Source organism: Vibrio sp. V33_P6A3T137 (genome assembly GCF_009904835.1).
Taxonomy (GTDB): Bacteria; Pseudomonadota; Gammaproteobacteria; order Enterobacterales; family Vibrionaceae; genus Vibrio; species Vibrio metschnikovii.
The window spans coordinates 1-42,568 of sequence record NZ_WXWK01000173.1 but is presented as its reverse complement, the minus strand read 5'-3'; the positions used below and the strand labels follow the sequence as shown (position 1 = coordinate 42,568).

General features: G+C 44.4%; 35 protein-coding genes. 30 read left to right on the top strand and 5 right to left on the bottom strand.

What is annotated here, in order from left to right; translation table 11 throughout:
* Nucleotides 1-204: 204 nt before the first annotated feature.
* From sdhC to CAG60_RS16015, 10 genes are all read left to right on the top strand, one after another.
* Entirely contained in the window at nucleotides 205-597 is a 393-nt protein-coding gene (gene sdhC / locus CAG60_RS16060) for a succinate dehydrogenase cytochrome b556 subunit (RefSeq protein WP_040904155.1), read from the top strand.
* Nucleotides 591-935 (top strand): succinate dehydrogenase, hydrophobic membrane anchor protein, encoded by a 345-nt coding sequence (gene sdhD, locus CAG60_RS16055; protein ID WP_040904157.1) that lies wholly within the window; start codon nucleotides 591-593, stop codon nucleotides 933-935. Before sdhC ends, sdhD begins: the two co-directional genes overlap by 7 nt.
* Nucleotides 936-2,702 carry a succinate dehydrogenase flavoprotein subunit gene (gene sdhA, locus CAG60_RS16050; protein WP_154170478.1) on the top strand — a complete coding sequence of 589 codons (1,767 nt, stop codon included), beginning with the start codon at nucleotides 936-938 and terminating at the stop codon, nucleotides 2,700-2,702.
* A gap of 14 nt (nucleotides 2,703-2,716) precedes the next feature.
* Nucleotides 2,717-3,427, top strand: coding sequence for a succinate dehydrogenase iron-sulfur subunit (locus CAG60_RS16045; RefSeq protein ID WP_004394796.1), 711 nt, complete (start codon nucleotides 2,717-2,719; stop codon nucleotides 3,425-3,427).
* 85 nt (nucleotides 3,428-3,512) lie between these two features.
* Nucleotides 3,513-6,323 carry a 2-oxoglutarate dehydrogenase E1 component gene (sucA, locus tag CAG60_RS16040; RefSeq protein WP_161425578.1) on the top strand — a complete coding sequence of 937 codons (2,811 nt, stop codon included), beginning with the start codon at nucleotides 3,513-3,515 and terminating at the stop codon, nucleotides 6,321-6,323.
* A 28-nt stretch (nucleotides 6,324-6,351) separates the two neighbouring features.
* Nucleotides 6,352-7,560: a 2-oxoglutarate dehydrogenase complex dihydrolipoyllysine-residue succinyltransferase gene (gene odhB / locus CAG60_RS16035; RefSeq protein ID WP_161425577.1), complete on the top strand. Its 1,209-nt coding sequence runs from the start codon at nucleotides 6,352-6,354 to the stop codon at nucleotides 7,558-7,560.
* A 172-nt stretch (nucleotides 7,561-7,732) separates the two neighbouring features.
* Nucleotides 7,733-8,899: an ADP-forming succinate--CoA ligase subunit beta gene (gene sucC, locus CAG60_RS16030; protein ID WP_161439412.1), complete on the top strand. Its 1,167-nt coding sequence runs from the start codon at nucleotides 7,733-7,735 to the stop codon at nucleotides 8,897-8,899.
* Nucleotides 8,899-9,771, top strand: coding sequence for a succinate--CoA ligase subunit alpha (gene sucD / locus CAG60_RS16025; protein WP_004394800.1), 873 nt, complete (start codon nucleotides 8,899-8,901; stop codon nucleotides 9,769-9,771). Before sucC ends, sucD begins: the two co-directional genes overlap by 1 nt.
* A 369-nt stretch (nucleotides 9,772-10,140) precedes the next feature.
* The gene (locus tag CAG60_RS16020) at nucleotides 10,141-11,301 is read left to right on the top strand and encodes a trans-sulfuration enzyme family protein (RefSeq protein ID WP_161439411.1); all 1,161 of its coding nucleotides are present in this window, start codon (nucleotides 10,141-10,143) and stop codon (nucleotides 11,299-11,301) included.
* Nucleotides 11,298-12,716: a Na+/H+ antiporter NhaC family protein gene (locus CAG60_RS16015; RefSeq protein WP_158144818.1), complete on the top strand. Its 1,419-nt coding sequence runs from the start codon at nucleotides 11,298-11,300 to the stop codon at nucleotides 12,714-12,716. The genes CAG60_RS16020 and CAG60_RS16015 overlap by 4 nt, the downstream gene beginning before the upstream one ends.
* 55 nt (nucleotides 12,717-12,771) lie before the next feature.
* Here CAG60_RS16015 and znuB read toward each other — a convergent pair whose 3' ends face one another.
* Both znuB and znuC read right to left on the bottom strand, forming a co-directional pair.
* Nucleotides 12,772-13,560 (bottom strand): zinc ABC transporter permease subunit ZnuB, encoded by a 789-nt coding sequence (gene znuB / locus CAG60_RS16010; protein WP_161439410.1) that lies wholly within the window; start codon nucleotides 13,558-13,560, stop codon nucleotides 12,772-12,774.
* Nucleotides 13,553-14,338: a zinc ABC transporter ATP-binding protein ZnuC gene (gene znuC / locus CAG60_RS16005; protein WP_004394804.1), complete on the bottom strand. Its 786-nt coding sequence runs from the start codon at nucleotides 14,336-14,338 to the stop codon at nucleotides 13,553-13,555. The genes znuB and znuC overlap by 8 nt, the downstream gene beginning before the upstream one ends.
* Nucleotides 14,339-14,416: 78 nt before the next feature.
* Between znuC and znuA the strand changes: the two genes are divergently transcribed.
* The 6 genes from znuA (at nucleotide 14,417) to CAG60_RS15980 (ending at nucleotide 22,513) form a co-directional block, all read left to right on the top strand.
* Complete coding sequence (gene znuA / locus CAG60_RS16000; RefSeq protein ID WP_161439409.1) at nucleotides 14,417-15,304, top strand: zinc ABC transporter substrate-binding protein ZnuA; 888 nt, start codon at nucleotides 14,417-14,419, stop codon at nucleotides 15,302-15,304.
* Nucleotides 15,305-15,784: 480 nt separating this feature from the next.
* A complete protein-coding gene (locus tag CAG60_RS15995) occupies nucleotides 15,785-19,105 on the top strand; it encodes an AraC family transcriptional regulator (protein WP_161439408.1) in 3,321 nt (1,106 codons plus the stop codon).
* Nucleotides 19,102-19,230 carry a hypothetical protein gene (locus tag CAG60_RS16790; protein ID WP_261384404.1) on the top strand — a complete coding sequence of 43 codons (129 nt, stop codon included), beginning with the start codon at nucleotides 19,102-19,104 and terminating at the stop codon, nucleotides 19,228-19,230. The genes CAG60_RS15995 and CAG60_RS16790 overlap by 4 nt, the downstream gene beginning before the upstream one ends.
* 558 nt (nucleotides 19,231-19,788) lie before the next feature.
* Nucleotides 19,789-20,016 (top strand): FeoA family protein, encoded by a 228-nt coding sequence (locus CAG60_RS15990; RefSeq protein ID WP_154170489.1) that lies wholly within the window; start codon nucleotides 19,789-19,791, stop codon nucleotides 20,014-20,016.
* Complete coding sequence (feoB, locus tag CAG60_RS15985) at nucleotides 20,016-22,286, top strand: Fe(2+) transporter permease subunit FeoB (protein WP_161439407.1); 2,271 nt, start codon at nucleotides 20,016-20,018, stop codon at nucleotides 22,284-22,286. Before CAG60_RS15990 ends, feoB begins: the two co-directional genes overlap by 1 nt.
* A complete protein-coding gene (locus CAG60_RS15980) occupies nucleotides 22,283-22,513 on the top strand; it encodes a FeoC-like transcriptional regulator (RefSeq protein ID WP_154170493.1) in 231 nt (76 codons plus the stop codon). Before feoB ends, CAG60_RS15980 begins: the two co-directional genes overlap by 4 nt.
* Before the next feature lie 78 nt (nucleotides 22,514-22,591).
* On the opposite strand, the gene CAG60_RS15975 is transcribed toward CAG60_RS15980, so the two are convergent.
* Both CAG60_RS15975 and argS read right to left on the bottom strand, forming a co-directional pair.
* A complete protein-coding gene (locus tag CAG60_RS15975; protein ID WP_161439406.1) occupies nucleotides 22,592-23,020 on the bottom strand; it encodes an HIT family protein in 429 nt (142 codons plus the stop codon).
* A 111-nt stretch (nucleotides 23,021-23,131) separates the two neighbouring features.
* On the bottom strand, nucleotides 23,132-24,865 hold the full coding sequence (argS, locus tag CAG60_RS15970; protein ID WP_154170497.1) for an arginine--tRNA ligase: 1,734 nt from the start codon (nucleotides 24,863-24,865) through the stop codon (nucleotides 23,132-23,134).
* 206 nt (nucleotides 24,866-25,071) lie between these two features.
* On the opposite strand from argS, the gene CAG60_RS15965 reads away from it, so the two are divergent.
* Nucleotides 25,072-25,671: a VOC family protein gene (locus tag CAG60_RS15965; RefSeq protein WP_161439405.1), complete on the top strand. Its 600-nt coding sequence runs from the start codon at nucleotides 25,072-25,074 to the stop codon at nucleotides 25,669-25,671.
* Here CAG60_RS15965 and CAG60_RS15960 read toward each other — a convergent pair.
* Nucleotides 25,663-28,440 (bottom strand): insulinase family protein, encoded by a 2,778-nt coding sequence (locus tag CAG60_RS15960; RefSeq protein WP_161439404.1) that lies wholly within the window; start codon nucleotides 28,438-28,440, stop codon nucleotides 25,663-25,665. The two genes, CAG60_RS15965 and CAG60_RS15960, sit on opposite strands and share 9 nt — an antisense overlap.
* A 230-nt stretch (nucleotides 28,441-28,670) precedes the next feature.
* Here CAG60_RS15960 and sixA point away from each other — a divergent pair, with 230 nt between their 5' ends.
* From sixA to CAG60_RS15895, 13 genes are all read left to right on the top strand, one after another.
* Complete coding sequence (sixA, locus tag CAG60_RS15955; protein ID WP_154170503.1) at nucleotides 28,671-29,138, top strand: phosphohistidine phosphatase SixA; 468 nt, start codon at nucleotides 28,671-28,673, stop codon at nucleotides 29,136-29,138.
* Nucleotides 29,139-29,419: 281 nt separating this feature from the next.
* Complete coding sequence (flhA, locus tag CAG60_RS15950; RefSeq protein ID WP_158138749.1) at nucleotides 29,420-31,513, top strand: flagellar biosynthesis protein FlhA; 2,094 nt, start codon at nucleotides 29,420-29,422, stop codon at nucleotides 31,511-31,513.
* Nucleotides 31,514-31,543: 30 nt separating this feature from the next.
* Nucleotides 31,544-33,010, top strand: coding sequence for a flagellar biosynthesis protein FlhF (flhF, locus tag CAG60_RS15945; protein ID WP_161439403.1), 1,467 nt, complete (start codon nucleotides 31,544-31,546; stop codon nucleotides 33,008-33,010).
* A gap of 13 nt (nucleotides 33,011-33,023) precedes the next feature.
* Nucleotides 33,024-33,911 carry a MinD/ParA family protein gene (locus tag CAG60_RS15940; protein ID WP_040904164.1) on the top strand — a complete coding sequence of 296 codons (888 nt, stop codon included), beginning with the start codon at nucleotides 33,024-33,026 and terminating at the stop codon, nucleotides 33,909-33,911.
* Complete coding sequence (locus CAG60_RS15935; RefSeq protein ID WP_040904165.1) at nucleotides 33,904-34,638, top strand: RNA polymerase sigma factor FliA; 735 nt, start codon at nucleotides 33,904-33,906, stop codon at nucleotides 34,636-34,638. The genes CAG60_RS15940 and CAG60_RS15935 overlap by 8 nt, the downstream gene beginning before the upstream one ends.
* A gap of 45 nt (nucleotides 34,639-34,683) precedes the next feature.
* Complete coding sequence (cheY, locus tag CAG60_RS15930) at nucleotides 34,684-35,052, top strand: chemotaxis response regulator CheY (protein WP_040904166.1); 369 nt, start codon at nucleotides 34,684-34,686, stop codon at nucleotides 35,050-35,052.
* Between the two features lie 120 nt (nucleotides 35,053-35,172).
* The gene (locus CAG60_RS15925; protein ID WP_004394818.1) at nucleotides 35,173-35,889 is read left to right on the top strand and encodes a protein phosphatase CheZ; all 717 of its coding nucleotides are present in this window, start codon (nucleotides 35,173-35,175) and stop codon (nucleotides 35,887-35,889) included.
* Between the two features lie 9 nt (nucleotides 35,890-35,898).
* Nucleotides 35,899-38,223, top strand: coding sequence for a chemotaxis protein CheA (locus CAG60_RS15920; protein WP_161439402.1), 2,325 nt, complete (start codon nucleotides 35,899-35,901; stop codon nucleotides 38,221-38,223).
* 34 nt (nucleotides 38,224-38,257) lie between these two features.
* Entirely contained in the window at nucleotides 38,258-39,376 is a 1,119-nt protein-coding gene (locus CAG60_RS15915; RefSeq protein ID WP_004394820.1) for a protein-glutamate methylesterase/protein-glutamine glutaminase, read from the top strand.
* Nucleotides 39,377-39,386: 10 nt separating this feature from the next.
* Nucleotides 39,387-40,163: a ParA family protein gene (locus tag CAG60_RS15910; RefSeq protein ID WP_004394821.1), complete on the top strand. Its 777-nt coding sequence runs from the start codon at nucleotides 39,387-39,389 to the stop codon at nucleotides 40,161-40,163.
* Nucleotides 40,156-41,163 (top strand): chemotaxis protein CheW, encoded by a 1,008-nt coding sequence (locus CAG60_RS15905; RefSeq protein WP_004394822.1) that lies wholly within the window; start codon nucleotides 40,156-40,158, stop codon nucleotides 41,161-41,163. Before CAG60_RS15910 ends, CAG60_RS15905 begins: the two co-directional genes overlap by 8 nt.
* A 38-nt stretch (nucleotides 41,164-41,201) precedes the next feature.
* Nucleotides 41,202-41,687 (top strand): chemotaxis protein CheW, encoded by a 486-nt coding sequence (locus CAG60_RS15900; protein WP_004394823.1) that lies wholly within the window; start codon nucleotides 41,202-41,204, stop codon nucleotides 41,685-41,687.
* Nucleotides 41,687-42,196, top strand: a complete 510-nt coding sequence (locus tag CAG60_RS15895) for a DUF2802 domain-containing protein (RefSeq protein ID WP_040904167.1) — start codon at nucleotides 41,687-41,689, stop codon at nucleotides 42,194-42,196. Before CAG60_RS15900 ends, CAG60_RS15895 begins: the two co-directional genes overlap by 1 nt.
* Nucleotides 42,197-42,568: the final 372 nt, after the last annotated feature.

Here is a 42,568-nt window from a genome sequence, read left to right as displayed (position 1 = left end):
GTATAAAGGCGTAGCAAATTTTGGTAAAAACCTTATAAATTCAAAGCTCAAAACAATTCAAGGTAAAAACACTCAACCTTGTTGTTAACATTTATTTTACACTTAAGGTGGGCTTATCTCGGCTTATATGTTAATTAAATGTTAAGTTTTGTCGGTTTGTTGCCAAATTTCATCGATAACTATAAATGCTTCAATTAGAGCTGAGTGAGCAAGCCCGTGAAAGAAAGAAAGTCAAGACCGGTTAATCTAGATCTGCAGACTATACGCTTTCCGATCACCGCCATCGTTTCTATCCTGCACCGTATCGCTGGGATCATAACGTTTGTGGCGGTCGGTATATTGTTATGGTTACTGTCCCTCTCTTTGTCATCACCAATGGGATTTATGGAGGCAAGTCATATCGTTAATGGCTTCTTCGTCAAGTTTGTTCTTTGGGGCATCTTAACGGCGTTGGCCTATCATATTGTCGGTGGTATACGTCATCTTCTTATGGATATGGGGTATTTTGAAGAGTTAGAAAGTGGCGCATTGAGTGCCAAGATATCATTGGTAATCACGTTAGTGTTATCAGTGCTAGCGGGGGTATTAGTATGGTAAAGCATGTTTCTTCATTTGGTCGTAATGGGGTACACGATTATCTCTTAATCCGTGCTACTGCAATTATTATGACTCTTTATACCCTTTACGTAGTGTTGTTTTGTGCTTTCACTGATATTACCTATTTAACATGGACCCAATTTTTCTCTAGCACTTTCACTAAAGTGTTCACCATGTTGACCTTAGTTTGCATTCTGATTCATGGTTGGATAGGGCTCTGGCAAGTGTTGACCGATTACGTAAAGTGCTCAAAGTTACGTAGTGTTTTGCAATTGGTCGTTATTGCCGTGTTATTTGGATACTTTTTCTCTGGCCTATTTGTACTGTGGGGTGTGTAAGTGACTATTCCTGTTCGTGAATTCGATGCCGTGGTTATCGGTGCTGGTGGTGCAGGCATGCGTGCTGCACTTCAAATTTCTGAACAAGGCCTAACCTGCGCCTTGTTGTCTAAAGTGTTCCCAACTCGTTCACACACGGTTTCTGCTCAGGGTGGTATTACTGTTGCTTTGGGTAACTCGCACAAAGACGATTGGCAGTGGCACATGTACGATACCGTCAAAGGTTCAGATTACATTGGTGATCAGAATGCGATTGAGTATATGTGTAAAAATGGCCCTCAATCGGTGATTGAGCTTGAGCGTATGGGGTTGCCATTTTCTCGTTTTGAAGATGGTTCGATTTATCAACGCCCATTTGGTGGTCAATCGAAAGAGTTTGGTGGTGAGCAAGCCGCGCGTACCGCCGCTGCCGCCGACCGTACGGGTCATGCGTTATTACATACCCTATATCAGCAGAACATTAAGTATAAAACGACGATTTTCTCCGAGTGGTATGCTCTGGACCTAGTGAAGAACCAAGATGGTGCGGTGTTAGGTTGTACAGCGTTGTGTATGGAAAGCGGTGAAATTTGCTACTTTAAATCGAAAGCGACGGTACTGGCTACTGGCGGCGCTGGGCGAATTTATGCGTCAACGACCAATGCGCACATCAATACTGGTGACGGGGTAGGCATGGCCTTACGCGCTGGTGTACCCATGCAAGATATGGAAATGTGGCAATTCCACCCAACAGGGATTGCTGGCGCTGGTGTGTTAGTAACAGAAGGGTGTCGTGGAGAAGGTGGCTATCTATTAAATAAAGATGGTGAACGTTTCATGGAGCGCTATGCGCCTAATGCGAAAGACTTAGCTGGCCGTGACGTGGTTGCTCGTTCAATGATGATTGAAATCCGTGAAGGCCGTGGTTGTGATGGCCCATGGGGTCCACACATTAAGCTGAAACTAGACCATTTAGGTCGAGATGTTCTTGAATCCCGTCTACCAGGTATTTGCGAACTGTCTCGGACTTTTGCCCATGTTGACCCAGTTAAAGAGCCGATTCCTGTTATTCCTACTTGTCATTATATGATGGGTGGAGTGCCGACTCAGGTCTCTGGTCAAGCCATCAAACAAGATAGAAACGGCAAAGATATTGAAGTGCAAGGTCTGTTCGCTTGTGGCGAAATTGCTTCGGTTTCAGTACATGGCGCAAATCGTCTTGGTGGTAATTCATTATTAGATTTAGTGGTCTTTGGCCGCGCGACAGGATTACACCTTGGTGAAACGCTAGCCGCACAAAGTGAAGCTCGCCCAGCAACCGAGTCAGATATTGAAGCGTCATTAGCGCGAACCATGCGTTGGGAAAACAGTACCGGTGGCGAAGACCCAGTACAAATTCGTAAAGATCTGCAACGTTGTATGCAAAACAACTTCTCGGTATTCCGTGAAGGTGATGCGATGGCAACCGGACTTGAAGAGTTAAAAGTGATCCGTGAACGTCTGAAAAACGGACACTTGGCCGATAAATCAAAAGAATTTAATACTCAGCGTATCGAATGCTTAGAGTTAGATAACTTAATGGAAACGGCGTTTTCTACCGCAGTCGCAGCCAATTATCGTACGGAAAGCCGAGGTGCGCATGCTCGTTTTGATTATCCAGAACGTGATGATGCGAATTGGTTGTGCCACTCGATTTACGATCCAGAAACCGAACAAATGAATAAGCGTGATGTCAATATGACGCCGATTCATCGTGATGCTTTTCCACCTAAAGCACGTACATACTAAGGGAGGACTCAATTATGAAACTTAACTTCTCTTTGTATCGTTACAATCCTGATGTTGATAGTAAGCCATACATGAAAGAGTATGTGCTCGACGTCGCAGAAGGTTCAGACATGATGGTGCTCGATGCACTGATCTTACTGAAAGAACAGGACCCATCGATTGCTTTTCGTCGTTCTTGCCGTGAAGGTGTGTGTGGTTCTGATGGCTTGAACATGAATGGTAAAAACGGTTTAGCCTGTATTACCCCGCTTTCCGCTTTGAAAGGCAGTAAAATAGTTATTCGCCCATTACCGGGCTTGCCGGTGGTGCGTGATTTAATCGTCGACATGACACAGTTCTACGATAACTACGCCAAAGTGAAACCATTTTTGATTTCTGATGGTGAAATTCCTCCTTCTCGTGAGCATCTCCAGTTACCGGAAGATCGCGCACATTTGGATGGATTGTATGAATGTATTATGTGTGCATGTTGTACAACGTCTTGCCCCTCTTTTTGGTGGAATCCGGATAAATTTATCGGTCCGGCGGGATTGTTGGCGGCTTATCGTTGGCTAATTGATAGCCGCGATACGGCAACAGATGAGCGCTTGTCAAATCTTGATGATGCATTTAGCGTTTTTCGTTGCCATGGCATCATGAATTGTGTAAGTGTTTGTCCTAAGGGATTAAACCCGACAAAAGCAATTGGCCATATCAAGTCGATGTTGGTCAACCGCTCGGTTTAGATGAAAAATTGCAGGCCTTCGGGCCTGCCTTTATAGCTCGGCATAGACCGCAGCAAACGTGAAAACTACTGGTTAAGGGAAAATAATGCACAACGGCGTGATGAAGGCATGGCTCGAGTCTTCACACTTGGCTGGCGCCAATGCAACTTATGTAGAAGATCTCTACGAACTGTATCTAAGTGATCCCGATTTGGTGAGTGAGGAGTGGAAACGTGTTTTTGATGGTCTGCCTATGCAGCCTGATCATGTGGTTGAACAACCACACTCGCGTGTCCGTGACTACTTCCGTCGGCTTGCCCAAGAGACAAAGCATTACAATGTCCAAGTTAGTGATCCTGAAGTCGATGCAAAACAAGTAAAAGTTCTACAGCTTATTAACGCTTACCGTTTCCGCGGTCATGAAGCTGCCCAATTAGATCCTCTTGGTTTATGGAAACGCCCACCAGTGGCGGAACTCGATCCCTCATTCCATAACTTAACTGAAGATGACATGGAAGAAACGTTCAACGTCGGCTCTTTTGCCGTTGGCGCGGATACCATGAAGTTGAAAGATATCTACCAATCGTTAAATAAAATCTACTGTGGCTCAGTGGGTGCGGAATACATGCACATCATTGATACTGAGCAAAAACGATGGATTCAACAACGTCTAGAGCCTGTATTAGGTCAGCCGACTTTCACTTTAGAAGAAAAGCGTACGTTCTTAGATGAATTAACGGCTGCAGAAGGTTTGGAGCGTTATCTTGGCGCTAAATTCCCCGGCGCAAAACGTTTCTCACTGGAAGGTGGCGATGCGTTAATTCCGATGATGAAAGAGTTAATTCGTCATGCGGGTACTCATGGTATGCGTGAAGTGGTAATCGGTATGGCTCACCGCGGACGCCTGAATATGTTGGTTAACGTATTGGGTAAAAAGCCGCAGGATCTGTTTGACGAGTTTGCTGGTAAGCATGATGAAACGTGGGGCACCGGTGATGTTAAGTATCACCAAGGTTTCTCCGCAGACTTCGCAACCCCTGGCGGTGATGTTCATCTAGCGTTGGCATTTAACCCTTCGCATCTAGAAATTGTTAATCCGGTGGTGATTGGTTCGGTTCGTGCTCGTCAAGATCGTCTAGGCGATTCTGAGGGGAGTCGAGTGTTACCAATTACTATCCATGGTGATTCAGCGATTGCTGGACAAGGTGTCGTTGCCGAGACGTTTAACATGTCTCTCGCTCGCGGCTACTGTGTCGGTGGAACGGTTCGAATTGTTATCAATAACCAAGTCGGTTTTACCACCTCCAATCCTCGCGATACGCGCTCAACCATGTACTGCACTGATATTGCAAAGATGGTTCAGGCTCCGATTCTTCATGTTAACTCGGATGACCCAGAGGCGGTTGCTTTTGTTACACGTATGGCGCTCGATTACCGTAATGAGTTTAAGCGTGATGTAGTGATTGAATTGGTTTGTTATCGTCGTCATGGCCATAACGAAGCGGATGAGCCTAATGCGACTCAGCCGTTGATGTATCAGAAAATTAAGAAGCATCCGACGCCACGTAAAATTTATGCGGACATTCTAACTGAGCGCAACGAGTGTGATTTAGAAACCGCGACTCAATTAGTGAATGAGTACCGTGATGCGCTGGATCATGGTGAAGTGGTGGTTAAAGAGTGGCGACCAATGACCATGCATTCTGTGGACTGGTCTCCCTATATTAATCGTGAATGGAATGAAAATTGGGACAATCAATTCCCTCTTGCTCGCCTAAAAGAGTTGGGAGAAAAAATTTGCCAGTATCCAGACAGTCATAAGCTGCAAAGTCGAGTTGAGAAAATATACCATGATCGAATGAGTATGGTTTCTGGTGAAAAAATGCTCGATTGGGGAATGGCTGAAACTCTTGCCTATGCAACATTGGTTGACGATGGCAAACGTATTCGCATTTCTGGTCAGGATTCTGGTCGTGGAACATTCTTCCATCGTCACTCGGTTTTACATAATCAAGCCGATGCCAGTACTTATGTTCCTTTGGCGAACATTCATACCAAACAAGGTCCATTTGAAGTCATCGATTCTGTGTTATCAGAAGAAGCAGTATTGGCTTTTGAGTATGGCTATGCAACAGCGGAGCCTGGCGGTTTAACCATTTGGGAAGCGCAGTTTGGTGACTTTGCTAATGGTGCACAAGTTGTCGTTGACCAGTTTATCTCTTCAGGCGAACAAAAGTGGGGCCGATTGTGTGGCTTGACCATGTTGTTACCTCACGGCTATGAAGGTCAAGGACCGGAGCACTCTTCTGCGCGTTTAGAGCGATACTTACAGCTTTGCGCGGAGCAAAACATGCAGGTGGTGATTCCTTCAACGCCAGCTCAGGTTTATCACATGCTACGTCGTCAAGTGGTACGTAAAATGCGCCGTCCATTGATTGTCATGTCACCGAAATCTTTGCTACGTCATCCACTTTGTACCTCAAGTATGGAAGAGTTGGCTAACGGTTCGTTTTTACCAGCGATTGGTGAGATTGATCCGTTGGATGCAGCAAAAGTTAAGCGAGTTGTTTTCTGCTCTGGCAAGGTCTATTACGATTTGCTCGAGCAACGCAGAAATAATCAGCAAGATGATGTGGCTATTGTTCGTATCGAGCAACTGTATCCGTTCCCGATTGAAGAAGTACAAGCGGCAATCGCACCTTATACCAATGTCGTTGATTATGTCTGGTGTCAAGAAGAGCCACAAAACCAAGGCGCTTGGTACAGTAGCCAACACAATTTCCGCGCCGCTATTCCTGCAGGGGCGGATTTGAAATATGCGGGTCGACCAGCATCAGCATCACCGGCGGTGGGCTATATGTCGGTACACTTGAAACAGCAGAAAGCGTTAATTGAAGACGCTTTGACCCTAGCCTAAGAACAAGAAGTAAAAGGAAAAGACCGATATGACAGTTGAAATTCTGGTTCCAGATCTACCTGAATCAGTAGCAGACGCCACCGTAGCGACATGGCATAAACAGCCAGGTGATGCTGTCGCTCGTGATGAAGTGCTGGTTGAAATTGAAACCGACAAAGTAGTGTTGGAAGTACCCGCTCCTGAAGCGGGGATACTTGAGTCGATTTTAGAGTTAGAGGGTGCCACCGTGCTGTCTAAGCAGCTACTGGCGCGGATTAAACCAGGTGCCGTTGCTGGTGAACCAACAGCAGACTCGACCGCTTCGACCGAACCGTCTCCGGATAAACGCCATAAAGCCGTACTCAGTGAAGAGTCTAATGATGCGTTAAGCCCAGCGGTACGCCGTTTGCTGGCGGAGCATAATGTAGAGCCCGATCAAGTCAAAGGTTCAGGTGTGGGTGGTCGCATTACACGTGAAGATGTCGACGCCTACTTAGCGAAAAACCAAGCGGCAGCTCCAACAGCACAACCAGTAAGTGCGCCACTACCAGTGGCCGCTCGCAGTGAAAAGCGTGTACCAATGACTCGTTTACGCAAACGCGTTGCTGAGCGTCTGTTAGAAGCGAAAAACAGTACCGCGATGCTGACGACGTTCAATGAAGTCAACATGAAGCCGATTATGGAACTGCGTAAACAGTATCAAGATCTGTTTGAGAAAAAACACGGCATTCGTCTTGGTTTTATGTCTTTCTACGTTAAAGCGGTAACTGAAGCCTTAAAACGCTATCCTGAAGTCAATGCATCGATTGATGGTCAAGACATTGTTTATCATAATTATTTTGACATCAGTATGGCAGTGTCAACCCCTCGTGGTTTAGTTACGCCAGTTCTGAAAGACTGCGATATGCTCAGTCTGGCGGAAATTGAAAAGGGCATTAAAGAACTGGCGCTGAAAGGTCGTGACGGTAAGTTAACGGTAGAAGAGCTTACTGGTGGTAATTTTACCATCACTAACGGCGGTGTATTTGGGTCATTAATGTCAACGCCGATCATTAACCCACCACAAGCGGCAATTTTGGGAATGCATAAGATCCAAGATCGCCCAATGGCGGTTGATGGTAAGGTTGAAATCTTACCAATGATGTATCTCGCACTGTCTTACGATCACCGTTTAATTGATGGTCGTGAATCTGTTGGCTTCTTAGTGACAATCAAAGAGCTACTTGAAGATCCTGCACGTCTGCTTCTAGACGTGTAATGTTAGTCGGTGAGGGCTTCGTCCTCATCATTAACTCGTAAAAAGCCGGGCTAGCTCAACGCCCGGCCTTGTTTAAAGCCATTTGGCTACTCACTCAGAGTACCCCTACAGACGTAAAGTCCAACCATGTATTGGGCTCTATGGAATAAAAATACATAAATGGAATAACACAATGAATTTGCATGAATACCAAGCAAAACAGCTATTTGCCGAATTCGGTTTGCCAGTCCCTGAAGGTTATGCCTGTGATACCCCACAAGAAGCCTTTGAAGCTGCAGGACGGATTAGTACAGTAAAGAAAGTCGTCAAGTGTCAGGTTCACGCCGGTGGGCGTGGTAAAGCAGGTGGAGTCGAACTGCATGAAAGTAAAGATGCAGTGAAAGCCTTTGCTCAAAAGTGGCTTGGTAAAAACCTAGTAACTTATCAAACGGACGCGAATGGCCAGCCCGTGTCTAAAATCCTAGTTGAAGAAGCATCAAGTATCGCCAATGAGCTTTACTTAGGCGCGGTTGTTGACCGCGCGACACGTAAAATCGTGTTTATGGCTTCAACAGAAGGCGGAGTAGAAATCGAGAAAGTTGCAGAAGAAACCCCTGAGCTTATCCATAAAGCGGCGATCGATCCATTAGTCGGTGCGCAAGCTTATCAAGGTCGTGAATTGGCATTTAAGCTTGGTCTGCAAGGTGACCAAATTAAGCAGTTTGTAAAAATATTCATGGGCTTAAGCGAGATGTTTACGCAGTATGATCTTGCTCTACTAGAGATAAACCCGTTAGTGATTACCGGTGAAGGTAATTTATTGTGCCTCGATGGTAAAATCAATATCGATTCAAATGCCTTATACCGTCAGCCTAAACTGCGTGAAATGCACGATGCTAGCCAAGAAGATGCCCGTGAAGCTCATGCAGCGCAGTGGGAATTGAACTACGTCGCTCTCGATGGCAACGTGGGATGCATGGTTAATGGTGCTGGCCTAGCGATGGGAACCATGGATATTGTTAACTTACACGGCGGCAAACCTGCAAACTTCTTAGACGTTGGTGGTGGCGCAACAAAAGAGCGTGTGGCTGAAGCGTTTAAGATCATTCTTTCCGATGACAATGTTAAAGCGGTATTGGTGAATATTTTCGGTGGTATTGTACGCTGTGACATGATTGCCGAAGGGATTATTGGCGCGGTAAAAGAAGTCGGTGTTGAAGTGCCAGTGGTTGTTCGTCTTGAAGGGACTAACGCTGAACTTGGTCGTGATGTGTTGGCAAAATCGGGTTTAGATATCATTGCAGCAGAGTCATTGACTGACGCTGCGCGTAAAGTTGTTGCTGCTGCGGAGGGCAAATAATGTCGGTATTAATTAACAAAGACACCAAAGTCATTTGCCAAGGATTTACCGGTGGTCAAGGTACTTTCCATTCTGAACAAGCATTAGCTTATGGTACCCAAATGGTGGGTGGTGTTTCTCCGGGTAAAGGCGGTCAAACTCATCTTGGTTTGCCTGTGTTTAATACTGTACGTGAAGCGGTTGAAGCGACTGGTGCCACAGCGACAGTGATTTATGTACCTGCGCCATTTTGTAAAGATGCTATTTTAGAAGCCATTGATGCTGGTATCGAGCTGATCGTGACCATTACCGAAGGTATTCCGACAATCGATATGATTGATGTTAAGGTCAAGTTGGAGCAAACCGGAGTACGGATGATTGGTCCAAACTGCCCTGGAGTGATCACTCCTGATGAATGTAAGATTGGTATTATGCCAGGACACATTCATAAGAAAGGCAAAGTGGGCATTGTCTCGCGCTCAGGTACTTTAACTTACGAAGCGGTTAAACAGACCACCGATGAAGGTTTTGGTCAATCAACTTGTGTTGGTATCGGTGGTGACCCAATTCCTGGCTCTAACTTTATTGATATTCTAAAACTGTTCCAAGACGATCCTGAAACCGAAGCGATTGTGATGATCGGTGAAATCGGTGGTACAGCGGAAGAAGAAGCGGCTGCGTTTATTAAACAGCATGTGACTAAGCCTGTTGTTTCTTATATTGCTGGTGTTACCGCACCTCCGGGTAAGCGTATGGGCCATGCTGGTGCGATTATTTCTGGTGGTAAAGGCACCGCAGAAGAGAAATTCGCTGCGCTAGAATCGGCAGGCGTTAAAACAGTAAAAAGTTTGGCGGATATTGGTCAAGCGTTACGTGAAGTCACCGGTTGGTAAAGACGTAAACTTCCGTTGCTTATATAGAGCCTCCCTGCTGCGGAGGCTTTTTTATTATTTTTAGAATATTCCCAAACCACTAGGAATAGTGAGTAGACGGCAAGTAAGTGAGCCCTTATAGCTAAAGGTAACGGTGTCGAATATAGCCAACACCGCTGATGTTTCAATCGTAAGGATATAACATAGAAGCGAATTCTATTTTCTTCACTGAGCAGAAAAGTAATACAATGTTACTTCTTGTCTCATTTGGAAACTCTATGCCTTTTTATGAGCTAGAACGAGCTATCAAATAGAATAATTTCACTGCCTTCTTTTGCATTATCAGTAATGCATTGTTTAAAACTCATCAAATCTTATGTGGATGAAATCATGAAAAAACCAAGCTTTGCTACATTGGCAGTCCATGGTGGCGATCAGCATGATGCTGGTCACAATGCAGCCTTCCCCCCTATTTACACCGCGAGTAGTTTTATTCAAACCGATCTCGAACAGTCTGCTGATTATGGCTACTCACGAGTGGCAAATCCAACGCGTTACGCTTACGAAAGTGCACTTGCTGCCTTAGAGCAAGGAACTTATGCGACAGCAACGGCTTCTGGTATGGCAGCGACCGCATTAGCGCTTGAACTGTTAACTCAAAATGCGCACATCATTGCCATGCGTGGTGTTTATGGTGGCACACATCGTTTATTTGAAAAACTACGTAGACATAACAATGGTTTAACGGTCGATTATGTCGATTTGAACGACTTAGCTGCCATTGAATCGGTGATGCAAGACAATACCGCGATGATTTGGATAGAAACGCCAACCAATCCATTATTAGAACTGGTGGATATTCAGCAAGTGTGTGCTTTTGCCCGTCGTCATGGTGTATTGACCTGTGTTGATAATACCTTTGCTACCGCTTGGAATCAGACGCCATTAACTCTCGGTGCCGATCTGGTGATGCTATCGACCAGTAAATACATTGGTGGTCATTCGGATATGATTGGTGGTGCGTTGATTACTGCCGATCCTGAGCTAGCGAAACGGATAGATTTTGCCAAAACAACGGTAGGTGCCATCGCGTCACCTTTCGATGCTTATCTTGCTTTACGCGGCTTAAAAACTCTCGATTTACGTATGCAGCGTCAGTGTGATAATGCATTGAAAGTGGCACAAGCGCTCAGTGGTCATTCTGCGATAGAAGCAGTCTATTACCCAGGTTTAGCAACGCATCCTCACTATGCATTATGCCAATCACAAATGCGTTCAGGAGGAGCCGTCGTTACCATTCAACTCAAAGGTAATCGCACAGATAGCCAACGCTTTTTAAGTCGATTACGTTATTTTATTTTGGCTGAATCACTGGGTGGTGTAGAAAGTATGATCAACCATTCGGCATCAATGTCCCATGGTTCGATGAGTGAAACAGAGCGTCAAGCGATGGGGATTTTTGATACTACATTTCGTTTATCGGTAGGAATTGAAGACAGTGATGACTTAATTGCTGATTTGCTCAATGCGCTTTCCGCGGAGTCCGTATGACGGATTACGGTGTATGGACATTATTGACACCGCTGGTAACGATTGCTCTAGCAGTGCTGACTCGGCAAGTGATTTTGTCTTTATTGATCGGTGCTGTGGTTGGTTATACGGTGATTGCTGGTTTTAACCCCTTAGCCGGTATTGCCGATGCATTAGACAGTTATATCAATGTATTTGCTAGCGCAGGGAATACTCGCACCATTTTATTCTGCTTTATGGTCGGGGGGATTATTCGGCTGATTCAAATTACAGGGGGAACGCAAGCGATTATTCACGGATTAACAGAGCGAGCCCAACTGGTCAAAAGCCCTATCGCGGTACAGTTGTTAGCCATGTTAACCAGCATGGTTATTTTTATTGAAAGCTCAATTTCTTTAATGTCAGCAGGAACGGTGAGTCGTGACTTAGCCGATCATTATCGAGTATCACGCGAGAAAATGGCCTATGTGATTCAATCTTCGTGTGTGGCCACCTGTTCAAGTGTAATGATCAATGGCTGGGGGGCGGCAATGATGGCAATCATCGGCGTACAAATCAGTCGAGGCTATTTAGAGGGGGAGCCTTTTTCTATCTTGCTTGCTTCGATGCCTTATAACTTGATGGCGTGGTTATCGTTACTCGGTGTGCTGTTTTATATTTTTTCGGGAGTGAGTTGGGGGCCGATGGCCAAGGCTGACAAGCGGGCATTGCAAGGACAAGTATTGAGACAAGGTGCTTTACCGATTGCTGGTAACCAACAAGTTGAACCTGTCACTGTTAACGGTAAAGCAAGCTATTTTATCGTACCACTACTGACCATTATTTTTATGGTTCCATTGGGATTATGGGTTACCGGAAATGGCAATATTACCGCAGGCTCAGGATCGACAGCTGTCTTTTGGGCGGTGATGGCGGGTACTTTGATTTCACTGGTTTATTTTGTCGGTGGTCGAGTTTTATCGTTGGATGCTTTTTTTCGCCACTTACTCGCTGGATATTCGGATATGATCCCATTGGGAGCCATCATGTCATTGGCTTTTTTGGTCGGGGATTTATCTGCCGATTTGCAAACTGGGCAATACATTACCCAATTGATTGATGGAGTATTACCTGCAGAGCTTTCGGCAGCGTTTGTATTTCTGATTGCGGCGGTGATGTCTCTGGCAACTGGAACGTCATGGGGAACGTTTGCGATCATGATTCCGATTGGCATTCAAATTGGTGTCGCAGCCGATCTCGACCCACATTTATTGATTGGCGCTTCGATATCAGGTGCGATATTTGGCGATATGACCTCTCCGATCAGTGATACTGGTATTGTATCTTCTATGGCGACGGGCAATGACCATATTGACCATATCCGTACCCAGTTTCCTTATATCCTTGTGATTGGTTTGATAAGCTGTGTGCTTTTTGCCTTTTTAGGTAGTTGGTAGGGATAATATAAAGGCCTGTTTCATCAGGCCTTTATATTTTGGTTAAGCATGCGGGTTAAGATGAACGGCGGCCAAGTGTTTGACTGAGCATAAACATCATGGTTGCGCTAACCACCACAGAAGGGCCGGCTGGGGTATCAAATTGCCATGAGAGCGAGATTCCAATCAATACAGAAATAATGCCGATTAGCGAGGCCAATAGGGCCATCTGCTCTGGCGTTTTGGCGATGCGTCTGGCAGTAGCGGCTGGGATAATCATTAATGAAGTCATGATTAACGCGCCAACAAACTTCATCCCGACGGCAATGACTAATCCAATCAGTAGCATCAATACCAGTCGCATTAATTCAATGTTGACCCCTTCAACACTGGCCAATTCTTCATTAACGCTACTGGAAAGTAGCGGTCGCCAAAAGAGATAAACCGCAAGACTCACCGCAGCGACGCCACTCCAAATAAACCATAAATCCGCAGGACTGACGGCCAGTAAATCGCCAAATAGATAACTCATCAAATCAATACGTACATTATCGAGAAAGCTCACGGCAATGAGCCCCAGTGAGAGAGAGCTATGAGCAAGAATTCCCAGTAAGGTATCGGTGGCAATTAATTGCTGGCGTTGCATGGTCACTAATATAACAGCCAGACTTAGACTGCACACCAGCAGGGCAAAGTAGAGGTTGATATCGAGTAAAAAACCGAGCGCCAAACCAAGCAATGATGCATGAGCGAGAGTGTCGCCAAAATAAGCCATACGCCGCCAGACGACAAAAGAGCCGAGAGGGCCAGCAATAATCGCGATGCCAATTCCAGCTGCGATAGAAGGAAGTAAAAACTCAATCATGGTGGTGATGACCGTGTGAATGATGTGAACAGGCTTGAGCGTCACCCTTAACCGGTTGTCCAGCTAAATCATGATGATGCTGATGTTTGTGTTGATAAAAAGCGAGGGTTTCTCTGCTACGATGACCAAATAATGCGAGATAGCTTGGATGTTGAGAAATATCCGCTGGTGAACCCGAACAACAAATATGGTGATGTAAACAGATCACTTCATCGGTTTTGGCCATCACTAAATGTAAATCGTGCGAGACCATGAAAACGGCGCAGTTAAATCGCAAGCGAATGGTGTCGATAAGATCATACAAATCGATTTGTCCTTGAACATCGACTCCTTGCGCTGGCTCATCAAGCACTAATAAATCAGGACGTTGTAGCAAAGCTCGTGCTAATAGCGCACGCTGATTCTCACCACCAGATAATTTATGCATATCGTGGTTAATAAGATGCTCAGCGCCAACTAAACGTAGCGCCTCTAATTGTTCTTGTTGACTGTATTTTCCAGCCAAACGAAGAAAGCGACTGACACTGAGGGGGAGCGTATCGTTTAACTTCAATTTCTGTGGCACATAGCCAATTTTGAGAGTCTTATCTCGTGAAAGAGTGCCAGAATTTTGTTGATGTAAACCAAGTAACACACGGACTAACGTCGATTTTCCCGCGCCATTCGGACCTATTAAGGTGGTTATTTTACCTCTGGATAGAGACAGGCTAACCTTATCTAGAACTCGGCGCTGATTGAAATCAACACAGATGTCATGCATTTCAATGAGTGTTGACATGAAAGAAACTCGTTTGCAATTGGGTGATGTTATAATGTAACATTTCGCAGTCATCAACGCTACCAGCAGGAAATTACCATGCTATCTCGATTCACACTGTGTACTTTGCTCATTGCTTTTCCCTTCTCGGGTTGGGCGAGCAGCATTTTGACCAGTATTAAACCGATTCAAATGATTACTTATGAGCTTACTGAAAACGTCAGTCAACCGGAGGTATTGCTGTCTGCGAATGCGTCACCGCACGATTATGCCCTGCGTCCTTCAGATGTAAAGCGGATTCGTGAAGCTTCATTAGTGATTTGGTTTGGTCCAGATCTTGAACCTTTCTTAGAGCGTTCTTTAAGCCAGCATCCTAATATACTAACTCTCAGTCAGATCCCTAATTTAGAGCTCCGAGCTTATGGAGAAGAGGAGCATCATCACCATGATCATGATGGACACAGTCATGGTACTCATGACCCTCATTTTTGGCTTGGAGTGGCGCAAGTAAAACAAGTGGCTCAAGCGATCACGCAGCGTTTAAGCGAAATGGATCCAGAGCATCGTCCACAGTATGAGGCGAATTTAGTTCGCTTTCTTGACCAACTCGATACGACGGATCAATCGATCGCTAAGCAGTTAGCGGCGGTTAAATCTAAATCATATTACGTTTTTCATGATGCCTATGCCTATTTTGAGCAGCATTATGGCTTAAATAATATTGGTCATTTTACCGTAAGCCCAGAGCGTAAACCGGGCGCTAAAACGTTGATCAGCATTCACCGTTCATTAACTGATAATCAAGCCAAATGTGTTTTCTCTGAGCCACAATTTCAACCCGCAGTGATCGAAACCGTTGTCCGTGGTAGTAACGTTCATATTGGTGTGCTTGATCCTTTAGGCTCTAACATTCCCGTTCAATCAGGGAGTTATTTTGAGTTTCTACACCAGTTATCGAATAGTTTTTATAACTGCTTATCTCAATAACGATTGCTTATGATAAGAAGCTGTCGAGGTGTTACCCCGCAGCTTCTTTGACTAAACCGTCTCTTTTTTGACTTAACGCGTCAGTAGTATTAGCGATCTGTGATTATGCTAATTACCCTCTATATCGCCGATAAGCATGATTGATGCTGATATCCGCTGATCTTTTGTTTAGAGATGCTTACTGATCTCGCACTTTTGGAAGTTGGCTGATAATTACGCTTCATATCAGTAGCCAAAATCTGTCTATTGACATGTGTTCGGTATAAAATGCCCATTACTTTTCTTGATGCTGATGATTTTCGGAGCGACATATTGCCGAAATCAACGCACCAAATTACCGATCCCACAATAACAAGGTCGTGGTTCAGTTGTCATTAATTGAACAGTGGTTAGGCTGTTTTGGTTAATTAATTTTCTCTGAGAAATAACCTTGCAGTGTCGTGTCGGTTTGCCTGTCTACGATTCAGTAAAGGACGCATTTTGCAGCACATTATTCTGCTTATATTTTCTATTTTTAGTTGGAGTCTTTTACCCGCTCACGCGCGAGATAGCGCGCCTGCGGTTTTTTATCCGTTACCAACGCTTGTTCAAGGTAAAACCTTTATTGCACAGAATTTATTTCTTGGTGACGAAGGAGGGCTATGGATTCACGATGTACACGGAAACGTCATGTTTTTTGATGGGCAAACGATGTTGCCTAAGCAAGGATCGCTGTTTCGTGATAAGCAGCAGCAACTGGCTTACGCACAAGGGCGTTTTTGGACTTTTATCGATAATGAACTGTACCAAACACGACCCGGTTCTGAGTCAGAATTGGTGCTGAGTTTAACCCCGGGGGTATCCATAGAAAAAATTGGTGCTTCAAATGGTTATATTTGGCTCAGCGATGGGGCGTATTTTTATACGTATCATTTACAAACCAAGCAACTCAAAATTTACTCATTAGCGAAACTGTATCAGCTTAATCAAGCCAGCCAAGTGGAGATTAATGACGCCGAATTGGTGCATTATAAGTGGGTGTTAGCCACCAATGTCGGTACGTATATCTCTGAGGCTCAAGCCTTTTCACATATTCGTCCCTCTGGAAAAAATCCAGTCCAGACGCTCTATTTTTCTCCCCAAAAAAATCATCTATTAGTAGGTACTCATAAAGGGGCTTTATTGATTGATATTTTTCACTCCGAATACCCATTAAAAAAAATAGGTGATGGTCAAGTCTTTGCGATCATTGAAGCCGAAGGAGAGTATTGGATTGGTAGTGATAAGGGATTATTTGTCTATTCCTTAGCGACGGAGAAAACGACCCAACTGATCAGTAATGGGCAAGGGCCTTATGGCTTACCTGAAGGGCGAATCTACGCTCTCGCTAATGATCAGCATGGGGGGATTTGGATTGCGACTCATCAAGGTGTTCGCTATTTTTCTCTTTTCAGTCAGAAATTTACGCGCTATTTAGCCGATGACATTACTCATGAACGTCTCAATAGCAAACTGAAACGCTTGCGTCCTATACCAAGTAGTAACCAATATTTAATGGTCACTCAGGATGGCTTATATCTATTTGATGGGCAGCAACAGGGCAAAAAATCACTGGTGTACTCAGGGCAGGTTAATGATGTCTTATTGCTAGAAGAGCAGCTATGGATCGCCAGCGAACAAGGCTTAATATTACGTTCATTCAAGCAAAATCGTGATCAGCCAGAGCCGTTGCCCTTTATCTTACGTCATTCACCGATTCAGCATTTGACCGTCGATAATGAGGGGCGGTTATGGGGGATCTCAAACAATCAGCTTTGGTCTTATCATCCTGATTCGCAGCATTACACGGATTTTGGTCACAATTGGTTGCTGGATAATAAGCAAGATATAGCGGTTACGGCTTTATACAGCAGCCGTGAACATGGCTTATTGATTGGGACTCGGCATGGTATTTATACCTTAAAAAATGGCCAAATTACTTATGACAAACGAACGGCCAACTATGGTAGCAACCTTGGTATCAGCGAAACTGCAACGGGAGAGGTATGGTTTGTTAGTGAGCGGGGGGTATTTCGACGTTTAAACGATCAACTATCGTTATTCGCTGTGCCTTTGATTGACGATAATATTCGTCTTAAATGCCTTGTGAACAGTGGACAAGGGATGTGGTTAGCCTCCTCTAAAGGTCTCACTCTCTATCATGCGGATGGTTCGATTGATAAACATTTTGGTTCTCCTCATGGCTTAATCAATAATGAGCTAGAAAGCGGCGTTTGTTCCGCTTCTTATACTCAAGAGCAGATACTCTTTTCATCGATGTTTGGGCTCTTGGCTATTCAAACGACGCCACTCGCAAATGCCGAGCCTCCTCATTCCTCACTCATTTTTAGTCAGGTCAGTGTCAACTATCAACCGATACAGATTGGTGGCGCTACTTTGGTGCCGTTACACGTGGCCTATGGACAAGCCATCAGTTTTCAATTTGGTGCATTACCCGATGCCAGAGGGCAAGCGTTAGAATTCAGTCTCAATAATGATCCATGGCAGCGATTTGAAGGGCCGCAGCTAACGCTTGATCATCTTTTACCTGGCCACTACACCCTATCATTGCGACATATTGGAGAAGAGAGAGTTGATAAAACCTTAAATTTTCAAGTATTAAAACCGTGGTATTTCTCCAACTGGGCGATAGTTGGCTATGCCTTTAGTTTATTGTTGGTTGGTGGCTTATTGACAGGATGGCGTTCTCGAGTGATGGATCGAGTGAATCAGGATCTTAAACAGCAGATTGCAGATAAAACACGTCAGTTACAACAGCAAAGTAAGATGCTACTAAGTCATAACTTATTATTACGCAAACAGATACAGATTCGTCATTTGTGGTTAGAGCGTTGGCAACGTCAAAATCAGTCACTGCTTAAACAGTTAAGCGTTCAAACTCACCAGCACCATTCTCCCGAGATAACTGCGTTGATTGATCAACTGACGGAGCAAATAGTGCAAATCGGCGCCTTTAATTCATCAGGCGAGTCAATGACCATCAGCTGTTCGTTATCTTTAGTACTTGAGACGGTGCTGCATGGTTGGCACAGTGAATTTGCACGAGCCAACATTAAAATTGATTATCATCCAAGTGATCTTTTGCCGGATGTGTTGGTCAAACAAGCGGGATTGGATGTTATCTTTAATGCATTGTTATCGGATGCATTAAAGCGTTTGTATGCCCATCAGACATTGACCATTGAGACAATAGAACGTGAAGGACATGTTGTGGTGCTGATCAAAGACTATGGCTCGGCATCCGGCTTACTGGATAAACTGATGGTGATTTCCAACGGTAATGTTCAATTTTCCCTTGATGAGCTGGTGGCTTTATCAGGCGGAAATTTATCGATTCACTCGTCCAGTGAACGAAACTTAATCGAGCTGATGTGGCCACAAGTTATCTCTGTCGAATCGACACCTGCGGCGCTATTATCAGTAAAGCCACAAAGTGACAGTGAGTTAGAGTGGCTACGAAAACTCAATCATATTGTTGCTGAGCGCTATGCTGACGCAGAATTTACAACGTCTGATATTGCGAAAAGAATGTATCTGTCGGAGCGCAGCTTACAACGACGGATGAAGTATCTAACGGGCAAAACATTTAAAGAATATTTAACGGAATATCGCTTAGAGCAAGCCTGTAGTTTATTGATGAGTGGTGAAAAAGTCGCGCAAGTTGCCTTTTTATGTGGATTTAATGATCCGTCTTATTTTAGTCAACGTTTTAAACATCAATATGGATTATCTCCCTCTCAATTTGCTGAAGAGTCACAATGATCGAAACGGCGGCGCTTGCGACTGGCTTAGCATCACGTCCCGTTAGCGGCTTTCTCTTTCGCTCTGCAGAGCGTTATCCACGGGTAGGAGCGCTTATCTATGAGTTATCAGCCAGTGTTGAGTAGTGTGGAGATACTGTTGAGTGATTCTTTGCTTAGAGGTTAAGCGAGGAGAGTGGGGTTGAAGTGTCAATGAAAAAAAATATCGTGGTATAGCCGGGGGACTATACCACGGGTGTCAATGACACCTTCGCTTGCTGCCGGAGTGATATGGGCAGTGCCATATCACCTCTGGAGTTCTATCTTCGGGTCAATTCCCGCTGACCTGTTCAATATAATAACCTCTGCTTTTTTTGCTTATAAAATTAACGCCAACCTCACCTAATAAAAGCGTCATCATTAAGATTTTCTCTCTATCATATTGTTTTTTATGGATTATTACCCTCTTTTTTTATTGTGTTTATCTTTAATGGTTGAGTCGTCCTTGTGGTAAGAAAATAATTTTGACGTTTTTAACGAGTCAATTTTTAGCGGAAATGACAATCTTGAACGTTTATCGATGCTCTGTAGGCCAATATCAATTAATGCAATCTTTGATTTCACACAATGATTAGCACTTATTTACAGCGTATTATCCAGTAATAGCAATCCTTCTCATTAACAATATTGTTTGTGTGGCCCCTAATGAAATTGTCTGAATTAAAAGCAGGTGAGTCCGGACTCATCACGGCATTGAATGAACTGTCGATCGATGTACGTAAAAAATTAATGGTAATGGGGATACTGCCCAATACGTTAGTGACATTAATCCGTCGTGCCCCGATGGGCGACCCTTTACAAATTGAAGTTCGGGGTGTGTCGATGGCCGTTCGAGAGAGTATCGCTGCTGCGGTTGAGGTGGAGAAAGCCTAATGCAATATCAAATTTTGACCGTAGGTAACCCCAATAGCGGTAAAACCACCCTATTTAATGGGTTAACGGGAGCAAAACAGCAAGTTGGTAACTGGGCAGGCGTCACGGTTGAGAAAAAGACGGGGCGTTACACACACTCAGGTGATGAATTTTATATTACCGATTTACCAGGCATTTATGCTCTAGATAGTGGCAATGATAGCAATAGTATTGATGAATCCATTGCCTCACGAGCCGTGCTGACTCATCCTGCGGATGTAATTATCAATGTAGTCGATGTCACCAGTTTAGAGCGCAGTTTATACATGACACTGCAGCTACGTGAGTTGGGTCGTCCAATGGTTGTGGTTTTGAATAAAATGGATGCGCTGAAGCGTGAGCGGCAAACCATTGATGTTAAAAAACTAGAGCAAGTATTGGGCTGCCCAGTGTTGGCGCTTTCTGCTAATAATAAACAGCAGGTGATACAGTTCAAACAACAGCTGCATAAGAAGGTTGTGCAAGGCATTGCTTTAAAGCAGTTAGAATTAGACTATGGCCAAGCTTTTGAACAAGCGATTAGTGCACTATTGCCTCTATTTGAGGGACAAGAAGTCTCTGCTCGTTCTTTGGCGATAAGAGCGTTAGAAAACGATCTGATGGTGATCAATGGTGTCTCAGAATCAGAACGCTTAACGGTGGTTGATGTACAGCGAGAGTGTCAATTTGATATTGATTTGCATGTCGCGGATGTTAAATACACATTTTTACACCACTGTTGTCAACAAGTGCGCCGTAGTGAGGGTAAGCTGAGCCACAGTTTCACGGAAAAAGCAGACCAGATCATTTTAAATAAATGGGTCGGCGTGCCTTTCTTTTTTGTCGTCATGTACTTGATGTTTATGTTCTCCATCAACATTGGTAGTGCATTTATCGACTTCTTTGATATTGGGGTTGGTGCACTTTTGGTTGATGGCGGTCATTATTTGCTCGATGATCATCTTCCTATTTGGTTGGTGACATTAATCGCCGATGGTCTAGGTGGTGGTATCCAAACGGTAGCGACTTTTATCCCTGTAATTGCTTGTTTGTATCTGTTCTTGGCTATTTTAGAAAGCTCTGGCTATATGTCTCGTGCCGCTTTTGTACTGGATAAAGTGATGCAGAAAATAGGCTTGCCAGGTAAAGCCTTTGTGCCACTGGTATTAGGTTTTGGTTGTAACGTTCCAGCGATAATGGCGACACGAACCTTAGATCAAGAGCGTGAGCGTAAACTCGCTGCTGCGATGGCTCCTTTTATGTCTTGTGGTGCTCGTTTACCAGTTTATGCTTTGTTTGCTGCGGCATTTTTCCCACAAAGTGGACAAAATATTGTTTTTGCACTCTATCTGCTTGGTATTGTCGCCGCGGTTTTCACAGGATGGGTATTGAAAAAGACCTTATATCCGGGCTCAAGTGACAGTTTATTGATGGAGATGCCTGATTATGAATTACCGACGTTACAAAATGTGCTGATCAAAACTTGGCAGAAACTGAAACGTTTTGTGCTTGGCGCTGGGAAAACCATCGTTATCGTTGTGACCATTCTTAGCTTTTTAAATTCACTCGGTACCGATGGTTCATTTGGTAATGAAGACAGTGATAACTCGGTGTTGTCTAGTGCAGCCCAAGTCGTAACGCCTTTATTTGCTCCAATTGGAATTAATCAAGATAACTGGACAGCGACCGTTGGGATCATCACTGGTATTTTTGCTAAAGAGGCAGTCGTCGGGACGCTGAATAATCTTTATACCTCGGTAGATGCCGAAGACGAAGAGTTCGATTTATGGGCAAGCTTACAAGAAGCGGTGTTATCGATTCCTGAAAACTTAATGGGACTTAATTTTGCTGATCCTCTGGGTATTGAAGTCGGTGATTTGTCCGACACTAGCGCCTTAGCGGAAGAGCAAGCTGTCGATGCTTCAATTTTTGGTAATCTACAACATCACTTTGTAAGTGGTTATGCGGCCTTTTCTTACTTAATTTTCATTTTGTTGTATACGCCTTGCGTTGCGGCGATGGGAGCTTATGCTCGAGAATTTGGCGCTAAGTTTGCAAGGTTTATTGCGGTTTGGACAATGGGCTTGGCGTATGGTGCTGCTGCGCTCTTTTATCAGGCGACTCATTTCAATGATCATCCTGTCACCAGTTCGCTATGGATTATCGGGATCATTGGTTCATCGTTAGCGATTTATTATTGGCTTAAGAAAGTCGGCCGAGAGTCGCAATCACTACAGGTACAAATGGCATGATTTTATCTGAGCTAAAGCAATGCATTGAACAACAAGGTTATGTGACTCGTAAAGAGCTCGCCCAACGTTTTGCTTTAAGTGAAGATGGTGTCGATGCGATGCTTGAAGTGTGGATAAAAAAAGGAGTGATTTCACGCTTAATTGATACCAATGCGGCTAATTACGTTACTCGTGTGCGCTATTGCCCAAACCGAGTCAATGGATTATCGATGACGGTCACGATGTAATGGATGAACGCCATCGCGAATGAAATAACAAAGCCGTACTGTCGATGTACGGCTTTTTTGTCAATAAATGTTTTGAGGTTAAACTTTAGAGAATAAGTGACTCAGCGCTAAGATACCTTGCAAACGAGTTAACATTGCTTGTTGCTCAACAGTGTCGCGTTGCTGCCCGTTGGTATTTCCCCATATTGGTCCTGGCCAAGCACAGTCACTGGTAAAGCGTGCAATATGATGGATATGCAATTGAGGCACAATATTACCGAGTGCACCGAGATTAATTTTATCGGGTTGGAACAAAGCTTCAAGCGTTTGACTGACGGCTTGAGATTCCAGTAAAAACTGCTGTTGTTCGGGCATCGGTAAATGATGCAGCTCTTTCAGATGTTCTCTTTTAGGTACTAGGATCACCCAAGGTACCGCTGATTCTTTATGTAATAACGCAACACACAGTGGGAAGTGGCCAATAATATCAGTATCTTTTGCCAGTTGTGGGTGAAGTTCAAACGGCATCGCTATTCTCCATTAGAGATGATTTTTCGATGTAATAAAGGCTGACATCACGCCAGCCTTTTTTAGATGTATTTTAATCCGTCATCTTTGTCGTTGACGATAAGTTTCTAGTTACATCCGCTCTAGAGTATTAATACCTAATAGGTCCAAACCTTGTTTGATGGTTTTTGCCGTCAGCGCGGCGAGTTTCAAGCGGCTTTGCTTGCTCTCTTCATTACTGGCAACCAAGATTGGACAAGCCTCATAGAAACTAGAGAATTGACCGGCTAATTCAAATAAGTAACTGCACATGATGTGCGGCTGACCTTCGCGGGCCACCGCTTGTACCGCTTCTTCAAACTGCAGCAGTTTAGCAATTAAGGCTTTCTCTTTTTCTTCACCAATGATGATCTGGCCACTAAGCGCATCCATAGAGATACCCGCTTTAGCGAAGATAGAGGCAACGCGAGTGTAAGCGTACTGCATATAAGGCGCGGTATTACCTTCAAATGCCAGCATATTATCCCAATCGAAAATGTAATCGGTGGTGCGATGCTTAGAGAGGTCGGCATATTTTACCGCAGCCATAGCGACAGTGGTTGCAATGCTGTTTTTCTCATCAGCCGTTAAATCTGGGTTTTTCGCTTCAATCAGTGCCGCTGCACGCACTTGCGCTTCATCGAGAAGATCGGCAAGACGCACGGTTCCGCCCGCACGAGTTTTAAACGGACGCCCATCTTTACCCAGCATCATGCCGAACGCGTGATGTTCAAGTGACACATGTTCAGGAATGTAGCCCGCTTTACGTACGATAGTCCACGCTTGCATGAGGTGCTGATGTTGTCTGGAGTCGATGAAGTACAGCACTCGGTCCGCACCAAGTGTTTCGTAACGATATTTTGCACAAGCAATATCGGTGGTGGTATACAAGAAACCACCATCACGCTTCTGGATGATAACGCCCATTGGCTCACCATCTTTATTTTTGTATTCATCTAAAAAGACAACTTGAGCGCCGTCATCTTCTTGAGCAATGCCTTTTTCTTTTAGATCAGCGACGATACCCGGTAGCATATCGTTGTACATGCTTTCGCCCATGACATTATCACGTGATAATGAGACATTGAGACGGTCATAGTTTTGTTGGTTTTGAATCATGGTCACATCGACCAGCTTCTTCCACATCTCTAGGCAGAAAGCATCACCACTTTGCAGTTTCACCACGTAGTTACGTGCTTTAGCGGCAAATTCTTCATCTTCATCGTAGAGCGTTTTTGATTCGCGATAGAAAGCTTCTAAATCGGCCAGCTCCATTGAAACCTCACCCGATTGCTGCTGGACTCGCTCAAGGTTGGCAATCAACATACCGAACTGAGTACCCCAGTCACCAATATGGTTAGCTCGAATCACGTTATGGCCTAAAAACTCCAGCGTACGAACGACGGCATCACCGATGATTGTCGAGCGTAAATGACCCACGTGCATCTCTTTTGCCACGTTAGGGGCAGAGTAATCAACGACAATAGTTTGTGGTTCCGCTTTGTTGACGCCGAGATGAGCATCAGCGAGGGCTAATTCGGCTTGCTGAGCAAGAAAGGTCTCACTCAAGAAAATGTTAATAAAGCCCGGGCCCGCGATTTCGGTTTTACTGGCAATGCCATCGAGATCCAAGACATCAATGACCTTCTGTGCGAATTCTCGCGGATTCATCCCTAACTGTTTAGCGACGCCCATCACGCCGTTAGCTTGATAATCACCAAATTGTGGTTTTGCAGATTGACGAACTGCTGCAGGGCTTCCTGCAGGTGCACCAGCGGCTTCAAGAGCCTGAGAGACTTTATCATTAATCAGTGCTTGAATATTCACACGCGTGTCCTTTGATTCTGGAAACTGGTTTGGTATGCATTTTATTCACTACGGGGTAGCGAGTGCATATCTCGATTCTGTTGATAATTTACGGACCATAATAACAATTTTATGGGGAGGCACATAGGGCGAAAATTAGGTATTTTTCTACTTTAACGAGGAATCTTGATACTATCAGCTGAAAATACCGATTTTGGATGATTATTATGTCTGAATTACTCATCAATTCTGGCCTTCACCCTGAGCAGATGAAAAATGAAGTTGATGATTTCATGGATAAAATTCATGAATTATGCAAGATCTTACACATTGATATCTCATCATTAGCGATTGATCATATCGCGCTTAGAATCAATCAGTGGCCATTGGCGCAAGCCGCTCATCAAGCTTGGTTAGAGTATGGTTCCTTACTCTCTGAAGCGAAGATCAACGGTCGACCCATCGTCGTATTGGATTTGTATCAACCTATCGTTCATAAGCAGTGGTCGATAGCGTGCTTAGAACTGCCTTATCCTGCCGAAGGAAAATGTTACCCAACACAAGGTTGGGAGCATATTGAATGTGTTTTTCGTGCTAATGCTACAACCGCACAGGCGTATCTGCAGGCTATTTTGCAGCATTTTCCTGAATTAGCGGAACATTGGGATTCATTAGCGGCATTAGGGGTTAAGACAAAACTTTCTCATCCACAAGGTGAAGGTGAGCGGCTTGCAAACCCAACCGTTGCTTTTAAATGGCAGGGAGTGTGCCTTAAACTGCATCCTCACAGTTTAAGGCAAGTGATTGAGTCCGAAAGATTAACCTAAATCATACACTTTTGGGCGTAATTGAAACTCTGCTATTGAATCAATTGGTTGCCCTAGTGTGAAAGGCGGAGCGTGGTGGTGGGCTTGTCCTTGGGTATGCATAATTAAACGGTTGGCCGTTCTGGGTTTTAATTGATTGACCACAAAGCGGATCATATCAGAACGACTGAGGCGTTTGAGCTCTTCTAGGACCGTCTCTCGTTGATCAAAGCTCCAGTCTTTATTACCGATTGCTACCCATAATCGTTGCGCTCGGCTTCTTAAGGTTGGATCGGCAGCGGCGATTTGGTTCCATAACCCTCGTTTACTGCTGTGCCATTGATATTCGTTTAATTCGAGCAATACCATGTAAAAAGCGTTTAAAAATTCATCGATTGAATTGATCAGTTCAATCGGTGCTGCATGCGGAGATTGAACGTAAAGGACAATGCCAGGGTGACGGTTAAGGGGCATGTTGCCAGTACCCACCATATAACCGAGCTGCTGCTTGGTCCGTATTTCATGAAAAAATGTCGCTGACATTAGATGATTAGCGAGTGAATACAGGGCGATGCTACGGGGCTGACTATCTGGCGATTGGTAATACACCACTACGGCTGAATCATCTTGATTGCAATGAACTTCATGTTGAAAAGAACCATGATTGCCCAGCGTGATCAACGGGCGTAACGCTTCTTGATAAGCTTGATCGTTCACTCGTAAGGCCGTTTTTAGCATTTCGCCCAGTGTCAGCGCTTCTTGGGCTAACCAATCACCATACACGAACATCTCAACATGCAGCTTGGAGAGGATTAACTCAACAAAGGGCGCAAGATGCTCAAGCTTGATACTTTCGAGAGCGTTAAGTAAATCACTATAGGGAGGATTATTCGGTTGCAGTAATCCGGTCATCGCATTAAATAGCTGTGAAATAGGACGATCATGCGCTGCATTACGCCAGTTACGATGTAATTGCTGTTTAATCGTGGCAAAACGCGCTGGCTGAAAGTCACGTTGAGAAAATTTATCCAAAATCATCTTCATCAGTTGCGGTTGCTTTTGACTAAAGCCAGAAAGAGAGAGGGTAACACCGCCTTGATGGGCATAAAGGTTATAACTCATGCCGGCGATTTCCGCTTGATAGGTTTGGGTGGCTAAACTATCTAAGAACATCTCTACACATAAGCGAGTCATAACGATGTGACGAGTGCTTGATACGGCATGAGGGCTATCGATGGCCATATAGATCACACCTTTCGGAACCTGAAATTCAGTGTCTTGTTGATGCCATAATCTAAAGCCGGGTAATTCTTCAATAATCTGTGGTTGCGCAGTAGGATTGACGAACGGCTTGGGTTCTAATTGTTCGCAAATAAATGGGTTTTTACCGGGTAATCTCACTGGAAAATCAGTGACGATCGTGTGGTATTTAGTTAATTGCTGTTGAGTAAAGGGGCGACAAGCATAAGGCGTTCCATACCACTGTGCATTACGATCATAGCTGAGTCCTTGAGCGACTAAGGTTGCTCGTAAGTTCTCTGGTACCAGATAGCTGAGAATAGTGTTCAGTAAAGGTTCATCATAGGCTTGCATCATGTAATCACCATACATGATGTCCTCAGGCTGGTAATGTTGCATATTGATCACTAAGTGGCTGACAATATCGAGAGGGCGTGAGGTTTCTTGAAAACGGAAGACGGATTCAAGAACGGCTCTTTTTTCTAGATAGCGCCACTCATTAAGCCCTTCACGGCTAATCAGCGCTAAAGTTTGAAACAGCATCTGAATAATATCATCAACGTGCTCAATGCCTTGCTGAGTTAAGGTGCAACTGATAGCAAACTCTCGGTAATTGCTGCCACTGGCTCCCCCTCCCGCAGAGAGGGATGTGATCCAATTGCGCTCTCTTAATGCCAATAATAAGCTGCCTTCCCCTTCATAACCCAATAAATGGGCAAAATAGGAGAGGGGTTTGTATTGATAATAGGCATCCGTACTCGGCATTGGGAAACTTAAGATCAGCTTGCGGGTTTCTTTTAATGGCTCAACATACAGCCATAATCCGGTATGTTTTTGTTCAACAAAGGGTTGCTGAATATTTTTATCAGCTTGTTGAGTATTCATAATGGTGGCAAAACCTTGTTCCACCGAGTGTTGTAACTCATCCAGTGATTGTGGGCCAACGATTGCTAGTGTCATGATATCAGCCGAGTAATAAGCTTGATAAAAAGCGATCACTTCATCACGAATGGATTGGCCGTTTCTATCGGCGAGAGTCTGTTGATTACCGACGGAAAATTTAGCAAAAGGGTGAGCTGGATTAATGGTTTCTTTGTGGACTTGATATAAACGTCTGGAGTCATCGTTTAATTTCATCTTAAATTCAGAATCAACTGCTTGACGTTCTTTATCTAGGGCTTCAGCATTGAATAGTGGAGCTAAAAAAAACTGACTGAAACGATCCAGTGCTTTGGCAAAGGCATTAGGATCGACATCAAAAAAGAAGCAACTATGCTCTGTTCCTGTCCAGGCGTTGTTGCTTCCACCGTGCTGACTAATAAAATTTTGAAACTCGCCTACTTTAGGGTATTTTTCAGTCCCTAGAAACAGCATATGTTCTAGATAATGTGCCATGCCAGGTCGGTCACTAGGATCATCAAAATGACCCACTCTAACCGCCAATGCCGCTGCGGATTTCTGTGCATCAAGTTCATGGATCAGTAAAACACGTAATCCATTGTTTAACGTGAGATAACGATAATGATGATTATCATTGGGGCTTATATGCACAGAGGGTCTCCAAACGGGAAATGAACAGTAAGTATGGCGCTGAAACCACAGCCTGCCAATTGACGGTGAGTAAATTTTTGAACAAACGGTCATTTTCATCGTGATAACAACTTTTTAGCAGAGTGTTAGCTTCATCGATGTCTTTAAGCTGTAGACTGTTATAATCATGATTATGGTCAATATGCCCTAGCAAAAAAGAGCATGCCGACAATAGGTTAATAGGTAAAAATATGAAAATTGTGATTATGCGTCATGGAGAAGCTGAACATTATGCGGACAGTGATGCAGAACGAGCGTTAACCGAAGCAGGACAAACAGCGTCTGCTGCGGTTGCTCGTGTGTTTGCTAAGCAGTCAGGATTAGACCAATTTGATAAAGTATTGGTGAGTCCTTACTTACGCGCTCAGCAAACTTGGCAGGCCATCTCGGGATATTTTTCGGTGGCTAAGGTAGAGACCTGTGACGATATTACGCCTTATGGTCAAGCTGAAGATGTGTTTGAGTATCTTGTGGCTCTGATTCAAACGGAACAACTCGAGACACTGCTGATTATTTCTCATTTACCTTTGGTCGGTTATTTAGTGGCGGAATTGGTCGCCGGTCTCCCTGCGCCGATGTTTCCTACCTCTGGTGCGATCGGTTTAGAGTTTGACCCTGAGACAAGGCAAGCCAGTGTATTGTGGAATGTTTATCCCTAATCGGCACCAATAATTGTTGTCTATCACCCAAACAACTGGACGCTGAAACTTCATGTTGTTTGGGTAGCAAGCTGCCTTGGGTTTCAGGCAGCTTTTTTTATCATTCACTATGCTGATGAGGCAGATCTATTCTGATGGTTATGGTGAAGAAGATCGTTATTAAGATGAATCGTCATATTCTTGACATATACAACTGGACTAAAACTTGCATCTTTGCTGCTCGGTAGGATCTTGTACACCGTTTTGTCGTAACTTTCCATTAACTTATTACTTGCAGGCCTATGAAATTTACGCTGCCATTTGCTCATAAATTACCTAAGATTCCACAACGCAGTCTTCCTGCGATTGGTGCGCCAGTCATGGTACTGGCTACGTTGGCCATGGTGGTCTTACCGATACCTGCGTTTTTACTCGATTTATTTTTTACCTTTAACATTGCGTTATCGATGGTCGTGTTATTAGTGACGGTCTATACCCGACGCCCACTCGATTTCGCTGCCTTTCCAACCGTATTGTTAATTGCCACGTTATTACGTTTAGCCTTAAACGTGGCTTCAACTCGTGTGGTGTTATTGCATGGACATGAAGGTTCTGGTGCCGCTGGTAACGTTATTGAAGCCTTTGGTAGCGTAGTTATTGGTGGTAACTACGCGGTTGGTTTGGTGGTGTTCCTTATTCTAATGATCATTAACTTTATGGTCGTCACCAAAGGTGCGGGACGGATTTCAGAGGTGAGTGCACGCTTTACTCTTGATGCTTTACCCGGTAAGCAGATGGCCATTGATGCCGATTTAAACGCTGGTCTGATTGATCAAGAGCAAGCGAGAACTCGTCGTTTTGAAGTCACCAAAGAAGCGGATTTCTACGGGTCAATGGATGGTGCTTCAAAATTTGTTAAAGGTGATGCCATCGCCGGGATCTTGATTCTGTTCATCAATATTGTCGGTGGCTTAATTATCGGGATGATCCAATACGACCTGAGCTTTAGCCAAGCAATGGAAATCTATATTTTGTTGACCATTGGTGACGGTTTAGTGGCACAGATCCCTTCGTTACTGCTTTCTATCGGTGCGGCCATTATGGTTACTCGCCAAAATACCGATGAAGATATGGGTGAACAGCTCATTTTCCAGCTGTTTGATAATCCTAAAGCCTTAACCATCACCGCGGGCATACTTGGCATAATGGGGGTTGTTCCTGGTATGCCTCATTTTTCTTTTTTACTACTTGCTGTTTTAGCAGGGGGCGCGGCTTATTGGTTGCAACGAAAACAGGCAAGAGAGAAAGAAGAAGCGAAGTTGCCCGTTAAAGCCGAAGGCGACGCTCCGACATTACGTGAATTATCGTGGGATGATGTACAGCCTGTCGATGTTATTGGTCTGGAAGTTGGCTACCGTTTGATCCCCTTAGTCGATAGAGATCAAGGGGGCGAACTGCTGGAGCGTGTTAAAGGGGTGCGCAAAAAACTGTCACAAGATTTTGGTTTTCTAATTCCTCCGGTGCACATTCGCGATAATCTTGAGCTGACACCAAATAGCTACCGAATTACCCTCATGGGCGTCGCGGTGGGCGAAGCTGAAATTAGACCCGATCAAGAACTCGCCATTAACCCAGGGCAAGTGTATGGAATGATCGACGGTGAACACACTTACGATCCCGCTTTTGGTTTAGAAGCAGTGTGGATACGTGAAGAGCAGCGAGAGCATGCTCAAGCACTGGGTTACACAGTGGTTGACGCCTCTACGGTATTAGCGACACATTTAAGCCAATTGCTCACCAATAACGCTGCACAATTAATTGGTCATGAAGAAGTACAAAACTTACTTGAGCTACTTGGACGGACGGCACCGAGATTAGTCGATGGTTTTGTCCCTGATCAGTTATCGTTAGGCGTTGTGGTTAAAGTATTACAAAACTTACTCAATGAAGCGATCCCGATTCGAGATATCCGCACGATTGTTCAAACCTTGTCTGAATATGCGAGTAAGAGTCAAGAACCTGACATTTTGACCGCTGCGGTGCGTATCGCATTGAAACGATTAATTGTTCAAGAAATCAATGGTATAGAGCCAGAGTTGCCGGTTATCACGCTGATCCCTGAGCTGGAACAGATATTGCATCAAACTATGCAAGCTTCAGGCGGAGAGTCTGCAGGCATTGAACCTGGTTTGGCGGAACGTTTACAAATGGCGCTTAGCCAAGCGACTCAAGAGCAAGAGCTTAAAGGGGAACCCGCTGTATTATTGACTTCAGGCGTCTTGCGTTCAACGTTAGCCAAGTTTGTCAAAAATACGATTCCAAATCTCAGAGTTCTCTCCTATCAAGAGATCCCGGATGAGAAACAGATTCGAATTGTACAGGCAGTGGGTAACTAACCACTTTAACCAACAGTACGGATATCTGCCTTGAAAATTAAACGATTTTTTGCGAAAGACATGCGAATGGCGCTGCTGCAAGTGAAAGAAGAGCTTGGAGCGGACGCGGTGATCATGTCGAATAAAAAAGTCGCAGGAGGTGTCGAAATTGTCGCCGCGGTCGATGCGGATTCAGCTTCATCAGCCCCTACAGCGACGAAACAGTATCGTGCTTCGCCTGCTCAGTATGATAATCGTAAGCCAAGCCCATCAACGCGCAATAGCACAAGAGAGCTGGAAGACGACCGAGTCAGCTTAAAAGCCAGCAATGCGAATGGCGCTTCTATGACTCAGCGTTTTGCCAGCATGCTGAAACAGTACAGCCAAACACCAGATACCGAACATCGCGCCGAAAATGAAGACTCATTAACGGCCTTGTTGCAGCGCAACCAGACCAAAACGGCCCCTAATCGACAATTGGCGAATGAAAGCGCACTCGCAAAGTTAATGGCCGAAGAGAATCCCACTCCTCGTCAACGCCCACGTCTAGACTCTTCGCGTTACGAACCGAAACGAGATAATGAGCCAACATTAACTCAACAAGAGTTAGAGAGCATGCGCGAAGAGATGAACTCGATTCGTCGCTTGCTTGAGCACCAAGTGTCGGGATTAATGTGGCAAGAAGTGGAACGTCGCGAACCCTTGCGAGCGATGTTGATTAAACGTTTAGAGCGAATGGGCCTCTCTTTGGAATTGGCCGATCAATTAGCCTGTTATATCCCTGAAGAAACACCACCACCGAAAGCGTGGAAGGCGTTACTTGGCTTAGTCTCTGATCAAATTCCTGTGGTGAAAAAAGACATCTTACAACGCGGTGGTGTCGTTGCTTTACTTGGTCCCACTGGGGTTGGTAAAACCACAACGGTCGCTAAATTGGCAGCTCGTGCGGCGATGGAGTATGGCTCAGATAATGTGGCATTAATAACCACCGATACTTATCGAATAGGCGCTCATGAACAACTCTCGATTTATGGTCGAATTATGGGATGTCCAGTAAGAGTTGCTAAAGATTCCAAAGAGTTAGCCGATGTAATTCATCAGTTACGTAATCGACGCTTGATCCTTGTTGATACTGCGGGAATGGGCCAGCGTGATGTACGTTTATCTGAACAATTGGATACCTTAATGCAAGAGAGTGATGAAGTGATTCACAGCTACCTTGTATTACCCGCTACAGCACAGCGTAAAGTGCTACAGGAAACCATTGAGCACTTTCGAAGAATTCCTCTTTCTGGGTGCATTATGACTAAGCTCGATGAGTGTTTGAGCTTGGGAGAGTTTGTCAGTGTTGTCGTTCAAAATGCGTTACCCGTTGCTTATATTGCCAACGGACAACGCGTACCCGAAGACATAGTGATTGCTCAGCCAAAGTACATGGTGGCAAAAGCAAATGAGTTACTAGAGAAGTCGACAGAGAATGAACCTCATTACTGGAATAGCGATTCAGAGAGATTCTAGGCGGCGGACAAATATGACGAATAAAATGATATATGATCAAGCAAGCGGCCTACGCCGTTTAACTCAACCTTCAGTCACGAAAGTGATCGCCGTAACCGGTGGAAAAGGCGGAGTTGGCAAGTCTAACGTAGCGCTTGGTATGGCTATCTGTATGGCCCGCCAAGGAAAAAAAGTCATGGTGTTGGATGCCGACTTAGGATTAGCTAATGTTGACGTTATGCTAGGGATTCGGCCTAAACGTAACTTAGGTCACGTATTAGCAGGTGAATGTGAATTAAAAGACTCCATTGTTGAAGGTCCGCATGGTATAAAAATCATTCCTGCGACATCCGGTACTCAATCGATGACCGAGTTAACTCATGCTCAGCATGTCGGGTTAATCAGAGCGTTTGGTTCACTTGAAGATGAGATGGATATTCTACTGGTTGATACCGCAGCAGGGATTTCTGACATGGTCGTGAGTTTCTCTCGTGCGGCGCAGGATGTGGTTGTGGTAGTATGCGACGAACCGACTTCTATCACCGATGCATATGCCTTGATCAAACTTTTGAGTAGAGAACATCAAGTTGAGCGATTTAAAATTGTCGCTAACATGGTGAGAAGCTATCGTGAAGGGAGAGAGTTATTCGCAAAATTGACTTTAGTCACAGAGCGATTTTTAAATGTCGGGTTAGAACTCGTCGCCTGCATTCCTTTAGACGATAATGTACGACAGGCAGTAAAAAGACAGAAAATTGTCGTTGATGCTTATCCTCGCTCTCCAGCTTCATTGGCCATTAATTCATTAGCCAATAAAGCACTCACTTGGCCAATACCACGTACGCCAAGTGGTCATTTGGAGTTTTTTGTAGAGCGACTGCTTAATCGAACTGAACCAGTAGAGGAACCTTTTGGTGAATAAAGCGCTGACTTACGATCAATACGGTAATATGACTAGCCAGAAGCTATTTCTGGAAAAATATGCTGTATTGGTTAAGCGTATAGCTCATCATTTAATCGGGCGTTTGCCACCTAGCGTACTTATTGAAGATTTAATGCAAGCTGGCATGATCGGCTTGCTTGAAGCACAAAAAAATTACGATGGAAGTAAAGGGGCAAGTTTTGAAACCTATGCAGGGATTCGAATTCGTGGTGCAATGTTGGACGACATTCGCCGCGGAGATTGGGTTCCCCGCTCGGTTCACAAGCATAATCGAGAGATCAGTCAAGCTATCGCGATATTAGAGGGTGAATTATGTCGCGACCCAAGTGATGCAGAAATTGCGCAGCATTTAGGGATGTCTCTTGAACACTATCACAACGCATTAACGGATATTAGTTGCTCAAGGATAGTGGGTATCGAAGATCTTGGCGTATCGGATGATGCTATTTCGCCATTGGATGATGCGGAGGACAATGCCCCTTTTCAGGGAGTGGCCGACGAATTATTCCGTAAAGCATTGGTTGAATCAATAAAATCACTTCCAGAACGTGAAGCTTTGGTACTTTCGCTCTATTATGATGAAGAGCTAAACTTAAAAGAAATCGGTGAAGTAATTGGCGTGAGCGAGTCCCGCGTGAGTCAAATACTGAGCCAATCTATGCAACGTCTGCGAACTAAGTTGAGTTCTTGGACACAAAACGACTAAATATCACTGACTTTGAACTCAGTGGAGGCAATTTTGAATAAAAATATGAAAATCCTTATTGTTGACGATTTTTCAACAATGCGCCGTATAGTAAAAAACCTACTTCGTGATTTGGGTTTTAATAATACCCAAGAAGCGGACGACGGTTTGACGGCGTTGCCAATGCTAAAAAAAGGTGGTTTTGATTTTGTGGTCACTGACTGGAACATGCCGGGTATGCAAGGCATTGATCTGCTCAAAAATATTCGCGCAGATGCAGAGCTTAAGCACTTACCTGTACTGATGATTACCGCAGAAGCCAAGCGAGAGCAAATTATAGAAGCTGCTCAAGCGGGGGTTAATGGCTATATCGTGAAACCATTTACGGCTGCTACGCTAAAAGAAAAGTTAGATAAGATTTTTGACCGCCTATAATTTTAAAGCACGGGTCAAAAGTTCATTGAGAATTTTTTGCATGTAGGCGGCAACGTTAATCGTACAAAAAATAGTCAGCGAACAGGTATTTATCCATTATGTGAGCAAGGCTAAGACAGGATGATTTCATTAGAACAAGCAAAAGAACTCGTTCAACTATTAGAAAATGGTCAGCAAGATAGCGCCAATACACTGGTTCAACAAGTGTATGAATCTGAAGGCAATCCAATGCTAAAGGAGATCGGCGTATTGACTCGCGATCTGCATGATTCTTTGCGCCAGTTTCAAGTTGATGAGCGAATGAGTCAAATTGCTAACGACGAAATGCCTGATGCCAGAGATAGATTGCATTATGTCATTGATAAAACTGAAGTCGCTGCCAATAAAACAATGGATGCGGTTGATCGCTGCTTACCGATAGCCGACAACCTACATGGAAGTTTGCTACTCATTCGACCACAGTGGAATGCGCTTATGCGCGGTAAAATTGACTTGAATGAATTTAAAGCACTTTGCCATCGTATTGATGATCTTCTTTCGCAAATAGAAGGCAATAGTAGTGAGCTTCGAGGGCAATTAACCGAAATTTTGATGGCGCAAGATTTTCAAGATTTAACGGGACAAATTATCCGCCGAGTGATCACCTTAGTCAATGAGGTGGAAGGTCGCTTAGTAGAGATCTTGACCGTATTTGGTAAAAATCAATTACAACAATCAGGAAAAGTTGAAAAAGCACCTTGTGAGCCAGAGGGACCAATCATTAATCCTCATGAGCGTACAGATGCAGTTTCATCGCAAGACGATGTCGATGATTTATTATCGAGTCTTGGATTTTAGGGGTAAAGTATGAGCTACGATTTAGACGACGACATTCTTCAAGACTTTCTGGTTGAAGCTGGCGAGATTCTCGAGTTGTTATCAGAACAGCTAGTAGAGTTAGAAAATAACCCACAAGACCGCGAACTTCTTAATGCCATTTTCCGCGGTTTTCACACTGTAAAAGGCGGTGCTGGCTTTCTCTCGCTCACCGAACTGGTAGAAACCTGTCACGGTGCAGAAAACGTGTTTGACTATTTACGTAATGGTCAACGTAGTGTCAACGCTCGTTTGATGGATGTGATGCTACGTGCTTTGGATACGGTGAATGAGCAGTTTCAAGCGGTACAAAATCAAGAGCCATTGCAGCCAGCTGATCCGATCTTAATTCAAGAATTGCATGATATGTGTAAGCCTGAATCTGAGGATGAACCTGAAGGTGATGCGTCGGCTGACACGGTTGAAGACATCGAACCTGAAGCTGACTCCGAATCTCATGTACCAGCGCCTTCTGAAGATGTGACCGCTCAAGCCTCGAGTAACGCTCATATCGATGCTAACTCGATTGATGATATTAGTGATGATGAGTTTGAAAGCTTACTTGATGAGTTGCATGGTAAAGGTCGTAGTCCTGGTGCGGAAAAGGCGGCCAGTGAAGCTGCCAAATCTCAGCCATCACCAGCATCAGCACCTGCACCTGCTGCTTCAGGTGATATTACTGATGATGAGTTTGAAAAATTACTTGATGAGCTGCATGGAAAAGGCAAAAGTCCCTCATTACATGGTTCTGGAGAAGCCCCCTCTCCAACGGTATCGTCACAACCCGCGGTAAAAGCAACACCATCGAATGTGAACGCTAATGGCGATATCATGACCGATGAAGAGTTTGAACGTTTATTAGATGAGTTACACGGCAGTGGTAAAGGACCATCGATCGAAGAGCTAGAAATGGCTACGCGCCCAGCGGCAGCCAATACTACTCAGGCAGCAAAAGCCGCTGCACCAGCCAGTCCATCTATTGAAAAGAAACCAGTAGAACAACCTAAGCCTAAAGCTGCTGCCCCTGCCGCTGCGCCAGCACCAGCTAAACCTGCTCCAGTCGCTAAGGCAACGGATACCAACTCAGACAAGAACGAGTTAGTTGCTGCTGGTTCTGGCGGTGCTAAAAAACCTCAAGTAGAGGCGTCAGTTAGGGTAGATACCTCGACGCTTGATACCATCATGAATATGGTGGGTGAGTTGGTATTAGTGCGTAACCGACTGTTGAGTCTTGGCCTTAATAGTAATGATGAAGAGATGTCTAAAGCGGTCTCTAATCTTGATGTGGTGACGGCAGACTTACAAGGCGCGGTAATGAAAACGCGCATGCAACCGATCAAGAAAGTATTTGGTCGCTTCCCTCGCGTTGTTCGTGATTTGGCTCGAACCTTGAACAAAGATATTGTTTTGGAGTTGAAAGGGGAAGAAACCGATCTGGATAAAAACTTAGTAGAAGCGCTTGCCGATCCATTGATTCACTTGGTACGCAACTCCGTTGACCATGGTATTGAAATGCCCGACGACCGTGTTGCGGCAGGGAAACCGCGTACGGGTAAAGTTATCCTCTCTGCGTCTCAGGAAGGCGACCATATTGAGCTGGCGATCGTTGATGATGGCGGTGGTATGGATCCCGATAAACTGCGAGCGATTGCGGTTAAACGTGGCATGATGGATGAAGATGCGGCTTCTCGATTGACGAATAAAGAGTGTTTTAACCTGATTTTTATGCCGGGCTTTTCCAGTAAAGAGAAAATTTCTGATATTTCTGGACGCGGCGTAGGGATGGATGTGGTTAAAACCGCGATTAATACCCTTAACGGTTCGATTGATATTGATTCTGAACTCACGAAAGGGACCAAAATCACCATTAAAGTTCCGTTAACTCTGGCTATTTTGCCAACGTTAATGGTGGGAGTGGCAGGTCATCCATTCGCTTTACCGCTCGCGAGTGTTAATGAAATCTTCCACCTTGATTTACGCCGGACCAATATTGTCGATGGTCAGCTAACGATTATTGTGCGTGAAAAATCCATTCCGTTGTTCTATCTACAAAATTGGCTAGCCCCTCAGGCGGGTAAAGTCGAGCCTCGTAAAGGCCATGGTCATGTAGTTATTGTACAAATTGGTAACCAACGCGTTGGCCTAGTTGTGGATACATTAATTGGCCAAGAAGAGGTGGTGATTAAGCCTCTCGATAAATTGTTACAAGGTACGCCTGGTATGTCTGGTGCTACGATAACCAGTGATGGTCATATAGCCTTGATACTTGATGTCTCTGATTTACTTAAGAAATACGCAGCTGCTTCGCGTATCTAGTGGTCGATAGACCACCCAAATGATAAGGGTAACTATGCCGATTAAAGTCTTAGTTGTTGATGATTCAAGTTTCTTTCGACGCCGAGTGAGTGAAATCATCAATGCTGAATCGCGCTTAGAAGTGATTGATGTGGCGACTAATGGCCGAGAAGCTGTCGATAAAGCCATGCGTCTAAAACCAGATGTCATCACCATGGATATTGAGATGCCGGTGATGGATGGAATTAGTGCTGTACGTGAGATCATGGCTAATAATCCAACGCCAATTCTAATGTTTTCATCGCTGACTCATGATGGTGCCAAAGCGACACTGGATGCGTTAGATGCTGGCGCTTTAGACTTTCTGCCGAAAAAATTTGAAGATATAGCCCGCAATCGAGAAGATGCAGTCACTTTATTGCAGCAACGAGTGTTACAAATTGCGGCGAAACGCAATTTTATGCGTCGTCCGGTGGTCACTAGTAGTGTCACGTCCTCGAACCTTGCCTCGCGCTCGTCATCTGACTCATCAGCGTCAGCTCAGGGACGTGTGGCAACTGCACCTTCAGCATTATCACGCTTTAAAGCAACCGGTAAAAAATACCAATTAACCGCGATTGGTACGTCAACCGGAGGCCCCGTTGCGCTACAGAAAATCTTAACTAAATTGCCGGCTAATTATCCTCATCCGATCATTTTGATCCAACATATGCCAGCCACCTTCACTGGTGCTTTTGCAAGTCGCCTGAACTCTTTGTGTAAAATTCAGGTGAAAGAAGCCGAAGATGGTGATGTTCTTAAACCGGGTACCGCTTATCTCGCCCCTGGCGGTAAACAGATGATGTTAGATGGTCGCCCAGGAGCGGCCAGATTACGCATTATTGATGGCGGAGAACGGATGAACTACAAACCGTGTGTTGATGTGACATTTGGTTCTGCGTCTAAGATTTTCGGGGATAAAGTCTTATCGATGATCCTCACAGGGATGGGGGCTGATGGTCGCGAGGGTGCTCGTATGTTGCAATCTGCTGGAGCAACAGTTTGGGCGCAAGATGAAGAGAGTTGCGTTGTTTATGGCATGCCGCAAGCGGTTTCCAAAGCGGGAATCTCATCTGAAGATTTGCCCTTGGATCGCATCGCAGAACGTATGCTGATTGAAGTTGGCTTGAGTTAAGGAAACGTTAATGATTGTTTGGAGTGTGGCAAACCAGAAAGGAGGCGTAGGTAAAACTACTACGACCATTACCCTTGCTGGCTTATTAAGCCAACAAGGTAAGCGCGTTTTGCTGGTCGATACCGATCCCCATGCATCATTAACGACTTATTTAGGCTATGATTCTGATGCCGTGCCAACGAGCCTTTTTGATCTATTTCAGTTACGCGAGTTTAATGAACAAAATGTCGAGCCATTAATCTTACGTACCGATATTGAAAATATGGATCTGATCCCTGCTCATATGTCATTAGCTACCTTAGATCGAGTTATGGGTAATCGCAGTGGTATGGGATTAATACTTAAACGTTCATTGCTTGCTCTACGCCATCGTTATGACTACGTATTAATTGACTGCCCTCCGATTCTTGGGGTGATGATGGTGAATGCGTTGGCGGCGAGTGACCGTATTTTAATCCCAGTGCAAACTGAATTCTTGGCAATGAAAGGATTAGAACGCATGGTCCGTACATTAGCGATCATGCAAAAGTCACGCAATCGCGAGTTTAAAGTCACCATTGTGCCTACGATGTACGACAAACGAACTCGTGCGTCATTACAAACTTTGACTCAGCTAAAGAAAGATTACCCTGAACAGGTATGGGCATCTGCGGTTCCCATTGATACTAAATTCCGTGACGCAAGTTTGAAGCGTCTACCCGCTTCTCATTTTGCAGAAGGAAGCCGAGGAGTGTTTGCTTACAAACAGCTGTTACTCTTCTTAGAGAGGTTGGCTATCGATGAGTAACTCCTTACTATCTAGCGAACAAGCACTGGATGATTACTTCGCGGCTCTACTAGAGGAAGAGCTGGATGAGCCGAATTGGCAAGATGGTCCTTTTTCGACCACGCTTATTAGTCATTCAATAGATGATCCTCAACCTCAACCTGCTCGCCAGCGGAGTGCAGAAAGCTATATCGATCAAGAATTAGTCGAATTTGAGTTGCCTAATTTAGATGACGTACAACGCTTGCTGAGTCAATTAGAGAGCAGTAATCCCGTCGCTGAGCTTGATCTTGAAGTGGTTATGGCAGAAAACACCACTCAAATTGCTCAAACGGTTACTGAGACGGTAGTGGAAGAAATTCAAGAATGGGATATTGAAGAGACGCTTGTTGAGTCTGATCCTGTTATCACGATTGAAGAGCCAGAGCTGTTTGTTGAGGAACCCTCTTTACAGCCTTTGGAAGCAGAGCCTGAGGTGATCATCGAGCCGGTTATGGCAGACGACACGTTAGTGACCGAGGACACACAACCTGATCCATTCGGCATTGGACAGTGGCAATGTCCGATCCGTGAACAAAATTTTCAAGTTTTGTATTTTGATGTTAACGGAGTGACTTTCGCCGTACCACTGGATGAGTTAGGTGGTATTCATCGTAAAGCTACGTTGAACCATCTGATTGGACGACCAGCATGGTATTTAGGCTTACAAACTAACCGAGATTCACAGTTGGATGTGGTCGATACGGCGAAATGGGTAATGTCTGATAAATTAGCGGATGATACGTACAAAAAAGACTATCAATATATAGTCATGTTAGATAACAGCCTGTGGGGCTTAGCTTGTACTAAACTATTAGGTACTGAATGGTTAAGTAGCGATAAGGTACGCTGGCGAGAGCAAGTGGGCAAACGACCTTGGCTCGCAGGAATGGTTAAAGAAAAAATGTGTGCTTTGATACACGTTCATGCATTAATCGCTATGCTTAATGCAGGTCTTGATGTCCAAGCGCTCGATAAATAATACATATTTTGTCGGTCACGACTTAAAGAGGAAAAGGTATGTCTGAAGTAGAAGTGAGAAAAGAACACTCAAATGATGAAGTGCTTCAGTGGGTAACATTTCAATTGGAAGAAGAGACTTATGGCGTCAATGTGATGCAAGTCCGCGAAGTGTTACGTTACACCGAGATCGCACCCGTCCCAGGGTCGCCTGACTATGTTTTAGGAATTATTAACCTACGTGGTAATGTTGTCACCGTTATTGATACACGTTCACGTTTTGGTCTGATGCAAGGTGAAATCACCGACAATACACGAATCATTGTCATTGAATCTGAGCGTCAAGTGATTGGTATCTTAGTCGATAGCGTTGCTGAGGTGGTTTACTTACGTTCATCGGAAATTGATACCACGCCAAGTGTCGGTACTGAAGAGAGTTCTAAGTTTATCCAAGGCGTGAGTAATCGTGATGGAAAACTGCTTATTTTGGTTGATCTCAATAAACTGCTATCGCAAGAAGAGTGGGACGATATGGCCCATCTCTAATGAGTGATTTTTTACACTTTACGCCTTCTGTCCTTGCAGGGGGAGCGGCGTTCATTGTTGTACTATTGACGCTTGGGTTGTGGTTTTTGCGCCGTTCATTAACTCGCCAAGGCGATTATTTTCGTCAACAAGTTCGCCAGCTTGATAAAGAGTTGCAAAAAGCCACCAAGCAGTTGTTAGAAGTGCGTTCTGCTGCAATCGGCCTTGGGCAAAAAGTCACAGGGCAACAAGAGATCATCGTTCACTTAAGTGAGCGTCTTAAGCAGTTAGAAAATGTTGATACCGATGCCCGCCTATACAGTCGGGCAAGTAAAATGGTCAAGTTAGGCGCTGACATTGATGAGCTTATCGAAGAGTGTGAGTTACCTAAAGCCGAAGCGGAATTAATGTTATCATTGCAAAAAAAGTTGGCCGGTAAAGAATCTATTCCACCTTTAAGTAGCGATCCGGAAGGGCGCATGCCTGCTTCTAATACGGGTAAAAGACCGACTCGTAAATCTTCTCTTTAAATAAAAGCCAAATGAGAGTGTTACACTTTCTTTTGGCTTTTATTTTCGTAAACCATTATAAGAAGTTTGCTTACTATCGTCTCATAGGCGGGATTTTGGCCGTTTTTTCATCGATAATGTTCAGGTTAATAACGAGTTTAGCGCTAATTCTATTTTGTCTCTGGGATGCTGTGTTCTGAGGAATCCCCTAATGATTTTGATAAAAATCATCAAGTTAAGGTAGATACACATCTTGTCGTATGATCAAATGGTTTCGCCAAAAATCAATAACCAGACAACAAGATGTGCGAACTCGATATTTTACACGACTCTCTTTACCAATTCTGCCCTGAATTACACTTAAAACGACTCAACAGTTTAACGTTGGCTTGC

Excerpts from the sequence above, each read along its gene's own strand:
- sucC (WP_161439412.1), top strand. The coding sequence starts at position 7,733 with ATGAATTTGCATGAATACCAAGCAAAACAGCTATTTGCCGAATTCGGT.
- sixA (WP_154170503.1), top strand. The coding sequence starts at position 28,671 with ATGAAAATTGTGATTATGCGTCATGGAGAAGCTGAACATTATGCGGAC.
- CAG60_RS16045 (WP_004394796.1), top strand. The coding sequence starts at position 2,717 with ATGAAACTTAACTTCTCTTTGTATCGTTACAATCCTGATGTTGATAGT.
- CAG60_RS15975 (WP_161439406.1), bottom strand. The coding sequence starts at position 23,020 with ATGCCGTTTGAACTTCACCCACAACTGGCAAAAGATACTGATATTATT.
- CAG60_RS16020 (WP_161439411.1), top strand. The coding sequence starts at position 10,141 with ATGAAAAAACCAAGCTTTGCTACATTGGCAGTCCATGGTGGCGATCAG.
- sdhD (WP_040904157.1), top strand. The coding sequence starts at position 591 with ATGGTAAAGCATGTTTCTTCATTTGGTCGTAATGGGGTACACGATTAT.
- sucD (WP_004394800.1), top strand. The coding sequence starts at position 8,899 with ATGTCGGTATTAATTAACAAAGACACCAAAGTCATTTGCCAAGGATTT.
- CAG60_RS15940 (WP_040904164.1), top strand. The coding sequence starts at position 33,024 with ATGACGAATAAAATGATATATGATCAAGCAAGCGGCCTACGCCGTTTA.
- znuC (WP_004394804.1), bottom strand. The coding sequence starts at position 14,338 with ATGTCAACACTCATTGAAATGCATGACATCTGTGTTGATTTCAATCAG.
- CAG60_RS15895 (WP_040904167.1), top strand. The coding sequence starts at position 41,687 with ATGAGTGATTTTTTACACTTTACGCCTTCTGTCCTTGCAGGGGGAGCG.
- CAG60_RS15925 (WP_004394818.1), top strand. The coding sequence starts at position 35,173 with ATGATTTCATTAGAACAAGCAAAAGAACTCGTTCAACTATTAGAAAAT.
- odhB (WP_161425577.1), top strand. The coding sequence starts at position 6,352 with ATGACAGTTGAAATTCTGGTTCCAGATCTACCTGAATCAGTAGCAGAC.
- sucA (WP_161425578.1), top strand. The coding sequence starts at position 3,513 with ATGCACAACGGCGTGATGAAGGCATGGCTCGAGTCTTCACACTTGGCT.
- CAG60_RS16015 (WP_158144818.1), top strand. The coding sequence starts at position 11,298 with ATGACGGATTACGGTGTATGGACATTATTGACACCGCTGGTAACGATT.
- feoB (WP_161439407.1), top strand. The coding sequence starts at position 20,016 with ATGCAATATCAAATTTTGACCGTAGGTAACCCCAATAGCGGTAAAACC.
- flhA (WP_158138749.1), top strand. The coding sequence starts at position 29,420 with ATGAAATTTACGCTGCCATTTGCTCATAAATTACCTAAGATTCCACAA.
- CAG60_RS15910 (WP_004394821.1), top strand. The coding sequence starts at position 39,387 with ATGATTGTTTGGAGTGTGGCAAACCAGAAAGGAGGCGTAGGTAAAACT.
- CAG60_RS15905 (WP_004394822.1), top strand. The coding sequence starts at position 40,156 with ATGAGTAACTCCTTACTATCTAGCGAACAAGCACTGGATGATTACTTC.
- CAG60_RS15915 (WP_004394820.1), top strand. The coding sequence starts at position 38,258 with ATGCCGATTAAAGTCTTAGTTGTTGATGATTCAAGTTTCTTTCGACGC.
- CAG60_RS15990 (WP_154170489.1), top strand. The coding sequence starts at position 19,789 with ATGAAATTGTCTGAATTAAAAGCAGGTGAGTCCGGACTCATCACGGCA.
- CAG60_RS15900 (WP_004394823.1), top strand. The coding sequence starts at position 41,202 with ATGTCTGAAGTAGAAGTGAGAAAAGAACACTCAAATGATGAAGTGCTT.
- znuB (WP_161439410.1), bottom strand. The coding sequence starts at position 13,560 with ATGATTGAGTTTTTACTTCCTTCTATCGCAGCTGGAATTGGCATCGCG.
- CAG60_RS15965 (WP_161439405.1), top strand. The coding sequence starts at position 25,072 with ATGTCTGAATTACTCATCAATTCTGGCCTTCACCCTGAGCAGATGAAA.
- CAG60_RS16790 (WP_261384404.1), top strand. The coding sequence starts at position 19,102 with ATGATCGAAACGGCGGCGCTTGCGACTGGCTTAGCATCACGTCCCGTT.
- znuA (WP_161439409.1), top strand. The coding sequence starts at position 14,417 with ATGCTATCTCGATTCACACTGTGTACTTTGCTCATTGCTTTTCCCTTC.
- CAG60_RS15920 (WP_161439402.1), top strand. The coding sequence starts at position 35,899 with ATGAGCTACGATTTAGACGACGACATTCTTCAAGACTTTCTGGTTGAA.
- CAG60_RS15980 (WP_154170493.1), top strand. The coding sequence starts at position 22,283 with ATGATTTTATCTGAGCTAAAGCAATGCATTGAACAACAAGGTTATGTG.
- cheY (WP_040904166.1), top strand. The coding sequence starts at position 34,684 with ATGAAAATCCTTATTGTTGACGATTTTTCAACAATGCGCCGTATAGTA.